A 49,840-nucleotide genomic window follows, 5' to 3' on the forward strand; every position below is an offset into this window, starting at 1 on the left:
AAGGGAACGGACACCCCAACGTAGAAGCGCCGGCGATCACGAGGATCACCCACATATCAAGCACTTGAGTACGAAGGCACTGGACAGGGGTTGACCGACGTGAGCGAAAGACGCGGCCCGGGCACGATCCTCAGCGACAGCTGCACCGTTGCGGTGGGTCACGTCACCCGCGTGGAACTCCAATCGGTCAGACGCCCTGCTCGACCTCGGCGTATGCCGGTGCGACCTTGTTCTTGGCGTCACCGATGCGGTGCACGCGCAGCGCGTTGGTCGAGCCGGGGATGCCGGGGGGCGAGCCGGCGACGATGACGACCAGGTCCCCCTCCTCCGCCTTGCCGCACGCGAGCAGCTCCTCGTCGACCTGCATGGCGAACTGGTCGGTGTGCCGGGCCGGCGCCGTGAGGAACGTCTCGACGCCCCACGTGAGGGCGAGCTGCGAGCGGGTCCACTGGTGGGGCGTGAACGCCAGCATGGGGATTCGCGGACGGACCCGGGCGAGCCGGCGGGACGAGTCGCCACTGACCGTGAAGGTGATGAGGAACGTGCAGCCGAGGAGCTCGCCGATCTCGGCGGCCGCCGCCGTCACGGCACCTCCCTTGGTGCGCGGCTTGCTGCCGAGAGGCAGGATCCGCCCCAGTCCGTGCTCCTCGGTGTTCTCGATGATCCGCGACATGGTGCGCACGGCCTCCATGGGGTGCGCACCGACACTCGTCTCCCCCGACAGCATGAGGGCGTCGGCGCCGTCGAGGACGGCGTTGGCAGCATCAGAGGCCTCGGCGCGCGTCGGGCGGCTGTTGGTGATCATCGACTCGAGCACCTGGGTCGCGACGATGACCGGCTTGGCCTGGCGGCGGGCCAGCTCGCAGGCCCGCTTCTGCACCAGGGGAACCGTCTCGAGCGGCATCTCCACGCCGAGGTCACCACGGGCCACCATCAGCCCGTCGAAGGCCCGCACGATCTCGTCGAGGTTGTCGACGGCCTGGGGCTTCTCGATCTTGGCGATGACCGGCAGGCGGACGCCCTTCTCGTCCATGATGCGGTGGACCGGCTCGATGTCGGCGGCGCTGCGCACGAAGGACAGCGCGATCAGGTCCACCCGCATGTCGAGGGCCCAGCGGAGGTCGTCCTCGTCCTTCTCGGAGAGGGCGGGGACGCTCATCGCGGCCCCGGGGACGTTGATGCCCTTGTTGTTGCTGAGCACGCCGCCCTCGACGACCTCGCACAGGATGTCGGTGTCGTCGGACTCGAGAACCCGCAGGTTGAGCTTGCCGTCGTCGATGAGGATCGTGTCGCCGGCGGAGACGTCCGCGGGCAGGCCGGCATACGTCGTGCCGACGGTCTCGACGGTGCCCTCGATGTCGCGGTTGGTGATCGTGAAGCGAGCACCCTTCGTGAGCATGACCGAGCCGTCGCGGAAGCGTCCGGTGCGGATCTTCGGCCCCTGGAGGTCGGCGAGGATGCCCACGGCGTGCCCGGCCTCGTCGCTGGCCTTGCGCACGTCGAGGTAGACGCGCTCGTGGTCGGCGAGGTCACCGTGGGACAGGTTGAAGCGAGCCACGTCCATCCCGGCAGCGACCAGCTCACGGAGCTGGTCGGGGCTGGAGGTGGCGGGGCCGAGGGTGCAGACGATCTTGGCGCGGCGCATGCGGAAAGCCTAACGATGGAAACGGTTACGCGGTGACGCGGGTCACACCATGAGCGGACGGTCGGTCGGGTTGACCGGACGCGGGAGCCGCGAGGGCTTGCCGGAAAGCCACGCGTCGACGTGGTGCGCGGCCGCTCGGCCCTCGGCGATGGCCCAGACGATGAGCGACTGGCCGCGTCCGGCATCGCCGGCGACGAAGACGCCGGGCACCGACGACATGTAGTCGGACCCACGCTGGACGTTGGACCGCTCGTCGAGCTCGATCCCGAGCTGGGAGACGAGGGCCTCGGTCTGCGGACCGAGGAAGCCCATGGCGAGCAGCACCAGCTGGGTCGGGAGGACCCGTTCGGTGCCCGCGACCGGCTCGAAGCCGTTCTCCCCTCGCTGCACCTCGTGCAGGCGCAGGCCGGTGACGTTGCCGTCCTCGTCGGACAGGATCTCCTGGGTGCTCACGGCATACAGCCGCTCGCCACCCTCCTCGTGCGCGGAGGCGACCCGGAAGAGCATGGGGTAGGTCGGCCACGGCTGGCCAGGCACCCGCTCCTCCGTCGGCTGCGGCATGATCTCGAGGCTCGTGACCGACTTCGCACCCTGGCGGTGGGAGGTGCCGATGCAGTCGGCTCCGGTGTCCCCGCCGCCGACGACGACGACGTCCTTGCCCTCGGCAGTGACCTGGCCCTCGACGCTCTCGCCGAGTGCGACGCGGTTCGCCGGCGGCAGGAAGTCCATGGCCTGCATGACGCCGGCGACCTGGCGGCCCGGGACGTCGAGGTCACGTGGGACGGTCGCCCCCATGGCGATGACGACCGCGTCGTAGCGAGCTCTCAGCTGCTCCCACGTGACGTCGTTGCCGACGTCGACCGAGCTGCGGAAGCGGGTGCCCTCGGCCTGCATCTGCTGGAGCCGGCGGTCGAGGACCGACTTCTCCATCTTGAACTCGGGGATGCCGTAGCGGAGCAGGCCCCCGGGACGGTCGGCCCGCTCGTAGACGGCGACGGTGTGCCCGGCGCGGGTCAGCTGCTGGGCCGCGGCGAGCCCGGCCGGGCCGGACCCGACGACGGCGACCGTCTTGCCCGAGAGTCGCTCCGGCGGACGGGGCGCGACCCCGCCGTCGGCGAAGGCCTTCTCGATCGTCGTGACCTCGACCTGCTTGATCGTCACCGCGGGCTGGTTGATCCCCAGCACGCAGGCGGTCTCGCACGGCGCCGGGCAGAGCCGCCCGGTGAACTCCGGGAAGTTGTTGGTCGCGTGCAGCCGCTCGATCGCGAGCCGCCAGTCACCGCGCCAGGCCAGGTCGTTCCACTCGGGGATGAGGTTGCCGAGCGGGCAGCCGCTGTGGCAGAACGGGATGCCGCAGTCCATGCAGCGTCCGGCCTGGCGCTGCAGCTGGCCGAGCTCCTGCTCCTCGTAGACCTCGCGCCAGTCCCTGATGCGGACGGGCACGGGCCGGCGGGCCGGGAGCTCGCGCTCACGGGTCTTGAGAAAGCCCTGGGGGTCAGCCACGGGAAGCCTCCATGATTCGGTCCCAGACCTCGGTGCCGTCGAGGTCGAGGCCCTCGGCCTCGGCAGCGGCACGCACGTCGAGGACACGCTGGTAGTCGCGGGGAAGGATGAGCGAGAAGCGACCACGGGCCGACTCCCAGTCGTCGAGCAGGCGTGCCGCCACGGTGGATCCCGTGTGCTCGCGGTGGCGCTCGAGCAGGTCGCGGACGACGTCGACGTCGCCCGCGCGCAGGGGTGAGACGTCGACGAGCTCGCGGTTGACGCGCGACTCGTCGAGGTCGAGGACGTAGCCCACTCCCCCGGACATGCCGGCCGCGACGTTGCGTCCGGTCGGCCCGAGGATGACGACGGCGCCGCCGGTCATGTACTCGAGGCCGTGGTCGCCCACGCCCTCGACGACCGCGGTGATGCCGGAGTTGCGCACGCAGAAGCGCTCGCCGACCCGGCCACGCAGGTAGATCTCACCCGACGTCGCGCCGTAGCCGATGACGTTGCCGGCGATGACGTTGTCCTCCGGGGCGAGGGGGGCGGCCGGGTCGGGCGCGACGATGATGCGCCCACCGGACAGGCCCTTGCCGACGTAGTCGTTTGCGTCGCCGACGAGCCGCAGGGTCACGCCCCGGGGCACGAAGGCGCCGAAGCTCTGGCCCGCCGACCCTCGCAGGGTGAGGTCGATGGTGCCGTCGGGCAGGCCGTTGGCGTGGAGGCGAGTGACCTCGTGCCCGAGCATGGTGCCGACGGTCCGGTTGACGTTGCGGACGGCGAACTCGCCGGTGACCCGGGTGCCGTCGTCGATCGCCTCGCGGGCGAGGGCGATGAGCTGGTGGTCCAGGGCCTTCTCGAGGCCGTGATCCTGGCTGATCGTGTGCCGCTTGCCCGAGCCGTCGGGGCTGTCGACCTCGGTGAGGATCGGCGCGAGGTCGAGACCCGAGGCCTTCCAATGCGCCACGGCCTTGCCGACGTCGAGGGCACCGATCTGGCCGATGGCCTCCTCGACGGTCCGGAACCCGAGCGAGGCGAGGAGCTCGCGCACCTCCTCGGCGATGTACTCGAAGAAGGTCTCGACGAACTCGGGCTGACCCGAGTAGCGGGCCCGCAGCTCCGGGTTCTGGGTGGCGATGCCGACCGGGCAGGTGTCGAGGTGGCAGACGCGCATGAGGATGCAGCCGCTGACGACGAGCGGGGCGGTGGCGAAGCCGAACTCCTCGGCGCCGAGCAGCGCCGCGATGACGACGTCGCGGCCGGTCTTGATCTGACCGTCGACCTGGACGACGATCCGGTCGCGCAGGCCGTTGAGGACCAGCGTCTGCTGGGTCTCGGCGAGGCCGAGCTCCCACGGGCCACCCGCGTGCTTGAGCGAGGTCAGCGGCGACGCTCCGGTGCCGCCGTCGTGGCCGGAGATGAGGACGACGTCCGCGTGCGCCTTGGAGACGCCTGCAGCGACCGTGCCCACCCCGATCTCGGACACCAGCTTGACGTGGATGCGCGCCTGCGGATTGGCGTTCTTGAGGTCGTGGATGAGCTGGGCGAGGTCCTCGATCGAGTAGATGTCGTGGTGCGGCGGCGGGCTGATGAGGCCGACGCCGGGGGTGCTGTGACGGGTCCGGGCCACCCACGGGTACACCTTGGGGCCGGGCAGCTGCCCGCCCTCACCGGGCTTGGCACCCTGCGCCATCTTGATCTGGATGTCGTCGGAGTTGGTGAGGTAGACCGACGTGACACCGAAGCGGCCCGACGCGACCTGCTTGATCGCCGACCGGCGCTCGGGGTCGAGCAGCCGCTCGAGGTCCTCGCCGCCCTCCCCGGTGTTGGAGCGACCGCCGAGGCGGTTCATCGCGACCGCAAGGGTCTCGTGCGCCTCCTGGCTGATCGAGCCGTAGCTCATCGCCCCGGTGTTGAAGCGCTTGACGATCTCGCTCACCGGCTCGACCTCGTCGATCGAGATCGGCTCGCGACCCGCGGAGCCACCGAGCTCGAAGAGCCCGCGCAGCGTCATGAGCCGCTCGGACTGGTCGTCGATGCGGGCGGTGTACTGCTTGAAGATGTCGTAGCGCCGCTGCCGCGTCGCGTGCTGGAGCCGGAAGACGGTGTCGGGGTCGAAGAGGTGCGGCTCGCCCTCGCGGCGCCACTGGTACTCGCCTCCCACGCGCAGCTTGCGGTGCGAGAGGATCACGCCGTCACGGGGGTATGCCGAGTCGTGCCGTGCCGCGGTCTCCGCGGCGACGACGTCGAGCCCGATCCCACCCAGCTGGCTCACCGTGCCGGTGAAGTACTCGTCGACGAGCTCCTGCGACAGTCCGAGGGCCTCGAAGACCTGGGCGCCGCGGTAGGAGGCCACCGTGGAGATGCCCATCTTGGACATGACCTTGAGGATGCCCTTGCCGAGCGCCTTGATGAGGTTCTTGACAGCCTGCTCGGCGGTGACGCCGGTGATGGCGCCGGTGCGCACCATGTCCTCGACGGTCTCCATGGCGAGGTAGGGGTTGATGGCGGCGGCGCCGTAGCCGACGAGGAGCGCGACGTGGTGGACCTCCCGCACGTCCCCGGCCTCGACGAGCAGCCCGACCATGTTGCGGGTCTTCTCGCGGATGAGGTGGTGGTGGACGGCCGAGGTGAGCAGCAGCGACGGGATGGGGGCGAAGTCGCGGTCGGAGTCGCGGTCGGACAGCACGACGAACCGGGCCCCGCGCGCGATGGCCTCGCTGACCTCGGTGCAGATCTCGGCGAGCCGGGAGCGCAGCGCGCTCTCACCGTCGCCGACGAGGTAGGTGCCGCGGACGACGTGGGTGGCGTAGCCGGGCAGGTCGCCGTCGGCGTTGATGTGGACGATCTTGGCCAGCGCGTCGTTGTCGATGACCGGGAACGGCAGGATGACCTGCCGGGCGTGGGCCGGGGTCGCCTCGAGCATGTTGCCCTCGGGACCGATGACCGTGCCGAGAGAGGTGACGAGCTCCTCGCGGATGGCGTCGAGCGGGGGGTTGGTCACCTGCGCGAACAGCTGGGTGAAGTAGTCGAAGAGCAGCCGCGGCTTGTCGGAGAGCACGGCCACGGGCGAGTCGGTGCCCATCGAGCCGAGCGCCTCGCCACCGGTGCGCGCCATCGGCGCGAGCAGGATCTTCAGCTCCTCCTCGGTGTAGCCGAACGTGCGCTGGCGCCGCGCCACGGAGGCGGCCGTGTGGACGATGTGCTCGCGCTCGGGCAGGTCCCCGAGGCTGAGCATGCCGGCGTGCAGCCACTCGGCGTACGGGTGCTCGGCGGCGAGCTCCGACTTCACCTCGTCGTCGCTGACGATCCGACCGGCGGCGGTGTCGATGAGGAACATCCGGCCCGGCTGGAGCCGGCCGCGCTTGACGACCGTCTCGGCCGGGAGGTCGAGCACCCCGGCCTCGGAGGCGAGGACGACGAGGCCGTCCTCGGTGACCCAGTAGCGGCCCGGGCGCAGGCCGTTGCGGTCGAGCACGGCGCCGATGAGCGCGCCGTCGGTGAAGGCGACGCAGGCGGGGCCGTCCCACGGCTCCATGAAGGTCGAGTGGAACTCGTAGAAGGCACGTCGGGCGGGGTCCATCTCGGCGTGGTTCTCCCACGCCTCGGGGATCATCATGAGCACGGCGTGCGGGAGCGAGCGACCACCGAGGTGGATCAGCTCGAGCACCTCGTCGAAGCTCGCCGAGTCGGAGGCGTCCGGCGTGCAGGTCGGGAAGAGCCGCTCGAGGTCGCCGCCGATGACGTCGGAGACGAGCTGGCTCTCGCGCGCCCGCATCCAGTTGCGGTTGCCCTTGACGGTGTTGATCTCCCCGTTGTGGGCCATCAGCCGGTAGGGGTGGGCCAGCGGCCAGCTCGGGAAGGTGTTGGTCGAGAAGCGAGAGTGCACGAGCGCGAGCTCGGTGGCGAACCGCTCGTCGGACAGGTCGGGGAAGAACGGCTCGAGCTGCCCGGTCGTGAGCATGCCCTTGTAGACGATCGTGCGGGCCGACAGCGACGGGAAGTAGACCTCGACCTGCCGCTCCGCGCGCTTGCGGAGGCAGAACGCGAGGCGGTCGAGGTCGATGTCGCGCACGTCGCGCCCGGGTGCGGCCACGAAGACCTGGCGGAAGAACGGCATACAGGCCCGTGCCATGGCACCGACGAGCTCAGGAGTCACCGGGACGTCACGCCACGCGAGGACCTCGAGGCCCTCCTCCACGGCGATCTGTTTGATGGCGGCCTCGACCTCCGCGCGCTCGGACTCGTCCTGCGGCAGGTAGGCCATGCCGGCGGCATACGCACCGGCGGGCGGCAGCTCGACGTCGAGCACCGCGCGGAAGAACGCGTCGGGGACCTGGGTGAGGATGCCCGCTCCGTCGCCGACGAGCGGGTCGGCGCCAGTGGCTCCACGGTGGTCGAGGTTCCGCAGCGCCGTGAGGGCGTGCTCGACGATGTCGTGGCCCGCGGTCCCCCGCATGGTCGCGACCATGGCGACGCCGCAGGCGTCGTGCTCGTGGTCGCGGCGGTAGAGGCCGGTGTCGGCCGGGTGGGCGGAGAATCGCGTCGGGGACACGTCTGGTCACCGTCCTCGGGAGGTCAGGGCCGGGAACGCGGGGAACCGGGCACAGGAGGGTCATCGGTCGCGGACGTCGATGGCCACGTGAGGAGGATGCTAGCCCACAGCGTCTTGCAATGCGAGCGCCTCAATCTCACATCGTGGACGATTCGAGGGCCTTCCTCCTGGCCCTCCGCCCGGTGTGGACGACGATCGCCACACCGATGAGGAAGACGACGATGCTCGTCCACACGTTGAGCCGCTGGCCGAGGACGAGCTCGGCCTCGTCGGTGCGCATCCTCTCGATGATGATGCGCCCGATCGGGTACCCCGCGACGTAGAGACCGAAGAGCTGCCCGCGGGCCAGGTCACGGCGTCGGTCGATGAGGAGCAACGCGCCGGCGAGCAGGAACACCCAGACGAACTCGTAGAGGAACGTCGGGTGGAAGGTGCCGAGGACGACGGGATCGCCGCTCGCGTCCCTGACCGCCCGGCCGGCGCCGTTGTCCCACTGGTGGATCACGAGGCCCCAGGGCAGGTCGGTGCGCTCCCCGAAGAGCTCGTTGTTGAACCAGTTGCCCCAGCGGCCGATCCCCTGGGCGATGGCGACGCCGGGAGCGGCCGCGTCGGCGAAGTCGAGGAAGCCGACGCCGGCCTTCCGGCAGCCGTACCACGCGCCGAGCGCACCCAGGGCGATGGCGCCCCAGATGCCGAGACCGCCCTCCCAGACCTTGAGCGCGTCGACCGGGTTGCCGCCCTCGCCCCAGTACGGGTCCGGGGTGGTGATGACGTGGTAGAGCCGGCCGCCGATGATCCCGGCGACGACGGCGTATGCCGCGACGTCGAGCACCTGCCCCGGCTCACCTCCGCGGGTGCGGAGCCGCCGGTCGGTGAGCCAGATCGCGACGACGATGCCGAGCAGGATGCACAGGGCGTAGCCGCGGATCGGCAGCGGGCCGAGGTGGAGGACGCCCGCGGTGGGGCTCGGGATGTCGGTGGGGATCACGTCGTGGCGGCTTCGACGGCGGCGACGAGGCCGGCGGAGTCACGGACCGTGTTGAGGTCCAGCGTGCTGCCGGCGAGCCTGATCGTCGGGGTGGCGTTGACCCCGGCCTTGCTGGAGGACTCCTCCGTCGACTCGACGTACTTCGCGTACGTCCGCTCGTCCACGCAGGTGGTCCACGAGTCCTTCGCCGCGCCCGTGATGCCCGCCTCCTCGGCGAAGCCCTCGGTCTGCGCGGTCGACCAGCCCTGCCCCTCCTGCGCCGGCATGTTGGCGTAGACGGCGTCGTGGAAGGCCTGGAACTTCCCCGCGTCGGCGGCGCACATCGCCGCGTTGCCCATGGCGAGGGAGTGGGTCGTCCGGAGGTTGGCGTCGAGGAAGGTCTTGAGGTGGTAGACCAGCTTGACCTTCCCGTCGTCGGCGAGTCCCTTGATGGTCGGGCCCATGGCCCGCTCGAACTCCGCGCAGGCAGGGCACTGGAAGTCCTCGTAGACCTCGAGGGTCGGTGCACCGGCGACGAGCGTGACGTCGGCGTTCGCGACGAAGCCCTCCCCCATCGCGCCGGCCCCCGCGGGCACCGCCGTGCTGGTCCCCACCCGCTTCTGCTTGTTGGACTCGGTGATGACGACGCTCGCCACGACCGCGACGATCGCGAGCACCGCGACGACGGCGCCCACGACGATCTTGTTGGCCCCTCCGCCGGTGTTCTTGCGGGCCGCGTCGATCTTGGCCTGTCGCGCGCTCGCGCCGGCTGTGGGCTGCTTCCCCATGCTGGTGGTGCTCCTTGGTGTGGGCGGTCGGTCAGGTGGTGGCCGGGCGGAACATCGCCCGGTCGAGCGAGAGCTGGGCGTCGGGGCGCCAGGACAGCCACAGTCCGCAGGCGAGCAGGCCGACGTCCTCGAGCAACCGCTGGAGGTAGTTCGTCTCCTCGGCGCTCACCGTGCCGCCGCCACCGAAGCAGCCGCAGTCGATGCTCAGTCCGCGCGCCCAGGCCTGGGCGATGCCGACGAGGAAGGCGACGAGCAGGAGTGAGGTGAGGACGGCGGCCACCCGGGTGAAGAGCCCGAGGACGAGGAGCAGCCCGAGGACGATCTCCACGGTGGGCAGGGCGTAGCCGACGTAGGCGGCGACGTCGTGCGGCAGCACCTGGTAGGCCTGCGTGGCCTTCGCCATCGCCTCGGGAGTGGGAACCTTGAGGGCACCGGCCACGAGGAACACTCCGCCGAGGACCAGCCGGGCGACCAGCCCGACGGCGTCCGCGACCCTCGTGTTCACCGTGCTCCTTCCCGCACTCCCCTGGCCAGGTCGCTGCTCAGCTCACGCAACGCGTCGAGGCGGGTCCCGAGTTCCCCGGCGCCGCCGAGGACACGGACGAAGGCCGTGCCGACGATGACCCCGTCGGCGTACTCCGCCAGCTCGGCGGCCTGGTCGCCGTTGGAGACGCCGAGGCCGACGCACACGGGCAGGTCGGTCACGGCGCGGGTGCGCTCGACGAGGTCCCGGGCCGCGGAGCCGACGGTGGTCCGCTCCCCGGTCACGCCCATCGTGGAGGCGGCGTAGACGAAGCCACGGGTGGCCTCGGTCACGCGGGCCAGTCGCTCGGGCGTGGAGCTGGGGGCAACGAGGAACACCCGGTCCAGGCCCTCGCGCTCGCTCGCGGCGACCCACTCGTCCGCCTCGTCGGGGACGAGGTCGGGGGTGATGAGACCGGCGCCGCCCGCGGCGGCCAGCTCCGCGGCATACCGGTCGACACCGCGACGCAGGATGAGGTTCCAGTAGCTCATGACCAGCGCGGGAGCACCGGCGTCGCGCACCGCGCGAGTGGCCCGGAAGCCGTCGACGACGTGAGCCCCGCCGGCCAGGGCGGTCTCGACGGCGTGCTGGATCACGGGGCCGTCCATGAGCGGGTCCGAGTAGGGCAGGCCCACCTCGACGATGTCGACCCCGGACTCGACCATGGCGACCATGGCGCGGACCGAGCCCTCGACGTCGGGGAAGCCGACCGGCAGGTAGCCGATGAGGGCGGCGCGCCCCTCGGCGCGGCAGCGCGCGAGGACGTCGGAGACCCCCCGCTCCGCGCTCACAGCTGGGTCCGTCCGTCACCGGTCGCGGCCGGCTCCTCGGACGTCCCGGGAGGCACCATCTCGTCCTCGACCACGTCGTCGACGAGCCCGAACCACTCCGCCGCCGTGTGCATGTCCTTGTCCCCGCGCCCGGACAGGTTGACGAGGATCGTCCCCTCGGGGCCGAGCTCGCGCCCGAGCACCATGGCACCGGCGAGGGCGTGGGCGGACTCGATCGCCGGGATGATGCCCTCGGTGCGGCACAGGAGGGCGAAGGCCTCCATGGCCTCGGTGTCGGTGGCGTAGACGTACTCGGCGCGGCCGCTGTCGCGCAGGTGCGAGTGCTCGGGACCGACGCTCGGGTAGTCCAGGCCAGCGGAGACCGAGTGCGACTCGACCGTCTGGCCGTCCTCGTCCTGCATGAGGTAGCTCATCGCGCCGTGGAGGACGCCGGGCACGGCCGTGGCGAAGCGTGCCGCGTGCCGGCCGTCGAGGCCCTCGCCGCCGGCCTCGACACCGACGAGGCGCACGCCCTCGTCCTCGAGAAAACGGTGGAAGATGCCCATCGCGTTGGAGCCGCCGCCGACACAGGCCACGACCGCGTCGGGCAGCCGGCCGGTGAGCTCGAGCACCTGCTCACGCGCCTCGACCCCGATGATGCGGTGGAAGTCCCGCACCATCTCGGGGAACGGGTGCGGTCCGGTGACGGTGCCGATGAGGTAGTGGGTCTGCTCGACGTTGGTGACCCAGTCGCGCAGCGCCTCGTTGATCGCGTCCTTGAGGGTGGCGCTGCCGTGCTCGACCGCCACGACCTCGGCGCCGAGCATGCGCATGCGGGCGACGTTGAGCGCCTGGCGCTCGGTGTCGACCTTGCCCATGTAAACGCGGCACTCCAGACCCATCAGGGCCGCGGCGGTCGCGGTGGCGACCCCGTGCTGCCCGGCACCGGTCTCGGCGATGACCCGCGTCTTGCCCATGCGCTTGGTGAGCAGGGCCTGGGCGATGACGTTGTTGATCTTGTGCGAGCCGGTGTGGTTGAGGTCCTCGCGCTTGAGGATCACCCGGGCGTTGCCGGCATGGGCGGCGAACCGGGGCACCTCGGTGATGATGCTGGGGCGCCCGGTGTAGGTGCGGTGCAGGTGCTCGAGCTCCTCGAGGAAGGCCGGGTCCTGCATCGCCGAGAGCCGCGCCTCGTCGAGCTGCTCGAGGGCGGGGATGAGCGCCTCGGGGACGTAGCGTCCACCGAACTGGCCGAACCGGCCGCCGCTCACGGTCGACCGACGCTCGGGACGGAGCCGGCGGCGACGATGTCGCGCACGGCGGCGGCCGGGTCGGCGCCCCGGACGAGAGCCTCCCCGACGAGGACGGCGTCGGCGCCCTGCGCGGCGTAGGCGGCGGCATCCTCGGGCCCGGAGACTCCGGACTCGGCGATCGTCACGACACCGGAGGGGATGAGGGGGACGAGGCGCGAGAACGTCTCGGGGTGGACCTCGAGGGTCTTGAGGTTGCGGGCGTTGATGCCGATGACCGAGGCGCCGGCGTCGACCGCCCGCTGGGTCTCGCCCTCGTCGTGCACCTCGACGAGGGCGGTCATGCCCAGCTCACGGGCCAGCGCGTGCAGGTGGGCCAGCTCGGTGTCGTCGAGGGCGGCGACGATGAGGAGGATGATGTCGGCGCCATGGGCGCGGGCCTCCCAGAGCTGGTAGTCGGTCACCATGAAGTCCTTGCGCAGGACGGGGACCGTGACCGCCGCCCGGACCGCGTCGAGGTCGTCGAGGCTCCCGTGGAAGCGTCGCTGCTCGGTCAGCACGCTGATCGCCGTCGCGCCGGCGGCGGCGTAGGTGCGCGCCAGGCCGGCCGGGTCGGCGATGGCCGCGAGGTCGCCCTTGCTCGGGCTGGCCCGCTTGACCTCGGCGATGAGCGAGAGTCCCTCGGCGCGCAGCCGCTGCTCGGCGTCGATGGGGGCCGGAGCGTCGTCGACCCGGCGCTCGAGCTCGGACAGGCTGACCCGGTCGATGCGGACCGCGAGGTCCTCACGCACCCCGGCGACGATGGAGTCGAGCACCGTGGTCATCGGCGGCGGCTCAGGAGACGTTGGTGTCGCGACGCGAGATGGCGCCGTCGACCCCGTAGCCCGCGAGCGCCAGCACCTTGCCGACGACGAGGCCGAGAATGGCGATGACCAGGCCCACGACGAACATCGGGATGCTCCCGAGGGCCACGGCGAGGGACATGACGGCAGCGCCGACGAGCAGGATCCCGACCATCGCCCAGGCGGCAACGCTGTTGCCGTGGTCGTCGTCGTGGTGCTCAGCCATGGGGTCCTCCCGGGAACGGTGTGCTGTCAGGCGACATTGTGTCAGGTCCGCGGTGCCGGACCCACATCGGTCGGGTCCTCCCCCGCACTCAGCTGGTCCCAGTCGCTGCGGGGCGGGCGACCCGGCGCGTCGTAGCGCGACGACAGTCCACGGGCGGCCCGTCGGACGGTGGCCAGACCGGCGAGCGCGACGGCGGCGAGGACGAACCCGGCGACCGCGACCCACGGCCACGCGCTGACGACGGAGCTCGTCTCGATCGACCCCGTGCGGCCGGCGGCTGCGGCCGCGATCGGGCCGAGCACGGACTCGGGGTCGAGCAGCACCCGGGCGACGCTGGCGATCCCCGCGAGGGTCGCGAGGCCGGTGAGGACGAGCGCGACGACGCGCAGGCGTGGACCCGCGGCTGCCGAGGCGACGGCTCCGGCGACGACGACGAGGGCGAGGGCGACGACTCCCCCGGCAGCCTCGGCGCCCGTGGCGGAGACCGACGAGCGGCCGAGGACGACGTCGTCGACCGACCCCGTCAGCCACGTGCGTGACGCCGTGACGACGACGACGAGGGCGCCGAGCACGACGAGGAGGATGAGGACACCGCGACGGCGGAGCAGGCTCACGTCGCGGTCCTCAGTGCCGAGGCCGTGGCGACGGCGCGCAGCACGGCCGTGGCCTTGGCGACGCACTCGTCGTGCTCGTTGCGGGGCACGGAGTCGGCGACGATGCCGGCACCCGCCTGGACGTGGGCCATGCCGCCGTCGAGGAGCGCGGTGCGGATGGCGATGGCCATGTCGAGGTCGCCGTGGAAGTCGAGGTAGCCGACGACGCCGCCGTAGACGCCGCGCCGCGACGGCTCGTAGCCCTCGATGAGGCTCAGCGCGCGCGGCTTCGGTGCCCCCGAGAGCGTGCCCGCGGGGAAGGTCGAGACGAGGACGTCGTAGGCGCGCACCCCCTCGCGCACCTCACCGACGACGGTGGACTCGAGGTGCATCACGTGGCTGTAGCGGCGCACGTCCATGAACTCGACGACGTCGACGGTGCCGGGCCGGCAGACCCGTCCGAGGTCGTTGCGGCCCAGGTCGACGAGCATGACGTGCTCGGAGCGCTCCTTGGGGTCGGCGAGGAGGTCCTCGGCGAGCCGCACGTCGTCCTCGGGCGACTTCCCCCGCGGGCGCGAGCCCGCGATGGGGTGGGTGATCGCCCGACGGCCGGTCACCTTGACGAGCGCCTCGGGCGAGCTCCCCACGACGTCGTATGCCGTCCCGTCCGGTCGCGTGAACCGGAAGAGGTACATGTAGGGGCTGGGGTTCCCCGCCCGCAGGGCCCGGTAGACGTCGAGGGCGTCGGCGGGGCACGGCATCGAGAAGCGCTGGGAGAGGACGACCTGGAACACCTCGCCGGCCCGGATGTCCTCCTTGGCGCTCTCGACCATGGCCTCGTAGTCGTCGCGGGTCAGGTTGCCGGACACCGTGCGCAGCGCCTCGTCCACCACGTCGGTGTCCACGACGGAGACGGTGCTCTCGGCCGGGGCTGCGAGGTCGCGGGTCATCGTGTCGAGCCGGGCGACGGCGTCGGCCCACGCCTCCTCGACGCGCTCGTCGGTGGCGTCCCAGTTGAGCGCGTTGGCGATGAGCAGGACCGAGCCGTCGGCGTGGTCGAGGACGGCGAGGTCGGTCGCGAGCATCATCGCGACCTCGGGCAGGTGCAGCACGTCGGGCGTGGTCGAGGGGACCTTCTCCCAGCGGCGCACCGCGTCGTAGGCGATCATGCCGACCATGCCCCCGGTGAGCGGCGGCAGCCCGGGAACCGGGTCGGTCGCGAGTGCGGCGACGGTCTCGCGCAGGGCTTCGGTCGCGAGCCCCGACGTGGGGGCGCCCGCCGGGGGCTCGCCGATCCAGTGCACCTCCCCGTCCTTCTCGGTGAGCGTCGCCCGGCTCGCTGCACCGATGATCGAGTAGCGCGACCAGACGCCCCCGTGCTCGGCGGACTCGAGCAGGAAGGTGCCGGGCCGGTTGCCCGCGAGCTTGCGGTAGAGGCCGACCGGCGTCTCGGCGTCGGCCATGAGCCGCCGGACGACGGGGATGACGCGGCGCTCCTCCGCCAGGACCGAGAAGACGTCGAGCGAGGGCCAGGTGGCACCGAAGGCGAGGTCGGGCGACGGCTGCGGCCCGGAGCCGGTCACTCGGGCACCTCGCCCACGACGACGTCGAGGGTGCCCGCGTCGAAGCAGGTGCGGTCGCCGGTGTGGCAGGCCGCGCCGACCTGGTGCACCTGCACGAGGAGGGCGTCCCCGTCGCAGTCGACGGCGACCGACTTCACGTACTGGGCGTGCCCGGAGGTGTCGCCCTTGCGCCAGTACTCCTGGCGGCTGCGGGACCAGAAGGTCACCCTTCCCTCGGTGAGGGTGCGACGCACCGCCTCGACGTCCATCCAGCCGAGCATGAGGACCTCGCGGCTGTCGTGCTGCTGCACGACCGCGGCCACGAGGCCGGAGTCGTCGAACCGGAGCCGGCGGGCGAGGGTGGGGTCGAGGTCGGGCACGGACGCCATTGTGCCGCCCGGAGCACGAGGGGCGAGGATGGGCCCATGTCGGACACCTCCCCCACCCTCGCCCGCCAGGAGCGCCTGGCGCTCTGCGACACGTTCGAGGCGGTGGGCCCGGACGCGCCGACGTTGTGCCGTCCGTGGAGGACCCGTGACCTGGCGGCGCACCTCGTCGTCCGCGAGGGTCGCCCCGACCTCGCCTCGGGGATCTGGCTGCCCTTCCTCAAGGACCGCACCGACCGCGAGCAGGCCCGGATCGCCGCGCAGCCGTGGCCGGAGCTCGTCGAGGCGGTGCGCTCCGGTCCCCCGGCCTGGCACCCCACCCGCCTCCCCGCCGTCGACAACGCGTCGAACCTCGCCGAGATGGTGGTCCACCACGAGGACGTCCTGCGCGGCGACGGCGTCCCCGGCCCCCGGCGGGTGGCCTCGGCCCACCTGGAGTCCGCCGCGTGGTCGCTGCTGATGAGGATGGGACGCCTGCTCTTCCGTCGCATCCCCGACGGGGTCCTGCTCCTGGCCCCGGAGCGCACGCCGATCACCGTGAGCAGCGGTGAGACGACGGTGAGCGTCACCGGAGCGCCGCTGGAGCTGCTGCTCACGGCATACGGACGTCGTTCCGTCGCCGACGTCGAGGTGACCGGTCGCGAGGACGCCGTCGCACGCTTCGAGGGCGCCCGCTTCGGCCTCTCCTGACGGTCCCGCTCCGTCAGCGGACGGGATGGCCCTCGGCGCGCAACGCGTCCTTGACCTGGCCGATGGTCAGCTGCCCGAAGTGGAAGACCGTGGCGGCGAGCACCGCGTCGGCCCCGGCTCGCACCGCCGGCGCGAAGTGCTCGATCCTCCCGGCGCCGCCGCTGGCGATCACGGGGATGCTCACCTCGCGGCGCACGCGGGCGATGAGGTCGAGGTCGAACCCGGCCTCGGTGCCGTCGGCGTCCATGGAGTTGAGCAGGATCTCGCCGGCGCCGAGCTCGGCGGCGCGCACGCACCACTCGATCGCGTCGAGCCCGGTCCCCGTGCGGCCGCCGTGGGTGGTGACCTCGACGTCGTCGGTGACTGAGCCGTCCTCCGTCCGCCGGCGGCGGACGTCGGCGGACAGCACGAGCACCTGCGATCCGAAGCGGTCGGCCGTCTCGGCGATGAGCTCGGGGCGCGCGATGGCGGCGGTGTTGACCCCCACCTTGTCGGCCCCGCTGCGCAGCAGCCGGTCGACGTCGTCGACGGTGCGCACCCCGCCGCCGACGGTGAGCGGGATGAAGACCTGCTCCGCGGTCCGACGGACGACGTCATAGGTCGTCGCCCGGTCACCACTGCTCGCGGTCACGTCGAGGAAGGTGAGCTCGTCCGCTCCCTGCTCGCCGTAGCTGCGGGCCAGCTCGACCGGGTCGCCCGCGTCGCGCAGGTTCTCGAAGTTCACGCCCTTGACCACGCGCCCGGCGTCGACGTCGAGGCAGGGGATGACACGGATGGCGACACTCACGGGGGGCAGGCTATCCGGCAGGGAATGATGCGAGGTATGCCGTCCGCCCCCGACCTGCCTGCCCGCGTCGCCGCGCGCTCGCGGCGGGAGGCCCGGATCCGCACGGACCGCCTGTCCGGGCGGCTCGCGTTCATCGTCCAGTGCGGCGTGGGCGCGGCGGCAGCGTGGGGCGTCGCGTCGGCCCTCGGCCACGTCCAGCCCTTCTTCGCCCCGGTGACGGCCATCATCACCCTCGGCCTGTCGTACGGCCAGCGGCTGCGCCGGGCCGCGGAGGTGATGATCGGCGTCGCGGTCGGCGTCCTCATCGGCGACCTCTTCGTCCAGGTCTTCGGCAGCGGGGTCCTCCAGCTGCTCGCGGTCGTCATCGTCGCCATGGGCACCGCCTCCCTCGTCGGGGCCGGGCTGCTCATGACGATCCAGGCGGGGGTGCAGTCGGCGATCATCACCACGCTCGTCGCGGCGCCCGACCAGGCGTTCACCCGGTGGCTCGACGCCGTCATCGGCGGCGGCGTCGCCCTCGTCATCAGCGTGCTCGCCCCGGCCACCGGGCTGCAGCGGCCGCGGCAGAAGGCCGCCCTCGTCGTCCAGGAGATCGGGGCCATCCTCACCGACACCGCCACCGCCCTCCGCACGGAGGACGAGGAGCTGGCCCGGCGCACCCTGCAACGCGCCCGGGCGTCGGAGTCGATGCTCGATGAGCTGCGCTCACTGTCGGCGGAGGGTGTCGCCGTGGTGCGACTGTCGCCCTTCCGGCGTCGTCACCTCCCTGCGGCGCAGCAGGTCGCCGACCTGCTCGAGCCGCTGGACCGGGCCATCCGCAACCTGCGGGTCCTCGTGCGCCGGGCCTCGAGCGCGGTGCGGCGCGACGAAGCCGTGCCGCCGGCATACGTCGACCTCGTGGACGACCTCGCGCGATCGTGCGACGACATCGCGAGGCAGCTGCACGAGCGGCAGCAGCCGCTCGCGTCGCGTCCGGGCCTGGAACGCCTCGGCCGGCTCAGCGCCCAGCCCGAGGCCCACGCGAGCCTCTCCGGTGAGGTGATCCGTGGGCAGGTCCGGTCGATGGTCGTCGACCTCCTCGTCCTCACCGGGATGGGCGGCGACGAGGCGGTGGGGCACGTCCCGGTGTCGCCCGCCCCCTAGGGTTGCCGTCGTGGAGACGGTGCGGCAGGACGAGCTGGCCGACCGGGTGAGGGGGCTCGTCGCCCAGCGCGGTCCGCGCTGCGGCCCGGTGTCGCTCATCGCGGTCGACGGCCCCAGCGGCTCCGGCAAGACGACCCTGGCCGGGGAGCTCGCCCGGGCACTGGGGGCGGAGATCCTCCACGTCGACGACATGCACCAGGGGTGGACCGGGCTCGCGAGCACGGTCACGCTGGCGAGGGACTCCCTCGTCGGGGCGTGGGAGTCCGGGGCGCCCGCCCGCCACCCGACCTGGGACTGGGCCGCGGACGTGCGGGGCGCCGACGTGCCGGTCCCCGTGCCCGGGCTCGTCGTCCTCGAGGGCGTCGGGGCGATCGCCATCGCCGGGAGCCACGCCAGCGCCACCGTGTGGGTGCAGGCACCGACGCACGAGCGGCGGTCCAGGGCGATCGCCCGGGACGGCGAGGTGTTCGCCGCGCACTGGGACGAGTGGGCCGACCAGGAGAGCCGGCTGTGGGCCGGCGCCCCCGCGGCGTCCGGTGCCGACATCGTGCTCGACACCGGCTCCGCCCTGCCGCCGCCGGCGCCCGAGGTGCCCGGGCCCTCCCTCGGGCTCGTCGTCCTTGGTGTGGTGGCCGTTTCGCTGAGCCTGCGGACCCTCATGACCGGTCTCCCGCCGCTCCTCCCGCGGATCCGCGAGGACCTCGGGCTCAGCTCGGTGTGGCTGGGCGTGCTCACGACGCTGCCGGTGCTGTGCATGGGGCTGCTGGCGCCCGCCGCGGCTCGGCTGGGGCTGCGCATCGGCGTCGCCCGCAGCGTCTCCATCGCGATGGTCGCCGTCGCCCTCGGCAACCTCGTTCGCGCGTTCTCCGACGAGGTCGCCGCCCTCTACCTCGGGACCCTCTGCGCCGGTGCGGGCATCGCGCTCGCCGGGACGCTGCTGCCCGGCCTGGTCAAGGGGTTCTTCCCCCCGGGTCGTGCGGGCCTGGCGACCGGGCTCCAGATGCTCGCGATGATGGGTGGCGCCGCGGTCGCCGCCGCCGTCGCGGTGCCGCTGGCGGACGCCGCCGACGACTGGTCGCTCTCGCTGGGGTTCTGGGGCCTGGTCGCCGTCGTCGGTGTGCTCCTCTGGCTGCCGGTCGACCGGGCCTTCCACCGGGGCGGGGACCACGACCAGCACCCACCGGACACCAGCCACCGGCTGCCGTGGCGCAGCACCACCGCCTGGCTCGTCGCGGCCTTCCTCGCCACGCAGTCCTGGCAGTTCTACTCGACGCTGGCGTGGCTCTCCCCCACCTACGCCGACCACGGCTGGGACGCCCGCGACGCCGGGCTGCTGCTGTCGGTCTTCACCGGCGCCCAGTTCGTGTCCGGGCTGGTCGGGCCGGCCCTCACCGACCGCGTCGGGGACTGGCGGGTGCCGCTGGTCGGGGCCGGGATCAGCGGGCTGGCCGGTCAGGTGGGCGTGTGGGCCGCTCCCGACGCCGCGCCGTGGTTGTGGGCGGTGCTGCTCGGGACCGCGCAGGGGGCCTCCTTCGCGATCGGCATGGTCCTGCTCGTCCGGTATGCCGTGTCGCCGGCTGCCGCCGCCCGGTTCACCGCGATGGCGTTCCTCTGCTCCTACACCGTGGCCTCGCTGGGGCCGACCGCGATGGGCGCGGTGCGCGACCTGACCGGGAGCTACTCGACGATCTGGCTCGTGCTGGCGGTGCTCATGCTCGTGCAGATCGGCGCGGCCCTCCTGCTCCGGCCCAGCCGCGCCCTCGTGCCCTGACCCCGCTGATCCGCGCAACCATCGACCAATTGGTCACGTCCGGTCGGCCACGGGCCGACAACAATCGACCTATTGGTCACGTACCGTCGGCCGCGCGGGTCGTGGCGACCGTCGGACTGTCGGTCAGGAGCGGGTGCGGGAGGCGGCGACGAGCTCGGCGAGCCGCTGGGCCTCGGCGCGCGACGAGAGGCCGTCGGCCCGCTGGATGGCCATGACAGCCACGGTCTCGGTGTCGCGCAGGTGCAGCGTGGCCCACGGGTCGCCCTCGTCGAAGGTCACGTCGCGGATCTCCCCCCACGGGATGTGCCGGCGGCCGAGGAGGTTGCGCACGGTGAGGCCGGTCTCGTCGGGGACGGCGCTGATGCTCGCCCACCGCCACAGCGTCGCGGCGAGCGCCACCCCGAGGACCGCCATCATCACCCGGTCGGCCACGACCCAGCCGCCCTCCGCCACCCCGGCGACGAGCAGCGCCAGGGCGACGAACAGCACGAGCGAGACGGCGGCCATCACGGTTGCCATGGCCCGCCCCCGGCGGGACCGGAACGGCGCGGCGGACACCGGCTGGGTCACAGGCGGCACGCGGCGATGTCGGTGACGAGGATCGCGCGGGCGCCCATCTCGTAGAGGCGGTCCATCACCTGGTTCGTGCCCGAGCGCGGGACCATCGCGCGGACGGCCTTCCAGTCCGGGTTCTGCAGGCTGGAGACGGTGGGCGACTCGAGGCCGGGCGTGATCGCGCAGGCCTCGTCGACGAGGGACGCCGGGACGTCGTAGTCGAGCATGACGTAGTGGCGGGCGGTGACGACGCCGAGCAGCCGCCGGCGCAGGACCTCGATGGCCGCGACCTCCTGGCTGCCCTCACGGCGGATGAGCACGGCCTCGCTGCGCAGGATCGGGTCCCCGAAGATCTCGAGGCCCTGGCTGCGCAGGGTCGCTCCGGTCTCGACGACGTCGGCGATGACGTCGGCCACTCCGAGGGTGATGGCGGTCTCGACGGCTCCGTCGAGCCGCACCACCTCGGCCTGGACCCCGTGGTCGGCGAGGTGCTTCTCGACCAGCCCCTGGTAGCTGGTGGCGACGCGGCGACCGGCGATGTCGGCGACCTGGGCGACCGAGCCGGGACGGCCGGCATACCGGAACGTCGACTGGCCGAAGCCGAGCGCCATGACCTCGGAGGCGGCGCTGCCGGAGTCGAGCAGCAGGTCGCGCCCGGTGATCCCGCAGTCCACGGTGCCGGAGCCGACGTAGACGGCGATGTCGCGCGGCCGCAGGTAGAACAGCTCGACCCCGTTGGCCTCGTCGCGGACGACGAGCTCCTTGGAGTCACGGCGGGTGCGGTAGCCCGACTCGCGCAGCATGTCGCCGGCGGCGTCGGAGAGGGATCCCTTGTTGGGGACGGCAATTCGCAGCATGGTGTCTCTGTCTCAGAGGTGGGTGTAGACGTCGTCGAGGGTCAGGCCCTTGGCGACCATGAGGACCTGGAGGTGGTAGAGCAGCTGCGAGATCTCCTCGGCGGCGCGCTCGTCGCTCTCGTGCTCGGCGGCCATCCACACCTCGGCGGCCTCCTCGACGATCTTCTTGCCGATGGCGTGCACGCCCGCGTCGAGCTGGGCCACGGTGCCCGAACCCTCCGGACGCGTCGCCGCCTTCTCGGTGAGCTCGGCGAACAGGGCGTCGAAGGTCTTCACGCGTCAATCGTACGAGGAGCCAGCTCCCGCAACGTCACGGCCGTGGCGACGGCGGCCATGGCGGCCTCGGCGCCCTTGTCCTCGCTCGAGCCCGGGAGGCCGGCCCGGGCGAGGGCCTGCTCGGCGGTGTCGCAGGTCAGGACGCCGAAACCGATGGGGACACCGGTGCGGGTGCTGACGTCGGTGAGGCCGTGGGTGACCCCGGTGCAGACGTAGTCGAAGTGAGGTGTGCCCCCGCGGATGACGACGCCGAGCGCGACGAGGGCGTCGTGGGTCGGGGCCAGGCGGGCGCACGCCACCGACAGCTCGACCGTGCCCGGCACCCGGACCACCCTGACGTCGGGCAGGCCCGCCTCGGCCAGAGCGGCCACCGCCCCGTCGACGAGGCCGTCCATGACGGCCTTGTGCCAGGACGCGGCGACCACGGCGACCCGCAGGCCCGCCCCGTCCGTACGGACCACTGGTGCTCCGGCCTTCATGCGGTTGCCTCCGTGCTGTCGTGGGTGTCGAGGACGAGGTCGTGCCCGAGGACGTCGCGCTTGGTGCGCAGGTAGGCCGCGTTGGTGGCGACCGGCGCGACCTGGAGCCGCTCGACGGTGGCGACCGCGATGCCGGCAATGCGGACGGCCGCGATCTTCGTCGGGTTGTTGGTGAGCAGCCGCACCGCGCCGATCCCGAGGTCGTGCAGGATCGCCGTGGCTGCGGCGTAGTCGCGGGCGTCCACGGGCAGGCCGAGCTCGACCTGCGCGGCGACGGTGTCGACGCCACCGTCCTGGACGGCATACGCCGCGATCTTGTCGGCCAGGCCGACGCCCCGGCCCTCGTGGCCGCGCAGGTAGACGACGACCCCACCCTCGCGGGCGACCCGGGCGCGGGCGCGGCGCAGCTGCGGGCCGCAGTCGCACCGGCCCGAGCCGAAGACGTCGCCGGTGAGGCACTCGCTGTGCAGCCGGGTGAGGACCGGCCCGGCGCCGAGCCCGCGGGGGCTGACGAGAGCGAGGTGCTCGTCACCGGTGAGGGTGTCGCGGTAGGCGTGGACGGTGAAGGTGCCGTCCTCGGTCGGCAGCGTGGTCGTCGCGTGACGGGTGACGCGGTCGTGCCGCTGCCGGTGCGCGACGAGCTGCTCGATCGTGATGACCGGCAGGTCGTGCTCGACGCCCAGGTCGAGGACGGCCGGGAGCCGCATCATCGTGCCGTCGTCGTGGGTGAGCTCGGCGATCGCGCCGACCGGCGCCAGCCCGGCGAGGCGGCAGAGGTCGACGGCGGCCTCGGTGTGGCCGGGACGGACGAGCACTCCGCCGTCGCGGGCGCGGAGCGGCACGACGTGCCCGGGGCGGATGAAGTCCGCCGGGCCGGCGACAGGGTCGGCGAGCCGGCGCACGGTGAGCGCGCGGTCGGCCGCGCTGATCCCCGTCGTCACGCCCTGCGCCGCGTCCACCGTGACCGTGTATGCCGTCCGCAACCGGTCGGCGTTGTCCCGCACCATGAGCGGGAGGTCCAGCCGGTCGGCCACCTCGTCGGTGACCGGGGCGCAGACGTAGCCGGACGAGTGCCGGATCGTCCACGCCATCCACGCGTCGGTGAGGGTCTCGGCGGCGAGGACGACGTCGCCCTCGTTCTCGCGGTGCTCGTCGTCCGTGACGAGGACGGGGCGTCCGGCGCGCAGGGCGCCCAGCGCGTCCTCGATGCTCGACAGCCGGCTCACGTCAGGGCCTCCGTCAGCTCCGGTGCGGGGTCGCGTTCCTCGCGGGAGGCCTTGAGCCACACGGTGAAGCCGTAGAGGACCAGGGCGCCGTAGACGGCATACAGGACCGCCGACGGATAGAACTTCGAGTGCCAGAGCAGCGGCACGCCCACGAGGTCGACGGCGATCCACATGAGCCAGAAGTCGTTCCAGCCACGGGCCATCGCGTAGGTCGCGAGCATGGACCCGACGAAGATCCAGGCGTCGCACCAGAAGTACCAGCGGGGCGCCGGCCAGCTGGCGCCGATCGTCGCGAACACCCACTGCCCGACGACGAGGCCGGCCGCCCAGACGCCGAGATAGGCCGCCCGCTCCCGGACCGTGGCCCAGCGGGGCGTGATGGCGGGGGCGTCGGCGCCGCGGGTCTTGCGGTGCTCCTGCCAGCGCCACCAGCCGTAGACGCTCGTGAGGATGAAGAAGACCTGGCGGCCGGCCTGCCCGTACAGCGTCTGCTGCTGCGGGTTGGCGAAGGCGACACCGAAGAACACGGTGAAGAGCAGCAGGTTGCCGATGATGCCGATGGGCCACGCCCAGACCCGGCGGCGCATGCCACCGATCGCCGAGGCGAAGCCGAACACGTTGCCGACGACCTCGCGCCAGAGGATGTGCGAGGAGCCGATGGTCAGCTGCGCCTCGAAGAGTCGCTCGAGCCAGTTCATGTGGTGACCTCCGTGGTGGGGCGTGGGGTGAGGAGCCGCTCGACGTACTTCGCGAGCACGTCGACCTCGAGGTTGACCGTGTCCCCGACGGCCCTGCCGCCGAGCGTCGTCAGGGCGAGGGTGGTGGGGATGAGCGAGACAGTGAACGTCGTGTCGGTGACGGCGGAGACCGTGAGGCTGACGCCGTCGACGGTGATCGAGCCCTTCTCGACGACGTAGCGCGCCAGGGCCTCGGGCAGCGTGAAGGTCACGACCTCCCACCGGTCGCCCGGGATGCGCTCGACGACCGTGGCGGTGCCGTCGACGTGTCCCTGGACGATGTGTCCACCGAAGCGGCTCGAGGCAGCCATGGCGCGTTCGAGGTTGACCGGGTCACCGGGGACCAGTGCGCCGAGCCCACTGCGGGACAGCGTCTCGGCCATGACGTCGACCGTGAACCGTCCGGCGTCGGCGTCGTGCTCGACGACGGTGAGACAGACGCCGTTCACGGCGATCGAGGCGCCGTGGACCGCGTCGCTCGTCACGAGCGGACCGGTGAGGGTGAGCCGGGCCGAGGCCTCCCCGGAGCTCACGTCGTGGACGTGCCCCAGCTCTTCGATGATGCCGGTGAACATCAGTGGTTCTCCTGGAGGGTGGCGGTGATGCGGATGTCGTGACCGATGGTGCTGATGTCGGTGGGTTCGAGCCGGAGGGCATCGGCGATGGTGGTGATGCCGAGGTCGCTCACCGAGGGGCGCCCCCGACCGAGGAGCACCGGTGCGACGTAGGCGACGATCTCGTCGACGAGTCCGTCGGCCATGAAGGCCGCCGCGACGGTGGGGCCGCCCTCGAGCCAGACGTGATGGACCTCGCGCGCGGACAGCTCGGTGAGGACCTCGCGCGGACTCCGTGTGCGCAGGTGCAGCGTGGGCGCCGCGTCGTCGAAGAGCCGGGCGTCGTCGGGCAGGTCGCGCTGGCCCATGACCACCCGCAGTGGCTGGCGCTCGTGGAGGGTGCCGTCCGGGCGGCGGGCGGTCAGCCGCGGGTCGTCGGTGAGAGCCGTGCCGGTGCCGATGAGGATCGCCCCGCACCGCGCGCGCTGCTCGTGCACGTCGGCGCGCGCCTCCGGCCCGGTGATCCACCTGCTCGTGCCGTCGGCGGCGGCACCGCGGCCGTCCAGCGTCGTCGCGAGCTTCCACGTGACCCACGGCAGCCCGGTTCGCGCACGGTGCAGCCACGTGCGGTTGAGCGCCTCTGCCTCCGGCTGCAGCACCCCACTGTGGGTCCGGACGTCCTGCTCACCCAGCCAGGACGCTCCACCGGCGGCCGAGGCGTTCGGGTCGGGGACGGCATACACGACGCGCGCGACGCCGGCCTCGGCGAGCGCACGCGAGCACGGACCGGTGCGGCCGGTGTGGTGGCAGGGCTCGAGCGTGACGTAGGCGGTGCCGCCGGCAGCGGCTGCACCGGCGGCCAGCAGCGCCGCCGCCTCGGCGTGCGGCGTGCCCGCCCCGCGGTGCCAGCCCTCGGCGACGAGCTCGCCGTCGGGGCCGACGAGGACACAGCCCACGCGCGGGTTCGGGCCGGCTTCGGGACCGTGCGCGGCGAGCTCGAGGGCGCGCGCCATCCACCGCGCGTCGGTCGTGCTCGTCTGCTGCATCGTCCTGCCCTCGTGCTCGAGACCTGTCGGTCGAGCTCCGGGGGACGATCGTGCGGGGACCGCCCGGACGTCACGGCGTGACGTCGTACGGCGCGACCCTGAGGGGTCCCGCTGTCGCGTGCTGCCTACCATCCGGACTCTCACCGTCGGTCTGGGATTTCCACCCAGTCAACCGGCCGCTGGCTGCGGCCGGGTCGCGGACTGTCACCGCCGGTTCGGAATTGCACCGACCCCGGAGCACGTCGGCTCCCAGTATGCCGCACCCGCGCCCGAGGACGAATGGGCGTCCGTCGTGACCTCCCCCACCCCCGCCTCGTGTGCCCCAGCGCGAGCCAGGGCTCGCGCTGGGGCACACGAGGCGGGGGGTTTCAGGTGATGACGACGCCGAACGACGCGAGCAGGCCGGGCGTCGCGTCGAGGTCCAGCCGTGCACCCTTGAGCCGGTTGTCCCGTGGGTCGAGCGCGAGGCCCCGGGTGCCGCGCAGGTCGGCGTCGCGCAGGTCGCTCGCCGCGAACCGCGTGCCGGACAGCTCGGAGCCGGTGAACGACGCGCGCCGCAGGTCGGCCTCGCTGAAGTCGACGTCGGTGAGGACGCAGTCGGAGAACGTGAAACCGGTGAGGTCGAGCCCGGCGAAGGTCGAGCCGTCGAGACGGCACCGGTCGAAGCGCAATGGCTGGGCGAGCATCGACCCGGCACCGGTCACGGTCCAGTTGACGGCCAGCATCTTGCAGCCGGCGAACGTGCAGTCGACGAAGCGGGTGTCGGTGAGCCGGGCCATCGACAGGTTGCAGCCCGTGAACGTGCAGTCCTCGAAGACGGAGTCGACGACCGCGGCCGACTCCCAGCCCAGGCCGGTCAGCTCCTCGGCAAGCACGTCGAGGCCGCGGACGACCTCACCCGCCGCCAGCGAGACGACGTCGTGGGCGGCCACGGGTCAGTGGGCGTGCCGGGCGGCGAGGGCCCGCAGCTCGTCGACGGCCGAGGCCGCGGACTCCGCGCCGTAGACCGCGGACCCCGCGACGAACACGTCGGCGCCCGCTTCGGCGCACTGCTCGATGGTCGAGGCCGACACCCCGCCGTCCACCTGGACCCAGACCTCGCCGCCGTGCTGCTCGACGGCCGCCCGCACCTGGGCCACCTTGGGCATCTGGTCGGCCAGAAAGGACTGCCCGCCGAAGCCCGGCTCGACGGTCATGACGAGGACCATGTCGAGCTCGGGCAGCAGGTCGGCGTACGGCGCCCAGGGCGTGCCGGGCTTGATCGCCATCCCCGCTCGGGCACCGGCGGACCGCAGCGCCCGGGCGAGCGCGCGGGGGTCGCGGGCGGCCTCGACGTGGAACGTCACCGACTGCGCTCCCGCCTCGGCGTAGGCGGGCGCCCAGCGGTCGGGGTCCTCGATCATGAGGTGGCAGTCGAGCGGGATCGGCGAGACCTTGAGCAGGGCCTCGACCACGGGGAGCCCCAGCGTGAGGTTGGGGACGAAGTGGTTGTCCATGACGTCGACGTGGGCCCAGTCGGCGTTCGAGATCGCCTCCAGCTCGGACCCGAGGGCGGCGAAGTCGGCGGAGAGGATCGAGGGTGAGATCTGCACGGCGCTCACCCTATCGACGGCCCGTCAGGCCTTCTTGCGCAGGAGCATGAAGAACATCGCGTCGGTGCCGTGCACGTGCGGCCACAGCTGGACCGACGGGCCGTCACCGAGGTCGTGGAGCACCTCGCCGGAGGCGTCGCGGAAGAGGTCGCGGGCGTCGACCACCTCGATGTCGTAGCGCCTCTTGATCACGTCGCGCACCACGAAGGTCGTCTCCGCCGGGTGCGGGCTGCAGGTCGCGTAGCCGACGAGACCGCCGGGCGCCACCGCGTCGAGCGCGCTGCGCAGCAGGTCGCGCTGGAGCGGGCCGAGCTGGGCGAGGTCGCTGGGCTGGCGCCGCCAGCGCGCCTCGGGACGACGACGCAGGGCCCCGAGCCCGGTGCACGGTGCGTCGACGAGGACCCGCCCGTATGCCGCGGGCTCCGCCTCCCCCACCTCCCGCCCGTCCGTGGTGCGCACCTCCACCGTCCGGCCTGCAGACGCCGCGAGCGCCACGAGCGGCTCGAGCGTGCTGCGGACGAGGTCGGCGCGGTGCTCGCTCACCTCGACCGCGACGAGGTCGGCGCCCGCCTCCACGGCGAGGGCACCGAGGACGCCGCTCTTGCCTCCCGGGCCCGCGCAGAGGTCGAGCCACCGGCTGGGCACCTCCGGGCCGACGGGCGCGGTCGCGAGCGCCACGGCGAGCAGCTGGGAGCCCTCGTCCTGCACGGCCGCCCGTCGCTCGCGCACCGCGCGGATCGCCCCCGGGTCACCGCCGTCGAGCACCGCGCCCCAGGGCGAGGTGGCGCTGGCGGTGGCACCGGCCCGGACGAGCTCCTCGACGGTGGCGAGCCCGGGGCGGGCGACGAGGCTGACCTTCGCCGGGCTGTTGTCGCTCTCGAGCAGCACCCGCAGCTCGGCGTCGACGTCCTCGCTGCCGGCGCGTCCGTGCGCGACGAGGGCGCCGCGCAGCGCGCTGACCACCCACTCCGGGTGCGAGTACTCGGTCGCGAGCGCCGCCGTCGAGCCGTCGGTGGGCACCACCTCGGCCAGCCACTCCTCGCGGGTCCGCTCGCTGATGCGGCGCATCACGGCGTTGACGAAGCCGCTCGCCCCGGCGCCGCTGACCGTGCGGGCCAGGCCGACGGTCTGGTCGGCGGCCGCGTGCGACGGGACGCGCATGCCGAGCAGCTGGTGGGCACCCAGGCGCAGGACGTCGAGCACGCCGGAGTCCACCTTCGACGTGGGCCGGCTGGCTGCGCGCTCGATGACGGCGTCGTAGAACCCCTGCATGCGCAGCGTCCCGAAGGCCAGCTCGGTCGCGAACGCGGCGTCACGGGCGTCGAGACGGTGCCGCCTGATGATGGCCGGCAGCTCGAGGTTGGCGTAGGCGCCCTCGTCCACTGCCCGCAGCAGCGTGTAGGCCGTGAGCCGCGCCGGCTCGGCGTGCCTGGACCGCTCGCTGGGCCGCTGCCGTGACCGCTGACTGCCTCCGGTGGTGCCTCCGGTGGTGCCGCCGCCGGGTCGGCGGTGTGGACGGGATCGGTCGGGTGAGGGCATCAGGTCAGCGTAGTGGCGCGCCGAGGTGCTCACCGTCGGTGATCCGGACGCCGCGGGCCCAGTCGGCGGCGGCCATCGCCTTCTTCCCCGGCGGCCTCACCTGCCCGAGCGTCACGAACCCGGACGACGTACCCACGTGGACCGCCTGCTTCGTCGCGTGCACCTCGCCGGCGGCGAGGTCGGGCAGCGCCTGGGCGTCCCCCGCACCGAGGAGCACCGGCTCGACCCCGAGCCGTTCGCCCCGGAACGTCGTCCAGGCCCCGGGTGCGGGCGTGCACCCACGGACGTGACGGCTGACGGCATACGCAGGGGTGTTCCACGCGACCTGCGCGTCGGCGGTCGTCAGCTTGGCCGCGTGCGAGACACCCTCGGAGGGCTGCGGCACCGCGGTGAGGTCGCCGCTCGCGAGCCCGTCCATCGTCGCGACGAGCAGCCCGGCGCCGGCGTGCGACAGCCGGTGCAGAAGGCTGCCGGCGGTGTCGTCGGGGCGGATCGTCTCGGTCATGAGCCCGAGGACCGGACCGGTGTCGAGCCCCTCCTCGATGACGAAGGTCGTCGCACCGGTGGTCTCGTCGCCCGCCATGATCGCGCGCTGCACCGGCGCCGCTCCCCGCCAGGCCGGCAGCACCGAGAAGTGCAGGTTGACCCAGCCGTGCCCCGGGATGTCGAGGACCTCGGGCGGCAGCAGCGCTCCGTAGGCCACCACCGGGCACGCGTCCGGAGCGATCTCGCGCAGCCGCGCCTGGACATCCGCGCTCCTCGGCGACACGGGGGTGAGGACCTCGATCCCGCGCTCCAGCGCGAGCGCCTTGACCGGCGAGGGGTGCAGGGTGCGGCCACGCCCGGAGCGAGCGTCGGGCCGGGTGAGGACCGCGACGACCTCGTGCTCGGAGGCGAGCAGCGCCTCGAGGGAGGGCAGGGCGGTCTCGGGGGTGCCGGCGAAGACCAGCCTCATCGGGTGCTGTCCTGGCTCGTCACGCGCGCCAGTCTACGAACGGCCTCAGGTCAGGAGCAGCCGGTCGAGCCGGCGGCCGACGACGCGCAGCCCGATCAGGCCCATCGCCACGAGGTAGAGCACCGAGAAGGCCGAGCCCCAGGTGAGCACCCCTGTCGTCAGCTCGCGGCACAGCACCACGCCGCGGTACAGCGGGGTCACCTCGACGACCCACCGCACCGCCGGCGGGTAGGCCGTCACCGGGAAGAAGGTGGCCGAGAAGAGGAACAGCGGCATGCTCGCCAGCGTGATGAACTCGAAGTCCTGCCAGCTGCGCATGAAGGTCGTCAACGCCATGCAGATCCCGCCGAAGGCGAGGCCGATGAGCAGCGTCGCCGGCACGACGAGCACCGCCCACCAGGACGAGACCAGTCCCATGGCGAGCATGACGAGCAGGAAGCCCGCGGAGTAGACGCCACCTCGCAGCAGCGACCAGGCGAGCTCCCCACGCGCGATGTCCATGGTCGTGAGCGGTGTGGCCAGCATCTGGTCGAACAGCTTGTTGTACTTGAGCTTGAAGAAGAAGTTGAAGGTCGAGTCGAGCAGCGCGCCGTTCATCGCGGAGGCCGCGAGCATCCCCGGGGCGACGAACTCGGCGTAGGGGATCGACTGCCCGTGGAACTCGAAGTCCGTCACCAGCTGCCCGACGCCGATACCGATGGAGAACAGGTAGAGGACCGGCTCGAGGAAGCCGGTCACGAAGATGTACCAGGCGCGACGGTAGGCGAGGTAGTTGCGGTAGAGCAGGAGCCCGGCGGCCTCCCCGGCGGAGACCGGCGAGGCGGCCGCGCGTCCCACCGACGTCGTGAGCAGCGCCATCAGGTGGCCATCCTCGCCGTGAGCCGGCGCACCGACCAGAACCAGCCGGCGAGCGCCATCGCCGCGAGGTAGCCGCCGTGGACCGCGGCCATGGCCCCGTCGACCCGACCCAGCGTGAGCATCCGGGTGAGGTCGACCCCGTGCCACAACGGGGTCACCCTGGCGACGATTTCCAACCAGCCGAGGGACGACACCGGGAAGAACGCACCTGAGAACAGGAACAGCGGGATCATCGCCAGCCGGTAGAGGAGCGAGAAGGCGCTCTCGTCCCTGAGGCCGGCCGAGAACGCGTGGATCACCGTCGCGAACGCCAACCCGACGAGCAGCTGGACGACGAACGCCCCGACGACACCCCACACCGAGCCGAAGACGCCGAAGGGCGCGAGGACCGCGAGGAACACCGCGCATGTGGTCGCCACCCGGAACAGCACGAACCCCAGGTGCGAGAGGACGACGTCGGCGATGCGCAGCGGCGTCGCGATCATGCCGAAGTAGGTGCGGTGCCACTTGACCATGCCCATCACCGGGTAGGTCATCTCACCGAAGGCGGTGGTCATCGCCTGCGCCGCGACAAGGCCCGGGGCGATGAAGGCGAGGTAGGAGGTGGCGCCCTGCAGGGTGGTTGCGTCCGCCTCGACGAACCCGCCCAGGAGCACGCCCATGGCCAGGACGTAGAAGAGCGGCGTGACGAACGACGTGACGACCGAGCCCTTCCACGTCCGGCGGTAGACGATGGCCCAGTAGTCGACGAGGCGGAGCGCCCCGGCGAGCGCGCTGCTCGGGGGACGGCAGACGTCGTCCCGGGTGGTGCCGTCCAGAGGCGCGCGTTCCTCGAGTGCCATCAGTCCACCAGGGTCCGGCCGGTGAGGCGCAGGAACACGTCCTCCAGCGAGGAGCGACGCACCAGGGTCGCCACCGGCTCGAGGCCGCGCTCGTGCACGCGGGCCAGGACGTGCTCGCCGTCCTGGCTGTAGACGAGCAGCCGGTCCGGGAGCACCTCGACGCGCTCCCCCAGGTCCGCCAGCCTCTCGGCGAGCTCGTCGTGCTCGCCCACGCCGAACCTCAGCTCGGCCACCTCACGGGTGGAGTGGCGCCGGATGAGCTCCAGCGGCGAGCCCTCGGCCACGACCAGCCCCTTGTCCATGACGACGAGACGGTCGCAGAGCTGCTCGGCCTCGTCCATGTAGTGGGTGGTGAGCACGAGCGTCACGCCCTGCTGCTTGAGCCGGAAGAGCCGGTCCCAGACGACGTGCCTGGCCTGGGGGTCGAGCCCGGTCGTCGGCTCGTCGAGCAGGAGGACGTCGGGCCGGTTGATGAGCGACCGGGCGATCGTGAGGCGACGCTTCATGCCGCCCGAGAGGTCGTCGACCATGGCGTCGGCCTTCTCGGTGAGCTGGACGAAGGCCAGCAGCTCGTCGACCCGCGCGCGGACCTCCTTGCGGGCCAGCCCGAAGTAGCGCCCGTAGACGTAGAGGTTGTCGCGGACGGTGAGCTCGTTGTCGAGGGTGTCCTCCTGGGGGCAGACGCCGATCCGCGCCCGAATCTCGGGACCCGACACGTCCGGGTCCATGCCCAGGATGCGCAGCTCGCCGGCGCTGACCGGCGACACGGCCGCGATCATCCGCATCGTCGAGGACTTCCCGGCGCCGTTGGGCCCGAGGAAGCCGAAGGCCTCGCCCCGGCGGACGTCGACGTCGATGCCGCGCACCGCCTCGACGTCCCCGAACGACTTGCGCACCCCGCGGGCACGGATCATCGGCTCTGTCACTGTCACGTCACGACACCCTAGGTCCGGGCGGCGACATCGCCACCGGGTTTTCGCGACGGTGACGCGGTCGCCGGTCAGCGCGCCGGGTCGCGGGGGTCGAGGCGCGCGGTGACCGGCTGTGCCTCCTTGCGGGCCGAGCGGCGGGCGCGCATCGCCGCCACCTCGGCTGCGAGGGCCGGTCCGTCGGCCAGCGGCGCGGTGAGCACGACCCGTTCGGTGTCCGCGGCGAGCGGCAGCGGACCGAGCACCCGCACCGAGGCGCCCAGGCGCATCTCTGCCACGGCGGACTGGAGGGCAGGGCGCGCCCCGGTGAGCGTGGCGACCCTTGCCGCGGGGGGCAGCCCCAGCTCGACGCGCTCGGCCAGCTCGCGCTCGGCGAACCACGCGGGGTCCCAGCGGACGAGGGCCTCGAGCGCCGGCACGGTCGTGTGGGTCGGGGCCCCGGCGAGCACGACCACGCCGCCGTCGACCGCGCCACGGGTCAGTCCCACCGCGCCCGCCCACCGGCGCAGCGACTCCTCGGCGGCGTCGAGCGCCGGCCGGTCGAGCAGCGCCCACGCGTCGAGCAGGAGGCAGGCGGCGTAGCCACCCTCGGCCACCGGCTCGGCGCCGGGGGTGGAGATGACGAGCCGCGGCTTCGCGTCCACCCGGTCGACGACGGCTCCGGCACCCGACGTCGCCAGCGGCACTCCGGGGAACGCCCGACCGAGCTCCTCCGCGGTCCGACGCGCCCCGACGACGGACGACCGCAGCCGTGGGGAGCCGCAGTGCGAGCACTCGAAGCGCGTCTCGACGGCGCCGCACCAGCGACAGGTCGGGGGCTGCCCCGGACCGCGCAGCGCGAGGGGTCCGGAGCAGACCCGGCACCGTGCAGGGCGGCGGCAGTCCAGGCAGGACAGCGACGGGAGGTAGCCGCGACGGGGCACCTGGACGAGCACCGGCCCCCGGGCCAGCGCCTCCTTGGCGACCTGCCACGCGGACGAGGGAAGGTGGGCACGCGCCGCCGCCGGGTCCCGGGCGAGGTCCGAGCCCTCACCCGCCACGCGCACCCGCGCGACCACCTGGCGCAGCACCGACCGCGGAGCCTCCAGCGGCACGACGATGCCCTCGGTCACCCACTGGGCGACGGCGACGGTCCGGGTGAAGCCGGCACCCAGCAGGGCGGCCCCCTCGAGGTCGGCACGCAGCCGGGCCACCTCGCGGACCTGCGGGTAGGGAGCCCTCGGCTCGTCGTGGAGGTCGTCGCCGTCGTCCCACCACGCGACGAGCCCGAGGTCGTGCACCGGGGCGAAGGCGGCCGCACGGGTCCCGACGACGACGCGCACGTGGCCGCGAAGGACCTTGAGGTATGCCGTGTAGCGCGCCTGCGGTCCCTGGTCGGCCGTGAGCCGGACGTGGTGCCCCTTGCCGAGGCGCTCGGTCAGCACCTCCTCCACCCGGGCGACGTCGCGCGCGTCGGGGACGACGAGCACGGAGCCCCGCCCTCCCGCGAGCGCGGCCGCCGCAGCGTCGGCGAGCAGCCGTGGCCAGTCCGCGGCCGGGTCGACCGACGGGGCGGCGAGCAGGGACGCGGCCGGCCGGTCGCCCGAGGCGAGCCGAGAGAGGAAGGCAGGCCCGCCGGCATACCGGCTCCAGGCGACCGACTCCCCCGCAGGGACGGCGTCGGCCCCGGGCGCCTCGAGCACGAGGGCCTTCTCGGCGGCGGCGTGCCGCGGCGGCACCGCGAGGCGGAGCACGTCCCCCACGGCGCCGCCGTAGCGCTCGGCGACCGCGCGGGCGAGGGTGAGCACCGCGGGGGTGAGCACCGGCTCCGGCGAGACGACGCGACGGATCGTCGCGAGGCGCCCGTCGTGGTCGGGCTCCGCAGCGCGCGACACGACGAACCCGTCGAGGTCCTGCCCGGCGAAGCGGACCTTGACCCGAGCGCCCGGGACGACCAGCGCGTCGAGGTCGGCGGGCACGAGGTACTCGAACGGCCGGTCGAGGTGGGCCAGCCCGGTGTCCACGAGGACGGAGGCGACCGGGTCGGCCTGCGCGACGGCGACACCCTCGCGCCGGGTGGGACGGGCGCGAGTGGTCGGCTGGATCAGCGACAGCTGCGTCCCCCCGTCGACCTCGCCCATGCCGCCGAAACTAGTCGACCGCGGAGACAGCCGTCCGACCGAGGCGGTCGAGCAGGAGGGCCGTGACCTCGTCGGGGCGTTCGACGGCGGGCAGGTGACCGGCCCAGCCGAGCTCCACCAGCTCGGCCCCGGGGATCTCTCGGGCGAGCAGGGAGCCGACGTCGCGGTTGTGGGCGACGTCGAGCGCGCCGGAGACCACCAGCGTCGGAACGGTGAGCGCTGACGGGTCGACCTCGACGCGTTCCGGCTGCGGGGCCGGGTCCAGCGCGTCCGCCACCAGCTGGACCTCGAAGGCCCGACGCTGCATCCGGGCGACGTCGGCGCGTGCCTCGTCCGACGCCTCTGGTCCCAGCCACATCTCGACGTTGAGCGCGACCGCGCCGTCGACGTCGCCCGCCTCGAGCAGCTCGTCCTCGCGCCGGCCGAACTCCAGCACGACCGGGTCGGCGACGTCGAGCCCCCGGTGGGCGGGGCACAGCAGCACGAGGGAGTCGACCCGGTCAGGGTGTCGGGTCGCCAGCTCGAGCGCGACCCGGCCGCCGAACGAGGCGCCGACGACGGCCGCGGAGGTGACGCCCAGGACGTCGAGCAGGTGGGCGACGTCGTCGGCGTCCGCGTAGGCCCCACCGGGGATCGGCGTGTCCCCGAAGCCGCGCAGGTCCGGCCGGATGATGCGGTGGGCCGGCTCGAGACCGCGGGACACGGCCCCCCACATGCCCCGGTCGGTGACCCCGGAGTGGAGCAGGACGACGACCGGCCCCGACCCTGCGTCGTCGTGGGCGAGGACGAGGGGGTCGGGGCCGGTCGGGGTCAGTGTGCTCAGCTCTTCACGGCGCGCTGGAGCTCCTCGACGCGGTCGGTGCGCTCCCACGTGAACGCGTCCGTGACGCCGTCGGCGGCGGTGCGGCCGAAGTGGCCGTAGGCCGCCGTCGGCTTGTAGATCGGGCGGAGCAGGTCGAGGGCGTCGAGGATCGCGGCGGGACGCAGGTCGAAGACGGAGAGGATCGCGTCCTGGATCTTGTCGGCCGGTGCGGTCTCGGTGCCGAAGGTCTCGACGTAGATGCCGACCGGCTGGGCCTTGCCGATGGCGTAGGCGACCTGGACCTCGCAGCGACGGGCCAGGCCCGCGGCGACGACGTTCTTGGCGACCCAGCGGGTGGCGTAGGCGGCCGAGCGGTCGACCTTGCTCGGGTCCTTGCCGGAGAAGGCGCCTCCGCCGTGGCGGGCCATGCCGCCGTAGGTGTCGACGATGATCTTGCGGCCGGTCAGCCCGGCGTCGCCCATGGGGCCACCGATGACGAAGGTGCCCGTCGGGTTGATGAGCGAGCGGTAGCCCGACGTGTCGAGGTCCGTGCCCTCCTCGGCGAGCTCGGCGAGCACGGGGGCGATGACGTGCTTCTCGATGTCGGGTCCGAGCAGCCCCTCGAGGGAGATGCCCTCCGCGTGCTGGGTCGAGAGGACGACGGTGTCGAGGCGGACCGCCTTGTCGCCCTCGTAGCCGATCGTCACCTGGGTCTTGCCGTCGGGCCTGAGGTAGGCGAGCTGGTCGTTCTTGCGCACCTTGGTGAGTTGCTCGGCGAGCCGGTGAGCGAGGTGGATGGGGAGCGGCAGGAGCTCGGCGGTGTCGTCGCAGGCGTAGCCGAACATCAGGCCCTGGTCGCCGGCACCCTGCTTGTCGAGCGGGTCGACGCCGCCGGTGCGGTTCTCGTATGCCGTGTCGACGCCCTGAGCGATGTCGGGGCTCTGCTGGCCGATCGAGACCTCGACACCGCAGGACGCGCCGTCGAAGCCCTTGGTGGAGGAGTCGTAGCCGATGCCGAGCACCGTGTCGCGGACGATCTTGGGGATCTCGACGTAGGCCTCGGTCGTGACCTCACCCGCGACGTGCACGAGGCCGGTCGTCACCATGGTCTCGACGGCGACCCGCGCCCGTGGGTCCTGCGCGAGCATCGCGTCGAGGATGGAGTCGGAGATCTGGTCGCAGATCTTGTCGGGGTGTCCCTCGGTCACGGACTCGGACGTGAACAGGCGTGCAGCCACCAGGGCTCTCCTTCAGACGGTCGGAACTCTCGCGCCCCACGGCGCGGACCGGCCAAATCCTACGGGTTCCCGGGCGTGCCGAGCGATGCCGCCCACGACGGGGCCGTGGCGTCGGCTCAGAGGAGCCCGGCGACGACGTCCCACACCGCGGCCGAGACGGCGGCCTTGCTCACCGGTCCGACCTCGACTGTCTCGTCGCTGCCACGGCGCAGGATCGTCACGGTGTTGTCGTCGGCCCCGAAGGTCCGGTCCACACCGACCTCGTTGACGACCAACACGTCACAGCCCTTGCGCTCGAGCTTGGCTCGGCCGTGCTCGAGCACGGTCCCGTGCGCGTCGCCGGTCTCGGCAGCGAAGCCGACGATGACCGGGCTGTCCGCCTCCCCTCGCCGCTGCACGAGCTCGGCGAGGATGTCGGGGTTGCGCACGAGCGTGATGACCGGCGCCGACTCGTCGATGCTGCCGTCGGCCCCGTCCACATGGGTCTTCTTGATCTTCGTGGCGGCGTAGCTCGCCGGGCGGAAGTCGGCGACCGCCGCGGCCATGACGACGACGTCGGCGGTGGCGGCCGCAGCGTGGACCGCCTCGCGGAGCTGGAGCGCGGTCTCCACGGCGACGACGTCGATGCCGGGCAGGTCGGCCGGCGCCGAGGTGACGAGGGTGACCTCGGCGCCACGCCCGGCTGCGGCGGCGGCGAGGGCGTGGCCCTGCTTGCCGGAGCTGCGGTTGCCCAGGAACCGCACCGGGTCGAGCGGCTCGCGGGTGCCCCCGGCGCTGACGACGACGCGGCGTCCGGCCAGGTCCCCGAGCGGCCCCGTCGAGGGGGACAGTGCGGCGTCCCCGGGGTTCGCGTCCGCGAGGGGGGCCGGGTTCTCGACCGGGGTCGCGGGCGCAGCAGCGGTGGGGGACGTGCGGGCCGAGCGGGCTAGCTCACGCTCGCACACGGCATACAGCTCCTCGGGCTCGGGCAGGCGGCCCGGACCGGTGTCCTTGCCGGTGAGTCGGCCGACGGCCGGTGGCACGACGTGCACGCCGCGCTCGGACAGCGTCGCGACGTTGGCCTGGGTGGCGGGGTGGTCCCACATCTCCGTGTGCATCGCCGGCGCCATGACGACCGGGCAGCGGGCGGTGAGCAGGACGTTGGTGAGCAGGTCGTCGGCCTGGCCGGTCGCCGCCCGCGCGAGCAGGTCGGCGGTGGCCGGCGCGACGACGACGAGGTCGGCCTCCTGCCCCAGGCGCACGTGCGGGACGTCCTGGACGTCGGACCACACGTCGGTGCTCACCGGTTTGCCCGACAGCGCCGCCCACGTGGGGGCACCGACGAACCTCAGGGCAGAGGCGGTCGGGACGACGGTGACGTCGTGGCCGGCCTCGGCGAGCAGACGCAGCAGGGAGCAGGCCTTGTATGCCGCGATGCCGCCCGCCACACCGAGGACGACGCGCACGAGGAGCTCAGTCCTCGATCTTCTCTGCGGTGAGCTTGTTGCCGTTGATCTCGCGCAGGGCGATCGACAGGGGCTTGTCGTAGACCTCGGAGTCGACGAGCGGGCCGACGTGCTCGAGGAGACCCTCCTGGAGCTGCGCGTAGTAGGCGTTGATCTGGCGCGCGCGCTTGGCCGAGTACAGGACGAGGGAGTACTTGGAGTCGGCGTGCGTGAGGAGCTCGTCGATCGGCGGGTTGGTGATGCCGATGGGGTTGGCCTTGGTGCCTGACACGGAATCAGTCTCTTTTCGGGTTGGGGGTGCGCATCAATGATACGAGTTCGTCGGCGGCCCGCCGAACGTCGTCGTTGACGATGGTGACGTCGAACTCCTCGGCGGCGGCGAGCTCGGCCCGCGCCGTGGTGAGGCGGACCTCGCGCTCCTCCTCGGACTCGGTGCCCCGCCCGACCAGTCGGCGGACCAGCTCGTCCCAGCTGGGCGGCGCGAGGAAGACGAAGAGCGCGTCCGGCATGGTCTCGCGCACCTGGCGGGCGCCCTGGAGGTCGATCTCGAGCAGCGCGGGCCGGCCGTCCGCCAGCGCCGCCTCCACCGGGCCCCGGGGGGTGCCGTACTGGGCGCGGCCGTGGACGGTGGCCCACTCGAGGAACTCGCCCCGGTCCACCATGCGACCGAAGTCCTCGTTGGTCAGAAAGTGGTAGTGCCGCCCGTCGACCTCGTCGGGTCGTGGGCGACGCGTCGTCGCCGAGACGGACAGCCAGACGTCGGGGTGGTGCTCGCGCACGTGGGCCGCGACGGTTCCTTTGCCGACCGCGGTCGGGCCGGCGAGGACGGTGAGCCGGGAGGTGCCGGTCACGCCTTGTCGAAGCGGGCGAGGAGCGCGGAGATCTGGTTCTGGCCGAGGCCTCGGACGCGGCGGCTCTCGCTGATGCCGATCTCCTCCATGAGGGCCTTGGCCTTGACCCGGCCGACGCCCGGCATCGACTCGAGGAGGGCGGACACGCGCATCTTGCCGATCACGTCGTTGGACTTCCCTTCGGTGATGACCTGGCTGAGGTCGCCCTGTGCGTACTTGAGGCGGTTCTTGACGGTGGCCCGCTCCCGGCGGGCGGCTGCGGCCTTCTCCAGTGCGGCAGAGCGTTGCTCCGATGTCAGCGGCGGAAGTGCCATTGCGGGTGTCCTCCGTGTGGTGCTGGTTCGGGTGCTGCTGCTCAACACCCGTCCGATCGATTTAACCACGGCGGACAACCCCGGTCGGACCGGTACGGGTCGCTGACCTCGGTGTTCAGCCGATCAGGGCGGCCAGCCGCTCGCTGGTCGCCGCAGCCCGGTCACGCAGCGCGGCGACGTCCGGACCGGCCGAGAGCACGTCGCGGCTGCTCGCCGGCAGGACGTCGGGAAGGGCGTCCCCGAAGACCCGCCTGAGGTCGTCGGCGGTGCCTCCCTGCGCCCCCACGCCGGGGGCGAGGAGCGGGCCGCCCACGGCGGCCAGGTCGAGCCCGAGCTCCTGCACCGCGCTGCCGACCGTGGCGCCCACGACGAGCCCGGTGCTGCCGAGCTCGCCCGCGGCCCGGGCGGCGGCGTTCTCCGCCGTGGCCCCGAGCACCATCGACTCCGCGACGCTCAGCTCGCCCAGGCGGGCGTGCTGCACGTCCTTGCCCTCGGAGTTCGAGGTGAGGGCGAGGACGAAGACGCCACGGCCGTGGGCGGCGGCGGTGTCGAGGGCCGGCCGCAGCGACTCGAAGCCGAGGTAGGGGCTGACGGTGAGCGCGTCGGCGGGGGCCGGCGCGCCGCCGCCGAGGTAGGCCTCGGCGTAGGCGGCCATCGTCGAGCCGATGTCGCCGCGCTTGGCGTCGAGCAGCACGAGCGTCCCGGCGGCGCGCAGGTCCCGGATCGCGTCCTCGAGCACGGCGACTCCCCCGGACCCGAAGACCTCGAAGAAGGCCGACTGCGGCTTGACGACCGCGACGTGGCCGGCGAAGGCGTCGACGCAGGCCGCGGTGAACGAGCGCAGCCCGTCGAGGTCGTATGACAGCTCCCACGACTCCACGAGCGCGCGGTGCGGGTCGATGCCGGCGCAGAGCGGCCCGTGCTGCTGCATCGCCGCCCGGAGCCGCCGGCCGAAGGTCTGCGTGGTCTGGCCGGTCACGGGAGCACCATCCTGTCGTGGGCGATCCCGACGAGGTCGGTGATCCGGTCGACACCGTGCGACGCGGCGAGCTCGCACAGCTCGGTGAGGACGCGCTGCGGCGCGGTCGGGTCGTTGAAGGTCGCCGTGCCGACCTGGACGCACGTGGCGCCCGCGGCGATGAGCTCGAGGGCGTCGCGTCCGGTGCGCACGCCGCCGACCCCGATGAGGGGCACCCGCTGCACGCGCCCCTCCCGCATCGCCGCCGTCACCTGCCAGAGCGCGCGGACGGCGACCGGGCGGATCGACGGCCCGGACAGCCCGCCCGTGATCCCGCCCAGCTGGGGCCGCAGGAGGTCGGTGTCGATGACCATCCCGAGCAGGGTGTTGATCATCGTCAGGCCGGTGGCGCCGGACTTCACCGCCGCGTCGGCGATCGAGACGATGTCGGTGACGTCGGGCGTGAGCTTCGCGAAGATCGGGACGTCCCGGGGCAGCTGCTCGCGCACGAGGGCGACGACCTTGCCGGAGGCCAGCGGGTCGCAGGCGAAGACGAGGCCGCGGTTGGCGACGTTGGGGCACGAGATGTTGACCTCGACGCCGACGACGCAGTCGAAGGCGTCGCTGTCAGCGAGGACCCGGGCCACGTCCGCGAACTCGCCCGCCGTGTTGCCGGCGATGGAGACGAGCACCCGGGCACCGACCGACTTCAGCCAGGGCAGGTCCTTGGCCACGAAGGCACGGATTCCCGGGCCCTGGAGGCCGATGGAGTTGAGCATCCCCGACGCGGTCTCGGCCATGCGCGGTGTCCCGCGCCCGGAGCGGGCGTCCATCATCACGGTCTTGGTGACGAAGGCGCCGAGCGTGGAGACGTCGAAGAAGCGGTGCAGCTCGCGGCCGTTCGCGGCACACCCCGACGCCGTCATCACCGGGTTGGGCAGGGTCCGGCCGGTGAACGTCACCGACATGTCGACGACCATCAGTGGCCCCCCGTCCTGGGTGCGCCGACCGCGTCCTCGGGGACACCGCAGACACCGTCGTGGAAGGCCTCCCAGCGGATGCGGTCCCCCCGGAAGACCGGCCCCTCGACGCACGAGCGGACCATCGAGGTGACGCCGTCCTTGCCGCGGACCGGCATGACGCAGGTCATGCAGATGCCGATGCCGCACGCCATGGACTCCTCCACCGCGACCTGCGCGACTGCGCCGTGCTCGGCCGCCACCCGCGTCACCGACTGGAGCATGCCCATCGGCCCGCAGGCGTAGGCGACCGGAGCGCCCGTACGCCGGAAGACCTCGGGCAGCACGTCGCTCACCCAGCCCCGCTGCCCGGCGGAGCCGTCGTCGGTGGTCACGGTCACGCCGTCGGCGGCCCGTCGCGCCTCGACCACCCCGAACAGCCGGTCCTCGGAGGCCGCGCCCAGCACCATCTCGACGGTGCAGCCACGGGCGCGCAGGACGTCGGCGAGCCAGAAGAGCGGCGCGGAGCCGTACCCGCCGCCGACGAGCACGCACGGCACCGGCTCGGTGGGCAGGGGGAACGCCCGACCGAGCGGGGCCACGACGTCGACGGCGTCGTGGGCGCGCAGCTCGGTGAGCCACTGCGTGCCGGGGCCCTTGGCGGCGACGACGAGGTCGAGGGTGCCGCCGTACGTCCCCGACGGGCTCACCTTGTGGATCGAGAACGACCGCCGCAGAAGCGTCCCGCTCGTCGGGCCGCCGACCGCGAGGGCGGCGAACTGCCCGGGGCGGGCGAGCTCGGCGACGCCGGGCGCGACGATGGTGAGGTGGTGGTAGGCGCCGACCCGGCGCGTGGCGATGACCTCGCCGGCGACCTTGACGACCCCGGTCTCCCGACTCACTTCGCTGCCACCTGCATGAGGTCGAGGTGGCGGGCGTGCTCCTGCAGCGAGGTCACCGTGAGGTCACCGCGCCGCAGGGCCTCGATGGCCTGCACGGCCGCGGCGAACTCCTGGACGGTCGTGATGAGCGGGACGTCGGCGGCGTTGGCCGCGGCGCGGATGGCGTAGCCGTCGGCGCGGGCGCTCTGCCCGGTGGGCGTGTTGATCACCATCGCGATCTCACCGTCGAGGATGAGCTCGGCGATCGTGCGGGCCTCGCTCGCCGCGGCGTCGGTCGCGCGCTCGGTGATCTTGCGGATGACCTTGGCCGGAATGCCGTTGCGCCGCAGCACGTCTGCGGTGCCGGAGGTCGCCACGACGTCGAACCCGAGGTCCACGAGGCGGCTCACCGGGAAGAGCATGGCCCGCTTGTCGCGGTTGGCGACCGACACGAAGACCGTGCCGTCCGCCGGCAGCCCGCCGTATGCCGCGAGCTGGCTCTTGCCGAACGCGCGGCCGAACGTCGTGTCGATGCCCATGACCTCACCGGTGGAGCGCATCTCGGGTCCGAGGAGGCTGTCGACCATCGTGCCGTCGGCCTGCCGGAAGCGGTTGAAGGGCAGCACCGCCTCCTTCACCGAGATCGGCGCGTGCGCCGGGAGCGTGCCCCCGTCGCCGCTGGGCGGCAGCACGCCCTCCTGGCGCAGCTGGGCGATGCTCGCGCCGAGCATGATCCGGGCAGCGGCGTTGGCCAGGGCCACGCCCGTCGCCTTGGCGACGAAGGGCACGGTGCGCGAGGCCCGCGGGTTCGCCTCGAGGACGTAGAGGATGTCCTGCGCCAGGGCGAACTGGACGTTCATCAGCCCGACGACGCCGATCCCCTGGGCGAGCTTGAGCGCGCTCTCCCGGACCAGCTCGATCTCGGCGTTGCCGAGCGTCGCCGGCGGGAGGGCGCAGGCGCTGTCACCGGAGTGGATGCCCGCCTCCTCGATGTGCTCCATGACGCCACCGAGGTACATCTCGGTCCCGTCGTAGAGGACGTCCACGTCAATCTCGATCGCGTCGTCGAGGAAGCGGTCGACGAGCACCGGGTGCTCGGACGACGCCGCCGTCGCGCGGTCGACGTAGGTGCGCAGGGTCTCGTCGTCGTAGACGATCTCCATGCCGCGTCCGCCGAGGACGTAGGACGGTCGCACGAGCACCGGGTAGCCGATCTCCTGCGCCACCGCGAGAGCCTCGCTCGAGCTGTATGCCGTCCCGTGCCGTGGCGCGGGCAGCTTCGCCTCCGCGAGCACCCGACCGAACGCCCCGCGGTCCTCGGCGAGGTCGATCGCCTCCGGGGAGGTGCCGACGATCGGGACACCGGCGTCCTTGAGCGCGTGGGCGAGGCCCAGCGGCGTCTGGCCACCGAGCTGGACGATGACGCCGGCGATCGGGCCGGCCTGCTTCTCCGCGTGGTAGACCTCGAGCACGTCCTCGAGCGTGAGCGGCTCGAAGTAGAGGCGCGAGCTCGTGTCGTAGTCGGTGGAGACGGTCTCGGGGTTGCAGTTGACCATGACCGTGTCGTAGCCGGCGTCGCGCAGGGCGAAGCTCGCGTGGACGCACGAGTAGTCGAACTCGACGCCCTGGCCGATCCGGTTCGGGCCCGACCCGAGGATGATGACGGCCTCGCGCTCGCGTGGGGCGACCTCCGTCTCCTCGTCGTACGAGCTGTAGTGGTACGGCGTCTGCGCGGCGAACTCGGCGGCGCAGGTGTCGACGGTCTTGAAGACCGGCCGCACCCCGAGGGCGTGACGGACACCGCGGACGACCGCCTCCGGCATACCCCGGATCTCGCTGAGCTGCTGGTCGGAGAAGCCGTGCCGCTTCGCCAGCCGGAGCAGGTCCGGGGTGAGCTCGGCCGCCTCGCCGACGGCCTCGGCGACCTGGTTGAGCAGCTCGATCTGGTCGAGGAACCACGGGTCGATGCCGGTGGCCTCGTGCGTCTCCTCGACCGTGGCACCACCGCGCATGGCCTGCTGCACCGTGACGATGCGGCCGTCGGTGGGACGGGCGGCGACGGCGAGCAGCCGCAGGGCCTCCTCGCGCGTGGGCGCCTCGTCGCGCCAGTGGAACGAGGAGCCCTTCTGCTCGACCGAGCGCAGCGCCTTCTGCATCGCCTCGGTGAAGCTGCGGCCGATCGCCATGGCCTCACCGACCGACTTCATCGTCGTCGTGAGGGTGTCGTCGGCGGCCGGGAACTTCTCGAACGCGAACCGTGGGACCTTGACGACGACGTAGTCGAGGCTCGGCTCGAAGCTCGCCGGGGTCTCGCGGGTGATGTCGTTGGGGACCTCGTCAAGGGTGTAGCCGATCGCCATCTTGGCGGCGATCTTGGCGATCGGGAAGCCGGTCGCCTTCGAGGCCAGGGCCGACGAGCGCGAGACGCGCGGGTTCATCTCGATGACGATGATCCGGCCGTCCACGGGGTTGATGGCGAACTGGATGTTGCAGCCACCCGTGTCGACGCCGACCTCGCGGATGATCGCGATGCCGACGTCGCGCAGCCGCTGGTACTCGCGGTCGGTGAGGGTCAGGGCCGGGGCGACCGTGATGGAGTCACCGGTGTGCACGCCCATGGGGTCGAGGTTCTCGATGGAGCAGACGACGACCACGTTGTCCTCGTGGTCGCGCATCACCTCGAGCTCGTACTCCTTCCACCCGGTGATCGACTCCTCGAGGAGGACCTCGGTGGTGGGGCTCGCCTGGAGGCCGGCGCCGGCCATGCGGCGCAGCTCGGTCTCGTCGTGGGCGAAGCCGGACCCGAGGCCACCCATGGTGAACGACGGCCGCACGACCATGGGGTAGCCGAGCTCCTCGGCCGCAGCCAGGCACTCGTCCATGGTGTGGGCGATCACCGAGCGGGCGCTCTCGGCGCCGCAGCGCTCTACGACGCCCTTGAAGAGCTGGCGGTCCTCGCCCAGCTGGATCGCCTCGACGTTGGCGCCGATGAGCGGGCAGCCGTACTTCTCGAGGACACCGTTCTCGTGCAGGGCGATCGCGCAGTTCAGGGCGGTCTGGCCGCCGAGGGTGGCGAGCACCGCATCAGGGCGCTCCTTGTCGATGATCTTCTCGACGACCTCGGGCGTGATCGGCTCGATGTAGGTCGCGTCCGCGAACTCCGGGTCGGTCATGATGGTCGCCGGGTTGGAGTTGACGAGGATGACGCGCACGCCCTCCTCGCGCAGGACCCGGCAGGCCTGGGTACCGGAGTAGTCGAACTCGCAGGCCTGCCCGATGACGATCGGGCCGGACCCGATGACGAGGACGCTCCTGATGTCGTCACGCTTCGGCATGTCAGGCGCTCGCCTTCTTGGTCGAGTCGAGCAGGTCGACGAACCGGTCGAAGAGGTATGCCGCGTCGTGCGGTCCCGCTGCGGCTTCCGGGTGGTACTGCACGGAAAAGCCGGTGAGATCGCCTGTGCGAGAACGCAGCTCGAGGCCCTCGACGACGTCGTCGTTGAGGCAGACGTGCGAGACCCGGGCGGTCCCGAAGTCGGTGTCGCTGTCACGGTCGAGCGGGGCGTCGACGGCGAAGCCGTGGTTGTGCGAGGTCACCTCGACCTTGCCGGTGCTGCGGTCCATGACCGGCTGGTTGATGCCACGGTGTCCGTAGCGGAGCTTATAGGTCCCGAAGCCCAGCGCGCGGCCGAGGAGCTGGTTGCCGAAGCAGATCCCGAAGAACGGGATGCCCGCACCCAGCACCTCGCGCAGGACGCCGACGGCGTGCTCGGCGGCAGCAGGGTCGCCGGGACCGTTGCTGTAGAAGACCCCGTCGAGGCCGTGGAGCTCGCGGAGCCGGGCGAGGTCGGCGAAGGTCGAGCTCTCCGGCAGGACGTGCACCTCGATGCCCCGCTCCGCCATGAGCTGCGGGGTCATCGTCTTGATGCCGAGGTCCAGCGCGGCGACGGTGAAGCGCTTCTCGCCGTGTGCCTCCACGACGTAGGCCGTGTCGGTGCTGACCTCCTCGGCCAGCGACGCACCGACCATCTCGGGGGCGGCGGTGACGTGCTCGAGGAGGTGGGCGGCCGGCATACCGGCGGCTTCTCCCGAGAAGATGCCGACCCGCATGGCCCCCCGCTCGCGCAGGTGGCGGGTCAGGGCCCGGGTGTCGATGTCGCAGATGCCCACGACGCCCTGGGCGGCCAGCTCGTCCTCGAGCGTGCGCTGCGAGCGCCAGCTCGAGGGCCGGAGCGCGGGGTCGCGCACGACGTAGCCGGAGACCCAGATCCGCGAGGACTCGTCGTCCTCGTCGTTCCAGCCGGTGTTGCCGACGTGCGGGGCGGTCATGACGACGACCTGGCGGTGGTAGCTCGGGTCGGTGAGCGTCTCCTGGTAGCCGGTCATCGCGGTGCAGAAGACGGCCTCGCCGGTGGTCTCCCCCCGGCTGCCGTAGGCACGCCCGGCGAAGGTGCGCCCGTCCTCGAGCACGAGCACGGCGGGTTCGCGGGTGTCGATCATGGCGTCTCTCCCTGACGAGCCGTGACCCTGCCTCGCAGGAGGGTCGTGTGCACGGCACCGGTGAAGCTCATGCCGTGCCATGGATTGTTGCGGGACAACGACTTCGACGCAGCGGCGTCCACCGTGTGACCGGCGTCGGGGTCGACGAGCACGAGGTTGGCGGGGGCGCCGACCTCGACGGCCCGACCGTGGCCGGTCAGGCCCGCGATGCGGGCCGGGGCCACGGACATGCGGTCGGCGAGGCCGGCGAGGTCGAGGGCGCCGGAGCGCACCATCGTGTCGTGGACGACGGCGAAGGCCGTCTCGAGCCCGAGCATGCCGAAGGCCGCGTCGACGAAGGCGTGCTCCTTGTCGTGACGGGCGTGCGGCGCGTGGTCGGTCGCGACGGCGTCGATGGTGCCGTCGGCAAGGGCAGCGCGCAGCGCCTCGACGTCCTCGGTCGGTCGCAGCGGCGGGTTGACCTTGAAGACGGGGTCGTAGCCGCTGAGGCGGTCCTGGGTGAGCAGGAGGTGGTGGGGAGTCACCTCGGCGGTGAGCGCGATCCCCTGCGCCTTGGCCCAGCGGACGACCTCGACCCCCTCGGCCGTGGTGACGTGCGCGACGTGGATCCGGGAGCCGGTGTGCCGTGCGAGCTGCGCGTCACGGGCGATGATGCTCGACTCGGCGACGGCCGGCCAGCCCGGCAGCCCCAGGCGGCCGGACAGCTCCCCCTCGTGGCAGCAGGCGGACGACCCGGCGAGCGAGGGGTCCTGGCTGTGCTGGCTGACGACGCCGCCGAAGGCGCGGACGTACTCGAGCGCGCGGCGCATGACCCGGGCGTCGTGGACGCACCGGCCGTCGTCCGAGAACACGCTGACCCCGGCCCGCGAGCGGTGCATGAGCGCCAGCTCGGCGAGCTCCTCGCCGGCGAGGGCCTTGGTCACGGCGCCGACCGGCTGGACGTCGACGAGCCCGGTGGCGCGGCCGAGGTCGAGGACCCGCTCGGCCGCCTCGGCGGTGTCGGTGACGGGGCTGGTGTTGGCCATCGCGAGGACGACGGTGAACCCGCCGACCGCGGCCGCTGCTGAGCCGGTCGCGATGGTCTCGGCGTCCTCACGCCCGGGCTCACGCAGGTGGGTGTGGAGGTCGACGAAGCCGGGCAGCAGCACGAGACCCTCGGCGTCGAGTCGCTCCACGTCGGAGGGCGCATCCAGGCCGGTGCCGATCCCGGTGACCACGCCGTCGCGGACGAGGACGTCGGTGGCGTCGCCGCCGAGGGGGCGGGCACCGCTGATCAGGAGCGTGCTCATGCCGCACTCCCCTGTGCCGGGGTCCCCACCGAGGGCGTGTCCGCCCCGGCGAGCAGGTGGTAGAGGACGCTCATCCGCACCGCCACCCCCGCGCTCACCTGGTCGAGCACGAGGCTCTGCGCGGCGTCGGCCGCGTCGGCGCTGATCTCGAGTCCGCGGTTCATGGGGCCGGGGTGGCAGATGACGATCTCCGGGTTCGCGTCGGTGAGGCGGGCAAGGCGGTCGCGGGTCAGGCCGTAGCCCACGGTGTACTCGCGGGCCGTCGGGAAGTAGCCGCCGCTCATCCGTTCCTTCTGGACGCGCAGCATCATCAGGGCGTCCACCGGGCGGGCGTCGCTCCCGCCGAGGACGGCGTCGAGGTCGTGGCCCACCACGAAGCCGTCACGCTCGGCCCACGAGGTGATGCCGCTCGGCATCAGCGTCGGCGGGGCGACCAGCGTGACGTCCGCCCCGAGCCGGCGCAGCGAGATGAGGTTCGAGCGCAGCACCCGGGAGTGGGTGAGGTCCCCCACGATGGCGACGTGCCGGCCCTCCAGCGAGCCGAGGCGGCGCTCCATCGTGTAGGCGTCGAGCAGGGCCTGGGTCGGGTGCTCGTGGGTGCCGTCGCCGGCGTTGATGACGTGCGCGTCGACCCACCCGGCGACCTGGTGGCAGGCGCCCGAGGCACCGTGGCGGATGACGAACGCGTCGACCCCCATGGCGTCGATCGTGCGCACCGTGTCACGCAGCGACTCGCCCTTGGAGGTCGCCGAGCCCTTGCCGGTGATGTTGATGGTGTCTGCGGACATCCACTTCCCGGCGATCTCGAACGAGCTGCGGGTGCGAGTCGAGTCCTCGAAGAAGAGGTTGATGATCGTGCGCCCCCGCAGCGTCGGGATCTTCTTGACCTCGCGGTGCTGCACCTCGTGCATCTGGGTTGCGGTGTCGAGGATCGTCCGGATGGCCGGGGCGTCGAGGTCGGCCATCGACAGGAGGTGGCGTGGCATACGGGTCGTCGTCACCGGGCACCTCCGGTGATCGTGACGCTGTCGGCGCCGTCGACGTCGGCGAGCCGGACGCGCACGGTCTCGGTCTGCGACGTCGGGAGGTTCTTGCCGACGTGGTCGGCGCGGATCGGCAGCTCGCGGTGGCCCCGGTCGACGAGGACGGCAAGCCGGACCGCGGCGGGACGCCCGTGGTCGGCGAGCGCGTCGAGCGCGGCACGGACGGTCCGCCCGCTGTAGAGGACGTCGTCGACGAGGACGACGACCTTGCCGTCGACGCCCGAGTCGGGGATCTCAGTGGGCATCGGCGCCCGGGTCGGCTGCCGTCGCAGGTCGTCGCGGTACATCGTGATGTCGAGGCTGCCGACGGGGATCGCGCTCCCCTCGACCTCGGCGATGAGCTCGGCCAGGCGTCGGGCCAGCGGGACGCCGCGCGACGGGATGCCGAGGAGGACGAGGCGGTCGGCGCCCTTGTTGGCCTCGAGGATCTCGTGGGCGATGCGGCGCAGGGCCCGGGAGATGTCCCCTGCTCCGAGGACCGTCCTCCCCTCGCCGGTCGGGGGGGCGGACTCGCTCGAGGAGCCCTGGGTCGAATCTGGACTCTGTGGCACAGCTGCGTCAGGACACATGGATGTCATGACCTCCTTCCCTGCCTCACGGGACAGGTCGTTAAAGGATGTCGGTCGGTGACACTGTAGCGACTCCCCCGCCGCCCCTTCGACACCGCCCACGCCGAGCGTCCACCTCGTGGGACACATAACGCAGCGCTATGCCTGACCAAACCAGATGTGATGTCATGGGTGCACCCATCCGCCGTCGAAGGAGGCACCGTGCACCCGCAGACAGCTCAGACACCCCAGGCCGCCACGTCGTGCCCCCTCACCGAGGGTGCGCTGTTCCCGCCGCGCGACGCCGACGCGGAGACGTTCCAGGCGTGGCTCGCCCGGGCGGCCTGGCCCGAGGTCGTCTTCGGCGCCCGGCTCCCCCGCGCTACTGCACCGTAAGGCGGGGTGGATTCAAGCGGTGAAGGAAACACCGGGGTTGTCGTGCTCGGACAGTAGCTTGTCGAGGA

At 72.6% G+C, this 49,840-nt stretch carries 48 protein-coding genes and 1 riboswitch; of the genes, 4 read left to right on the forward strand and 44 right to left on the reverse strand.

Going from position 1 to position 49,840, the window contains the following annotated elements; all coding sequences use genetic code 11:
* Positions 1 to 187: 187 nt before the first annotated feature.
* From pyk to hisI, 13 genes are all read right to left on the reverse strand, one after another.
* Entirely contained in the window at positions 188 to 1,645 is a 1,458-nt protein-coding gene (gene pyk / locus ACOJV9_RS15770) for a pyruvate kinase (protein ID WP_420186183.1), read from the reverse strand.
* Between the two features lie 42 nt (positions 1,646 to 1,687).
* Positions 1,688 to 3,148, reverse strand: a complete 1,461-nt coding sequence (locus tag ACOJV9_RS15775) for a glutamate synthase subunit beta (RefSeq protein WP_420186184.1) — start codon at positions 3,146 to 3,148, stop codon at positions 1,688 to 1,690.
* On the reverse strand, positions 3,141 to 7,685 hold the full coding sequence (gene gltB / locus ACOJV9_RS15780; RefSeq protein ID WP_420186185.1) for a glutamate synthase large subunit: 4,545 nt from the start codon (positions 7,683 to 7,685) through the stop codon (positions 3,141 to 3,143). Before gltB ends, ACOJV9_RS15775 begins: the two co-directional genes overlap by 8 nt.
* Before the next feature lie 136 nt (positions 7,686 to 7,821).
* A complete protein-coding gene (lgt, locus tag ACOJV9_RS15785; RefSeq protein WP_420186186.1) occupies positions 7,822 to 8,673 on the reverse strand; it encodes a prolipoprotein diacylglyceryl transferase in 852 nt (283 codons plus the stop codon).
* Positions 8,670 to 9,440, reverse strand: a complete 771-nt coding sequence (locus ACOJV9_RS15790; protein WP_420186187.1) for a DsbA family protein — start codon at positions 9,438 to 9,440, stop codon at positions 8,670 to 8,672. Before ACOJV9_RS15790 ends, lgt begins: the two co-directional genes overlap by 4 nt.
* A 31-nt stretch (positions 9,441 to 9,471) precedes the next feature.
* Complete coding sequence (locus tag ACOJV9_RS15795; protein WP_420186188.1) at positions 9,472 to 9,945, reverse strand: MauE/DoxX family redox-associated membrane protein; 474 nt, start codon at positions 9,943 to 9,945, stop codon at positions 9,472 to 9,474.
* Positions 9,942 to 10,754: a tryptophan synthase subunit alpha gene (gene trpA, locus ACOJV9_RS15800; RefSeq protein WP_420186189.1), complete on the reverse strand. Its 813-nt coding sequence runs from the start codon at positions 10,752 to 10,754 to the stop codon at positions 9,942 to 9,944. The genes ACOJV9_RS15795 and trpA overlap by 4 nt, the downstream gene beginning before the upstream one ends.
* Positions 10,751 to 12,004, reverse strand: coding sequence for a tryptophan synthase subunit beta (trpB, locus tag ACOJV9_RS15805; RefSeq protein ID WP_420186190.1), 1,254 nt, complete (start codon positions 12,002 to 12,004; stop codon positions 10,751 to 10,753). Before trpB ends, trpA begins: the two co-directional genes overlap by 4 nt.
* Positions 12,001 to 12,807, reverse strand: coding sequence for an indole-3-glycerol phosphate synthase TrpC (gene trpC / locus ACOJV9_RS15810; RefSeq protein WP_420186191.1), 807 nt, complete (start codon positions 12,805 to 12,807; stop codon positions 12,001 to 12,003). Before trpC ends, trpB begins: the two co-directional genes overlap by 4 nt.
* A 10-nt stretch (positions 12,808 to 12,817) precedes the next feature.
* On the reverse strand, positions 12,818 to 13,051 hold the full coding sequence (locus ACOJV9_RS15815) for an HGxxPAAW family protein (RefSeq protein ID WP_420186192.1): 234 nt from the start codon (positions 13,049 to 13,051) through the stop codon (positions 12,818 to 12,820).
* A 41-nt stretch (positions 13,052 to 13,092) separates the two neighbouring features.
* A complete protein-coding gene (locus ACOJV9_RS15820) occupies positions 13,093 to 13,665 on the reverse strand; it encodes a Trp biosynthesis-associated membrane protein (RefSeq protein ID WP_420186193.1) in 573 nt (190 codons plus the stop codon).
* Positions 13,662 to 15,227 (reverse strand): anthranilate synthase component I, encoded by a 1,566-nt coding sequence (locus ACOJV9_RS15825; RefSeq protein WP_420186194.1) that lies wholly within the window; start codon positions 15,225 to 15,227, stop codon positions 13,662 to 13,664. The genes ACOJV9_RS15820 and ACOJV9_RS15825 overlap by 4 nt, the downstream gene beginning before the upstream one ends.
* The gene (hisI, locus tag ACOJV9_RS15830; RefSeq protein ID WP_420186195.1) at positions 15,224 to 15,595 is read right to left on the reverse strand and encodes a phosphoribosyl-AMP cyclohydrolase; all 372 of its coding nucleotides are present in this window, start codon (positions 15,593 to 15,595) and stop codon (positions 15,224 to 15,226) included. Before hisI ends, ACOJV9_RS15825 begins: the two co-directional genes overlap by 4 nt.
* 36 nt (positions 15,596 to 15,631) lie before the next feature.
* On the opposite strand from hisI, the gene ACOJV9_RS15835 reads away from it, so the two are divergent.
* A complete protein-coding gene (locus ACOJV9_RS15835) occupies positions 15,632 to 16,282 on the forward strand; it encodes a TIGR03085 family metal-binding protein (RefSeq protein WP_420186196.1) in 651 nt (216 codons plus the stop codon).
* A gap of 13 nt (positions 16,283 to 16,295) precedes the next feature.
* Here the strand turns inward: ACOJV9_RS15835 and hisF are convergent, their stop codons facing one another.
* Positions 16,296 to 17,069, reverse strand: coding sequence for an imidazole glycerol phosphate synthase subunit HisF (gene hisF / locus ACOJV9_RS15840; protein ID WP_420186197.1), 774 nt, complete (start codon positions 17,067 to 17,069; stop codon positions 16,296 to 16,298).
* 36 nt (positions 17,070 to 17,105) lie between these two features.
* On the opposite strand from hisF, the gene ACOJV9_RS15845 reads away from it, so the two are divergent.
* Entirely contained in the window at positions 17,106 to 18,212 is a 1,107-nt protein-coding gene (locus ACOJV9_RS15845) for an FUSC family protein (RefSeq protein WP_420186198.1), read from the forward strand.
* Positions 18,213 to 18,222: 10 nt separating this feature from the next.
* Positions 18,223 to 19,983, forward strand: a complete 1,761-nt coding sequence (locus tag ACOJV9_RS15850; RefSeq protein WP_420186199.1) for an MFS transporter — start codon at positions 18,223 to 18,225, stop codon at positions 19,981 to 19,983.
* Positions 19,984 to 20,106: 123 nt separating this feature from the next.
* Here the strand turns inward: ACOJV9_RS15850 and ACOJV9_RS15855 are convergent, their stop codons facing one another.
* From ACOJV9_RS15855 to pyrR, 30 genes are all read right to left on the reverse strand, one after another.
* Positions 20,107 to 20,502: a PH domain-containing protein gene (locus tag ACOJV9_RS15855; RefSeq protein ID WP_420186200.1), complete on the reverse strand. Its 396-nt coding sequence runs from the start codon at positions 20,500 to 20,502 to the stop codon at positions 20,107 to 20,109.
* A gap of 47 nt (positions 20,503 to 20,549) precedes the next feature.
* A complete protein-coding gene (gene hisG / locus ACOJV9_RS15860; protein WP_420186201.1) occupies positions 20,550 to 21,395 on the reverse strand; it encodes an ATP phosphoribosyltransferase in 846 nt (281 codons plus the stop codon).
* A 12-nt stretch (positions 21,396 to 21,407) separates the two neighbouring features.
* Positions 21,408 to 21,671: a phosphoribosyl-ATP diphosphatase gene (locus ACOJV9_RS15865; RefSeq protein ID WP_420186202.1), complete on the reverse strand. Its 264-nt coding sequence runs from the start codon at positions 21,669 to 21,671 to the stop codon at positions 21,408 to 21,410.
* Positions 21,668 to 22,150 carry a 6,7-dimethyl-8-ribityllumazine synthase gene (gene ribH / locus ACOJV9_RS15870; protein WP_420186203.1) on the reverse strand — a complete coding sequence of 161 codons (483 nt, stop codon included), beginning with the start codon at positions 22,148 to 22,150 and terminating at the stop codon, positions 21,668 to 21,670. Before ribH ends, ACOJV9_RS15865 begins: the two co-directional genes overlap by 4 nt.
* Positions 22,147 to 23,376 (reverse strand): 3,4-dihydroxy-2-butanone-4-phosphate synthase, encoded by a 1,230-nt coding sequence (ribB, locus tag ACOJV9_RS15875; RefSeq protein WP_420186204.1) that lies wholly within the window; start codon positions 23,374 to 23,376, stop codon positions 22,147 to 22,149. Before ribB ends, ribH begins: the two co-directional genes overlap by 4 nt.
* Positions 23,373 to 24,074 carry a nicotinamide riboside transporter PnuC gene (pnuC, locus tag ACOJV9_RS15880; protein ID WP_420186205.1) on the reverse strand — a complete coding sequence of 234 codons (702 nt, stop codon included), beginning with the start codon at positions 24,072 to 24,074 and terminating at the stop codon, positions 23,373 to 23,375. Before pnuC ends, ribB begins: the two co-directional genes overlap by 4 nt.
* The gene (locus tag ACOJV9_RS15885) at positions 24,071 to 24,688 is read right to left on the reverse strand and encodes a riboflavin synthase (RefSeq protein WP_420186206.1); all 618 of its coding nucleotides are present in this window, start codon (positions 24,686 to 24,688) and stop codon (positions 24,071 to 24,073) included. The genes pnuC and ACOJV9_RS15885 overlap by 4 nt, the downstream gene beginning before the upstream one ends.
* Positions 24,688 to 25,713 (reverse strand): bifunctional diaminohydroxyphosphoribosylaminopyrimidine deaminase/5-amino-6-(5-phosphoribosylamino)uracil reductase RibD, encoded by a 1,026-nt coding sequence (ribD, locus tag ACOJV9_RS15890; RefSeq protein WP_420186207.1) that lies wholly within the window; start codon positions 25,711 to 25,713, stop codon positions 24,688 to 24,690. The genes ACOJV9_RS15885 and ribD overlap by 1 nt, the downstream gene beginning before the upstream one ends.
* 115 nt (positions 25,714 to 25,828) lie before the next feature.
* Positions 25,829 to 25,957, reverse strand: a riboswitch (FMN riboswitch).
* 124 nt (positions 25,958 to 26,081) lie between these two features.
* Positions 26,082 to 26,645 (reverse strand): pentapeptide repeat-containing protein, encoded by a 564-nt coding sequence (locus tag ACOJV9_RS15895; protein WP_420186208.1) that lies wholly within the window; start codon positions 26,643 to 26,645, stop codon positions 26,082 to 26,084.
* Between the two features lie 3 nt (positions 26,646 to 26,648).
* Positions 26,649 to 27,305: a ribulose-phosphate 3-epimerase gene (rpe, locus tag ACOJV9_RS15900; protein ID WP_420186209.1), complete on the reverse strand. Its 657-nt coding sequence runs from the start codon at positions 27,303 to 27,305 to the stop codon at positions 26,649 to 26,651.
* A 24-nt stretch (positions 27,306 to 27,329) separates the two neighbouring features.
* Complete coding sequence (locus ACOJV9_RS15905; RefSeq protein WP_420186210.1) at positions 27,330 to 28,844, reverse strand: RsmB/NOP family class I SAM-dependent RNA methyltransferase; 1,515 nt, start codon at positions 28,842 to 28,844, stop codon at positions 27,330 to 27,332.
* A 4-nt stretch (positions 28,845 to 28,848) separates the two neighbouring features.
* A complete protein-coding gene (fmt, locus tag ACOJV9_RS15910) occupies positions 28,849 to 29,799 on the reverse strand; it encodes a methionyl-tRNA formyltransferase (RefSeq protein WP_420186211.1) in 951 nt (316 codons plus the stop codon).
* A gap of 45 nt (positions 29,800 to 29,844) precedes the next feature.
* Entirely contained in the window at positions 29,845 to 30,657 is an 813-nt protein-coding gene (locus ACOJV9_RS15915) for an ABC transporter permease (RefSeq protein ID WP_420186212.1), read from the reverse strand.
* Positions 30,657 to 31,499, reverse strand: coding sequence for an ABC transporter permease (locus ACOJV9_RS15920; protein WP_420186213.1), 843 nt, complete (start codon positions 31,497 to 31,499; stop codon positions 30,657 to 30,659). The genes ACOJV9_RS15915 and ACOJV9_RS15920 overlap by 1 nt, the downstream gene beginning before the upstream one ends.
* The gene (locus ACOJV9_RS15925) at positions 31,499 to 32,413 is read right to left on the reverse strand and encodes an ABC transporter ATP-binding protein (RefSeq protein ID WP_420186228.1); all 915 of its coding nucleotides are present in this window, start codon (positions 32,411 to 32,413) and stop codon (positions 31,499 to 31,501) included. The genes ACOJV9_RS15920 and ACOJV9_RS15925 overlap by 1 nt, the downstream gene beginning before the upstream one ends.
* A gap of 86 nt (positions 32,414 to 32,499) precedes the next feature.
* Positions 32,500 to 34,548: a primosomal protein N' gene (locus tag ACOJV9_RS15930; protein WP_420186214.1), complete on the reverse strand. Its 2,049-nt coding sequence runs from the start codon at positions 34,546 to 34,548 to the stop codon at positions 32,500 to 32,502.
* A gap of 10 nt (positions 34,549 to 34,558) precedes the next feature.
* Positions 34,559 to 35,419 (reverse strand): alpha/beta fold hydrolase, encoded by an 861-nt coding sequence (locus ACOJV9_RS15935; RefSeq protein ID WP_420186215.1) that lies wholly within the window; start codon positions 35,417 to 35,419, stop codon positions 34,559 to 34,561.
* Positions 35,368 to 36,588: a methionine adenosyltransferase gene (gene metK / locus ACOJV9_RS15940; RefSeq protein WP_420186216.1), complete on the reverse strand. Its 1,221-nt coding sequence runs from the start codon at positions 36,586 to 36,588 to the stop codon at positions 35,368 to 35,370. Before metK ends, ACOJV9_RS15935 begins: the two co-directional genes overlap by 52 nt.
* A 116-nt stretch (positions 36,589 to 36,704) precedes the next feature.
* A complete protein-coding gene (locus tag ACOJV9_RS15945) occupies positions 36,705 to 38,033 on the reverse strand; it encodes a bifunctional phosphopantothenoylcysteine decarboxylase/phosphopantothenate synthase (protein WP_420186217.1) in 1,329 nt (442 codons plus the stop codon).
* A 7-nt stretch (positions 38,034 to 38,040) separates the two neighbouring features.
* A complete protein-coding gene (gene rpoZ / locus ACOJV9_RS15950) occupies positions 38,041 to 38,304 on the reverse strand; it encodes a DNA-directed RNA polymerase subunit omega (protein ID WP_420186218.1) in 264 nt (87 codons plus the stop codon).
* 4 nt (positions 38,305 to 38,308) lie between these two features.
* Positions 38,309 to 38,884, reverse strand: coding sequence for a guanylate kinase (gene gmk / locus ACOJV9_RS15955; RefSeq protein ID WP_420186219.1), 576 nt, complete (start codon positions 38,882 to 38,884; stop codon positions 38,309 to 38,311).
* Positions 38,881 to 39,198: an integration host factor, actinobacterial type gene (gene mihF / locus ACOJV9_RS15960; protein WP_420186220.1), complete on the reverse strand. Its 318-nt coding sequence runs from the start codon at positions 39,196 to 39,198 to the stop codon at positions 38,881 to 38,883. Before mihF ends, gmk begins: the two co-directional genes overlap by 4 nt.
* A 115-nt stretch (positions 39,199 to 39,313) precedes the next feature.
* Positions 39,314 to 40,129: an orotidine-5'-phosphate decarboxylase gene (pyrF, locus tag ACOJV9_RS15965; RefSeq protein WP_420186229.1), complete on the reverse strand. Its 816-nt coding sequence runs from the start codon at positions 40,127 to 40,129 to the stop codon at positions 39,314 to 39,316.
* Between the two features lie 44 nt (positions 40,130 to 40,173).
* A complete protein-coding gene (locus ACOJV9_RS15970) occupies positions 40,174 to 41,136 on the reverse strand; it encodes a dihydroorotate dehydrogenase (protein ID WP_420186221.1) in 963 nt (320 codons plus the stop codon).
* On the reverse strand, positions 41,136 to 42,017 hold the full coding sequence (locus ACOJV9_RS15975) for a dihydroorotate dehydrogenase electron transfer subunit (RefSeq protein ID WP_420186222.1): 882 nt from the start codon (positions 42,015 to 42,017) through the stop codon (positions 41,136 to 41,138). The genes ACOJV9_RS15970 and ACOJV9_RS15975 overlap by 1 nt, the downstream gene beginning before the upstream one ends.
* The gene (carB, locus tag ACOJV9_RS15980) at positions 42,014 to 45,331 is read right to left on the reverse strand and encodes a carbamoyl-phosphate synthase large subunit (RefSeq protein WP_420186223.1); all 3,318 of its coding nucleotides are present in this window, start codon (positions 45,329 to 45,331) and stop codon (positions 42,014 to 42,016) included. Before carB ends, ACOJV9_RS15975 begins: the two co-directional genes overlap by 4 nt.
* 1 nt (position 45,332) lies before the next feature.
* Positions 45,333 to 46,496 (reverse strand): glutamine-hydrolyzing carbamoyl-phosphate synthase small subunit, encoded by a 1,164-nt coding sequence (carA, locus tag ACOJV9_RS15985; RefSeq protein ID WP_420186224.1) that lies wholly within the window; start codon positions 46,494 to 46,496, stop codon positions 45,333 to 45,335.
* The gene (locus ACOJV9_RS15990; RefSeq protein ID WP_420186225.1) at positions 46,493 to 47,785 is read right to left on the reverse strand and encodes a dihydroorotase; all 1,293 of its coding nucleotides are present in this window, start codon (positions 47,783 to 47,785) and stop codon (positions 46,493 to 46,495) included. The genes carA and ACOJV9_RS15990 overlap by 4 nt, the downstream gene beginning before the upstream one ends.
* On the reverse strand, positions 47,782 to 48,771 hold the full coding sequence (locus tag ACOJV9_RS15995; RefSeq protein WP_420186230.1) for an aspartate carbamoyltransferase catalytic subunit: 990 nt from the start codon (positions 48,769 to 48,771) through the stop codon (positions 47,782 to 47,784). The genes ACOJV9_RS15990 and ACOJV9_RS15995 overlap by 4 nt, the downstream gene beginning before the upstream one ends.
* A gap of 11 nt (positions 48,772 to 48,782) precedes the next feature.
* The gene (gene pyrR, locus ACOJV9_RS16000) at positions 48,783 to 49,379 is read right to left on the reverse strand and encodes a bifunctional pyr operon transcriptional regulator/uracil phosphoribosyltransferase PyrR (RefSeq protein ID WP_420186226.1); all 597 of its coding nucleotides are present in this window, start codon (positions 49,377 to 49,379) and stop codon (positions 48,783 to 48,785) included.
* Between the two features lie 219 nt (positions 49,380 to 49,598).
* Here pyrR and ACOJV9_RS16005 point away from each other — a divergent pair, with 219 nt between their 5' ends.
* Complete coding sequence (locus ACOJV9_RS16005; protein ID WP_420186227.1) at positions 49,599 to 49,772, forward strand: hypothetical protein; 174 nt, start codon at positions 49,599 to 49,601, stop codon at positions 49,770 to 49,772.
* The last annotated feature ends 68 nt before the right edge of the window (positions 49,773 to 49,840 follow it).

The organism is Knoellia terrae (genome assembly GCF_048606435.1).
Classification (GTDB): domain Bacteria; phylum Actinomycetota; class Actinomycetes; order Actinomycetales; family Dermatophilaceae; genus Knoellia; species Knoellia terrae.

Excerpts from the sequence above, each read along its gene's own strand:
- ACOJV9_RS15920 (WP_420186213.1), bottom strand. The coding sequence starts at position 31,499 with ATGGCACTCGAGGAACGCGCGCCTCTGGACGGCACCACCCGGGACGAC.
- ACOJV9_RS15990 (WP_420186225.1), bottom strand. The coding sequence starts at position 47,785 with ATGAGCACGCTCCTGATCAGCGGTGCCCGCCCCCTCGGCGGCGACGCC.
- ACOJV9_RS15855 (WP_420186200.1), bottom strand. The coding sequence starts at position 20,502 with ATGGCAACCGTGATGGCCGCCGTCTCGCTCGTGCTGTTCGTCGCCCTG.
- ACOJV9_RS15915 (WP_420186212.1), bottom strand. The coding sequence starts at position 30,657 with ATGGCGCTGCTCACGACGTCGGTGGGACGCGCGGCCGCCTCGCCGGTC.
- carB (WP_420186223.1), bottom strand. The coding sequence starts at position 45,331 with ATGCCGAAGCGTGACGACATCAGGAGCGTCCTCGTCATCGGGTCCGGC.
- ACOJV9_RS15925 (WP_420186228.1), bottom strand. The coding sequence starts at position 32,413 with ATGATCCGTGCCCGCGGGGTGCGCAAGTCGTTCGGGGACGTCGAGGCG.
- pyk (WP_420186183.1), bottom strand. The coding sequence starts at position 1,645 with ATGCGCCGCGCCAAGATCGTCTGCACCCTCGGCCCCGCCACCTCCAGC.
- ACOJV9_RS15970 (WP_420186221.1), bottom strand. The coding sequence starts at position 41,136 with ATGGTCGTCGACATGTCGGTGACGTTCACCGGCCGGACCCTGCCCAAC.
- ACOJV9_RS15930 (WP_420186214.1), bottom strand. The coding sequence starts at position 34,548 with ATGGGCGAGGTCGACGGGGGGACGCAGCTGTCGCTGATCCAGCCGACC.
- ACOJV9_RS15845 (WP_420186198.1), top strand. The coding sequence starts at position 17,106 with ATGCCGTCCGCCCCCGACCTGCCTGCCCGCGTCGCCGCGCGCTCGCGG.
- ACOJV9_RS15835 (WP_420186196.1), top strand. The coding sequence starts at position 15,632 with ATGTCGGACACCTCCCCCACCCTCGCCCGCCAGGAGCGCCTGGCGCTC.
- pyrF (WP_420186229.1), bottom strand. The coding sequence starts at position 40,129 with ATGCAGCAGCACGGGCCGCTCTGCGCCGGCATCGACCCGCACCGCGCG.
- ACOJV9_RS15815 (WP_420186192.1), bottom strand. The coding sequence starts at position 13,051 with ATGGCTGAGCACCACGACGACGACCACGGCAACAGCGTTGCCGCCTGG.
- trpC (WP_420186191.1), bottom strand. The coding sequence starts at position 12,807 with ATGACCACGGTGCTCGACTCCATCGTCGCCGGGGTGCGTGAGGACCTC.
- mihF (WP_420186220.1), bottom strand. The coding sequence starts at position 39,198 with ATGGCACTTCCGCCGCTGACATCGGAGCAACGCTCTGCCGCACTGGAG.
- ACOJV9_RS15885 (WP_420186206.1), bottom strand. The coding sequence starts at position 24,688 with ATGTTCACCGGCATCATCGAAGAGCTGGGGCACGTCCACGACGTGAGC.
- hisG (WP_420186201.1), bottom strand. The coding sequence starts at position 21,395 with ATGCTGCGAATTGCCGTCCCCAACAAGGGATCCCTCTCCGACGCCGCC.
- ribD (WP_420186207.1), bottom strand. The coding sequence starts at position 25,713 with ATGCAGCAGACGAGCACGACCGACGCGCGGTGGATGGCGCGCGCCCTC.
- pnuC (WP_420186205.1), bottom strand. The coding sequence starts at position 24,074 with ATGAACTGGCTCGAGCGACTCTTCGAGGCGCAGCTGACCATCGGCTCC.
- carA (WP_420186224.1), bottom strand. The coding sequence starts at position 46,496 with ATGATCGACACCCGCGAACCCGCCGTGCTCGTGCTCGAGGACGGGCGC.
- ACOJV9_RS15905 (WP_420186210.1), bottom strand. The coding sequence starts at position 28,844 with ATGCCCTCACCCGACCGATCCCGTCCACACCGCCGACCCGGCGGCGGC.
- ACOJV9_RS15995 (WP_420186230.1), bottom strand. The coding sequence starts at position 48,771 with ATGCCACGCCACCTCCTGTCGATGGCCGACCTCGACGCCCCGGCCATC.
- ACOJV9_RS15790 (WP_420186187.1), bottom strand. The coding sequence starts at position 9,440 with ATGGGGAAGCAGCCCACAGCCGGCGCGAGCGCGCGACAGGCCAAGATC.
- fmt (WP_420186211.1), bottom strand. The coding sequence starts at position 29,799 with ATGAGGCTGGTCTTCGCCGGCACCCCCGAGACCGCCCTGCCCTCCCTC.
- hisI (WP_420186195.1), bottom strand. The coding sequence starts at position 15,595 with ATGGCGTCCGTGCCCGACCTCGACCCCACCCTCGCCCGCCGGCTCCGG.
- ribH (WP_420186203.1), bottom strand. The coding sequence starts at position 22,150 with ATGAAGGCCGGAGCACCAGTGGTCCGTACGGACGGGGCGGGCCTGCGG.